This window comes from Streptomyces sp. NPDC008086, assembly GCF_042957325.1.
Classification (GTDB): Bacteria; Actinomycetota; Actinomycetes; order Streptomycetales; family Streptomycetaceae; genus Streptomyces.
Genome location: NZ_JBIBIA010000008.1, coordinates 171,098 through 227,501 on the forward strand (window position 1 = coordinate 171,098; position 56,404 = coordinate 227,501).

The 56,404-nt window shown below is 71.5% G+C and carries 53 protein-coding genes (2 of these 53 cut by a window edge); 30 read left to right on the forward strand and 23 right to left on the reverse strand.

Going from position 1 to position 56,404, the window contains the following annotated elements:
- Positions 1–476 carry the 3' portion of an AAA family ATPase gene (locus ACFZBP_RS28200; protein WP_391417144.1) on the forward strand. 274 nt of this gene lie to the left of the window's left edge, so only the last 476 of its 750 coding nucleotides appear in the window; the start codon falls outside the window, past its left edge; the stop codon is at positions 474–476.
- Between the two features lie 273 nt (positions 477–749).
- Here ACFZBP_RS28200 and ybaK read toward each other — a convergent pair whose 3' ends face one another.
- The 4 genes from ybaK to ACFZBP_RS28220 form a co-directional block, all read right to left on the reverse strand.
- Positions 750–1,259 carry a Cys-tRNA(Pro) deacylase gene (gene ybaK, locus ACFZBP_RS28205; protein ID WP_391417146.1) on the reverse strand — a complete coding sequence of 170 codons (510 nt, stop codon included), beginning with the start codon at positions 1,257–1,259 and terminating at the stop codon, positions 750–752.
- Positions 1,260–1,284: 25 nt separating this feature from the next.
- Complete coding sequence (locus tag ACFZBP_RS28210) at positions 1,285–2,022, reverse strand: LON peptidase substrate-binding domain-containing protein (RefSeq protein WP_383444663.1); 738 nt, start codon at positions 2,020–2,022, stop codon at positions 1,285–1,287.
- Positions 2,023–2,033: 11 nt separating this feature from the next.
- Positions 2,034–3,080 (reverse strand): hypothetical protein, encoded by a 1,047-nt coding sequence (locus tag ACFZBP_RS28215; protein ID WP_383445691.1) that lies wholly within the window; start codon positions 3,078–3,080, stop codon positions 2,034–2,036.
- A 206-nt stretch (positions 3,081–3,286) separates the two neighbouring features.
- On the reverse strand, positions 3,287–4,876 hold the full coding sequence (locus ACFZBP_RS28220; RefSeq protein ID WP_383444666.1) for an oxidoreductase: 1,590 nt from the start codon (positions 4,874–4,876) through the stop codon (positions 3,287–3,289).
- 182 nt (positions 4,877–5,058) lie between these two features.
- Between ACFZBP_RS28220 and hisD the strand changes: the two genes are divergently transcribed.
- From hisD to hisF, 8 genes are read left to right on the forward strand one after another with little or no spacing between them, the layout of a single operon-like run.
- Entirely contained in the window at positions 5,059–6,384 is a 1,326-nt protein-coding gene (hisD, locus tag ACFZBP_RS28225; RefSeq protein WP_383444669.1) for a histidinol dehydrogenase, read from the forward strand.
- A complete protein-coding gene (locus ACFZBP_RS28230) occupies positions 6,381–7,493 on the forward strand; it encodes a histidinol-phosphate transaminase (RefSeq protein WP_391417150.1) in 1,113 nt (370 codons plus the stop codon). Before hisD ends, ACFZBP_RS28230 begins: the two co-directional genes overlap by 4 nt.
- Complete coding sequence (hisB, locus tag ACFZBP_RS28235) at positions 7,490–8,083, forward strand: imidazoleglycerol-phosphate dehydratase HisB (RefSeq protein ID WP_062719038.1); 594 nt, start codon at positions 7,490–7,492, stop codon at positions 8,081–8,083. Before ACFZBP_RS28230 ends, hisB begins: the two co-directional genes overlap by 4 nt.
- 3 nt (positions 8,084–8,086) lie before the next feature.
- Positions 8,087–8,251: a hypothetical protein gene (locus ACFZBP_RS28240; RefSeq protein ID WP_234765118.1), complete on the forward strand. Its 165-nt coding sequence runs from the start codon at positions 8,087–8,089 to the stop codon at positions 8,249–8,251.
- Entirely contained in the window at positions 8,242–8,892 is a 651-nt protein-coding gene (hisH, locus tag ACFZBP_RS28245) for an imidazole glycerol phosphate synthase subunit HisH (protein ID WP_062719040.1), read from the forward strand. Before ACFZBP_RS28240 ends, hisH begins: the two co-directional genes overlap by 10 nt.
- Positions 8,893–8,896: 4 nt before the next feature.
- A complete protein-coding gene (gene priA / locus ACFZBP_RS28250) occupies positions 8,897–9,622 on the forward strand; it encodes a bifunctional 1-(5-phosphoribosyl)-5-((5-phosphoribosylamino)methylideneamino)imidazole-4-carboxamide isomerase/phosphoribosylanthranilate isomerase PriA (protein WP_062719041.1) in 726 nt (241 codons plus the stop codon).
- The gene (locus tag ACFZBP_RS28255; RefSeq protein WP_383444677.1) at positions 9,619–10,032 is read left to right on the forward strand and encodes a RidA family protein; all 414 of its coding nucleotides are present in this window, start codon (positions 9,619–9,621) and stop codon (positions 10,030–10,032) included. The genes priA and ACFZBP_RS28255 overlap by 4 nt, the downstream gene beginning before the upstream one ends.
- Positions 10,029–10,784 carry an imidazole glycerol phosphate synthase subunit HisF gene (hisF, locus tag ACFZBP_RS28260; RefSeq protein WP_383444680.1) on the forward strand — a complete coding sequence of 252 codons (756 nt, stop codon included), beginning with the start codon at positions 10,029–10,031 and terminating at the stop codon, positions 10,782–10,784. Before ACFZBP_RS28255 ends, hisF begins: the two co-directional genes overlap by 4 nt.
- 21 nt (positions 10,785–10,805) lie before the next feature.
- Here the strand turns inward: hisF and ACFZBP_RS28265 are convergent, their stop codons facing one another.
- Entirely contained in the window at positions 10,806–11,441 is a 636-nt protein-coding gene (locus ACFZBP_RS28265) for a TIGR03085 family metal-binding protein (RefSeq protein ID WP_383444685.1), read from the reverse strand.
- A gap of 95 nt (positions 11,442–11,536) precedes the next feature.
- Between ACFZBP_RS28265 and hisI the strand changes: the two genes are divergently transcribed.
- The 11 genes from hisI to lgt all read left to right on the forward strand — a co-directional run bounded on the left by hisI (position 11,537) and on the right by lgt (position 20,379).
- Positions 11,537–11,947 carry a phosphoribosyl-AMP cyclohydrolase gene (gene hisI, locus ACFZBP_RS28270; protein ID WP_383444688.1) on the forward strand — a complete coding sequence of 137 codons (411 nt, stop codon included), beginning with the start codon at positions 11,537–11,539 and terminating at the stop codon, positions 11,945–11,947.
- 11 nt (positions 11,948–11,958) lie between these two features.
- Entirely contained in the window at positions 11,959–13,446 is a 1,488-nt protein-coding gene (locus ACFZBP_RS28275) for an anthranilate synthase component I (protein ID WP_391417155.1), read from the forward strand.
- 93 nt (positions 13,447–13,539) lie between these two features.
- Positions 13,540–14,181 carry a TIGR02234 family membrane protein gene (locus tag ACFZBP_RS28280; protein WP_383444694.1) on the forward strand — a complete coding sequence of 214 codons (642 nt, stop codon included), beginning with the start codon at positions 13,540–13,542 and terminating at the stop codon, positions 14,179–14,181.
- 124 nt (positions 14,182–14,305) lie between these two features.
- Positions 14,306–14,551 (forward strand): HGxxPAAW family protein, encoded by a 246-nt coding sequence (locus ACFZBP_RS28285; protein WP_383444697.1) that lies wholly within the window; start codon positions 14,306–14,308, stop codon positions 14,549–14,551.
- A 101-nt stretch (positions 14,552–14,652) separates the two neighbouring features.
- A complete protein-coding gene (locus ACFZBP_RS28290; protein WP_383444700.1) occupies positions 14,653–15,099 on the forward strand; it encodes a DUF2752 domain-containing protein in 447 nt (148 codons plus the stop codon).
- Positions 15,100–15,234: 135 nt separating this feature from the next.
- A complete protein-coding gene (trpC, locus tag ACFZBP_RS28295) occupies positions 15,235–16,044 on the forward strand; it encodes an indole-3-glycerol phosphate synthase TrpC (RefSeq protein WP_383444703.1) in 810 nt (269 codons plus the stop codon).
- 21 nt (positions 16,045–16,065) lie between these two features.
- Positions 16,066–16,281: a tryptophan biosynthesis modulator TrpM gene (gene trpM / locus ACFZBP_RS28300; protein WP_383444706.1), complete on the forward strand. Its 216-nt coding sequence runs from the start codon at positions 16,066–16,068 to the stop codon at positions 16,279–16,281.
- Between the two features lie 59 nt (positions 16,282–16,340).
- A complete protein-coding gene (gene trpB / locus ACFZBP_RS28305) occupies positions 16,341–17,627 on the forward strand; it encodes a tryptophan synthase subunit beta (RefSeq protein WP_217209549.1) in 1,287 nt (428 codons plus the stop codon).
- Positions 17,624–18,442, forward strand: coding sequence for a tryptophan synthase subunit alpha (gene trpA / locus ACFZBP_RS28310; protein WP_391417159.1), 819 nt, complete (start codon positions 17,624–17,626; stop codon positions 18,440–18,442). Before trpB ends, trpA begins: the two co-directional genes overlap by 4 nt.
- A gap of 112 nt (positions 18,443–18,554) precedes the next feature.
- On the forward strand, positions 18,555–19,331 hold the full coding sequence (locus ACFZBP_RS28315) for a DsbA family protein (protein ID WP_383444713.1): 777 nt from the start codon (positions 18,555–18,557) through the stop codon (positions 19,329–19,331).
- 97 nt (positions 19,332–19,428) lie between these two features.
- Complete coding sequence (lgt, locus tag ACFZBP_RS28320) at positions 19,429–20,379, forward strand: prolipoprotein diacylglyceryl transferase (protein ID WP_391417162.1); 951 nt, start codon at positions 19,429–19,431, stop codon at positions 20,377–20,379.
- Positions 20,380–20,517: 138 nt separating this feature from the next.
- Here the strand turns inward: lgt and ACFZBP_RS28325 are convergent, their stop codons facing one another.
- Genes ACFZBP_RS28325 through ACFZBP_RS28355 form a run of 7 tightly spaced genes read right to left on the reverse strand, consistent with a single transcriptional unit; the run spans position 20,518 to position 28,569 of the window.
- Positions 20,518–21,351: an HpcH/HpaI aldolase/citrate lyase family protein gene (locus ACFZBP_RS28325; protein ID WP_383444719.1), complete on the reverse strand. Its 834-nt coding sequence runs from the start codon at positions 21,349–21,351 to the stop codon at positions 20,518–20,520.
- Positions 21,348–22,559, reverse strand: a complete 1,212-nt coding sequence (locus ACFZBP_RS28330; RefSeq protein ID WP_383444721.1) for a CaiB/BaiF CoA transferase family protein — start codon at positions 22,557–22,559, stop codon at positions 21,348–21,350. Before ACFZBP_RS28330 ends, ACFZBP_RS28325 begins: the two co-directional genes overlap by 4 nt.
- Positions 22,556–23,449, reverse strand: coding sequence for a ribokinase (rbsK, locus tag ACFZBP_RS28335; RefSeq protein ID WP_391417165.1), 894 nt, complete (start codon positions 23,447–23,449; stop codon positions 22,556–22,558). Before rbsK ends, ACFZBP_RS28330 begins: the two co-directional genes overlap by 4 nt.
- Complete coding sequence (locus ACFZBP_RS28340; protein ID WP_391417167.1) at positions 23,446–24,831, reverse strand: ADP-ribosylglycohydrolase family protein; 1,386 nt, start codon at positions 24,829–24,831, stop codon at positions 23,446–23,448. The genes rbsK and ACFZBP_RS28340 overlap by 4 nt, the downstream gene beginning before the upstream one ends.
- On the reverse strand, positions 24,819–25,994 hold the full coding sequence (locus tag ACFZBP_RS28345) for an ADP-ribosylglycohydrolase family protein (RefSeq protein WP_383444730.1): 1,176 nt from the start codon (positions 25,992–25,994) through the stop codon (positions 24,819–24,821). The genes ACFZBP_RS28340 and ACFZBP_RS28345 overlap by 13 nt, the downstream gene beginning before the upstream one ends.
- A gap of 8 nt (positions 25,995–26,002) precedes the next feature.
- Positions 26,003–27,517, reverse strand: a complete 1,515-nt coding sequence (locus ACFZBP_RS28350; protein ID WP_391417170.1) for an ADP-ribosylglycohydrolase family protein — start codon at positions 27,515–27,517, stop codon at positions 26,003–26,005.
- Complete coding sequence (locus ACFZBP_RS28355; RefSeq protein ID WP_391417172.1) at positions 27,514–28,569, reverse strand: ADP-ribosylglycohydrolase family protein; 1,056 nt, start codon at positions 28,567–28,569, stop codon at positions 27,514–27,516. The genes ACFZBP_RS28350 and ACFZBP_RS28355 overlap by 4 nt, the downstream gene beginning before the upstream one ends.
- A gap of 271 nt (positions 28,570–28,840) precedes the next feature.
- Here ACFZBP_RS28355 and ACFZBP_RS28360 point away from each other — a divergent pair, with 271 nt between their 5' ends.
- The 3 genes from ACFZBP_RS28360 to ACFZBP_RS28370 all read left to right on the forward strand — a co-directional run bounded on the left by ACFZBP_RS28360 (position 28,841) and on the right by ACFZBP_RS28370 (position 35,993).
- Positions 28,841–29,572 carry a VIT1/CCC1 transporter family protein gene (locus tag ACFZBP_RS28360; RefSeq protein ID WP_383444738.1) on the forward strand — a complete coding sequence of 244 codons (732 nt, stop codon included), beginning with the start codon at positions 28,841–28,843 and terminating at the stop codon, positions 29,570–29,572.
- Positions 29,573–29,941: 369 nt separating this feature from the next.
- Positions 29,942–34,540 carry a glutamate synthase large subunit gene (gene gltB, locus ACFZBP_RS28365; RefSeq protein ID WP_391417602.1) on the forward strand — a complete coding sequence of 1,533 codons (4,599 nt, stop codon included), beginning with the start codon at positions 29,942–29,944 and terminating at the stop codon, positions 34,538–34,540.
- Positions 34,533–35,993 carry a glutamate synthase small subunit gene (locus ACFZBP_RS28370; RefSeq protein ID WP_391417174.1) on the forward strand — a complete coding sequence of 487 codons (1,461 nt, stop codon included), beginning with the start codon at positions 34,533–34,535 and terminating at the stop codon, positions 35,991–35,993. Before gltB ends, ACFZBP_RS28370 begins: the two co-directional genes overlap by 8 nt.
- A gap of 122 nt (positions 35,994–36,115) precedes the next feature.
- Here ACFZBP_RS28370 and ACFZBP_RS28375 read toward each other — a convergent pair whose 3' ends face one another.
- The 5 genes from ACFZBP_RS28375 to ACFZBP_RS28395 form a co-directional block, all read right to left on the reverse strand.
- Positions 36,116–36,565 carry a hypothetical protein gene (locus ACFZBP_RS28375; protein ID WP_391417176.1) on the reverse strand — a complete coding sequence of 150 codons (450 nt, stop codon included), beginning with the start codon at positions 36,563–36,565 and terminating at the stop codon, positions 36,116–36,118.
- 5 nt (positions 36,566–36,570) lie between these two features.
- Positions 36,571–36,891 carry a hypothetical protein gene (locus ACFZBP_RS28380; protein WP_391417178.1) on the reverse strand — a complete coding sequence of 107 codons (321 nt, stop codon included), beginning with the start codon at positions 36,889–36,891 and terminating at the stop codon, positions 36,571–36,573.
- Positions 36,888–41,990 carry a caspase family protein gene (locus ACFZBP_RS28385; protein ID WP_391417180.1) on the reverse strand — a complete coding sequence of 1,701 codons (5,103 nt, stop codon included), beginning with the start codon at positions 41,988–41,990 and terminating at the stop codon, positions 36,888–36,890. Before ACFZBP_RS28385 ends, ACFZBP_RS28380 begins: the two co-directional genes overlap by 4 nt.
- A gap of 87 nt (positions 41,991–42,077) precedes the next feature.
- Positions 42,078–42,989, reverse strand: coding sequence for a chitosanase (locus tag ACFZBP_RS28390; protein WP_391417182.1), 912 nt, complete (start codon positions 42,987–42,989; stop codon positions 42,078–42,080).
- Positions 42,986–43,933 carry a rhomboid family intramembrane serine protease gene (locus ACFZBP_RS28395; RefSeq protein ID WP_391417184.1) on the reverse strand — a complete coding sequence of 316 codons (948 nt, stop codon included), beginning with the start codon at positions 43,931–43,933 and terminating at the stop codon, positions 42,986–42,988. The genes ACFZBP_RS28390 and ACFZBP_RS28395 overlap by 4 nt, the downstream gene beginning before the upstream one ends.
- Positions 43,934–44,080: 147 nt before the next feature.
- On the opposite strand from ACFZBP_RS28395, the gene ACFZBP_RS28400 reads away from it, so the two are divergent.
- Positions 44,081–44,806 carry a VWA domain-containing protein gene (locus tag ACFZBP_RS28400; protein WP_391417186.1) on the forward strand — a complete coding sequence of 242 codons (726 nt, stop codon included), beginning with the start codon at positions 44,081–44,083 and terminating at the stop codon, positions 44,804–44,806.
- Between the two features lie 83 nt (positions 44,807–44,889).
- Positions 44,890–46,575 (forward strand): cytochrome b N-terminal domain-containing protein, encoded by a 1,686-nt coding sequence (locus ACFZBP_RS28405; protein WP_391417188.1) that lies wholly within the window; start codon positions 44,890–44,892, stop codon positions 46,573–46,575.
- On the opposite strand, the gene ACFZBP_RS28410 is transcribed toward ACFZBP_RS28405, so the two are convergent.
- Both ACFZBP_RS28410 and ACFZBP_RS28415 read right to left on the reverse strand, forming a co-directional pair.
- A complete protein-coding gene (locus ACFZBP_RS28410; RefSeq protein ID WP_391417190.1) occupies positions 46,553–47,527 on the reverse strand; it encodes an acyl-CoA dehydrogenase family protein in 975 nt (324 codons plus the stop codon). The two genes, ACFZBP_RS28405 and ACFZBP_RS28410, sit on opposite strands and share 23 nt — an antisense overlap.
- 37 nt (positions 47,528–47,564) lie before the next feature.
- Positions 47,565–48,704, reverse strand: coding sequence for an acyl-CoA dehydrogenase family protein (locus ACFZBP_RS28415; RefSeq protein ID WP_391417192.1), 1,140 nt, complete (start codon positions 48,702–48,704; stop codon positions 47,565–47,567).
- A 68-nt stretch (positions 48,705–48,772) separates the two neighbouring features.
- Here ACFZBP_RS28415 and ACFZBP_RS28420 point away from each other — a divergent pair, with 68 nt between their 5' ends.
- Genes ACFZBP_RS28420 through ACFZBP_RS28430 form a run of 3 tightly spaced genes read left to right on the forward strand, consistent with a single transcriptional unit; the run spans position 48,773 to position 51,411 of the window.
- Positions 48,773–49,558: an SDR family oxidoreductase gene (locus ACFZBP_RS28420; RefSeq protein WP_383444772.1), complete on the forward strand. Its 786-nt coding sequence runs from the start codon at positions 48,773–48,775 to the stop codon at positions 49,556–49,558.
- Between the two features lie 15 nt (positions 49,559–49,573).
- Positions 49,574–50,209 carry a TetR/AcrR family transcriptional regulator gene (locus ACFZBP_RS28425; RefSeq protein ID WP_383444777.1) on the forward strand — a complete coding sequence of 212 codons (636 nt, stop codon included), beginning with the start codon at positions 49,574–49,576 and terminating at the stop codon, positions 50,207–50,209.
- A 44-nt stretch (positions 50,210–50,253) separates the two neighbouring features.
- The gene (locus ACFZBP_RS28430; RefSeq protein WP_391417195.1) at positions 50,254–51,411 is read left to right on the forward strand and encodes an acetyl-CoA C-acetyltransferase; all 1,158 of its coding nucleotides are present in this window, start codon (positions 50,254–50,256) and stop codon (positions 51,409–51,411) included.
- A 31-nt stretch (positions 51,412–51,442) separates the two neighbouring features.
- Here ACFZBP_RS28430 and ACFZBP_RS28435 read toward each other — a convergent pair whose 3' ends face one another.
- The 4 genes from ACFZBP_RS28435 to ACFZBP_RS28450 are packed head-to-tail and all read right to left on the reverse strand — an operon-like array spanning position 51,443 to position 54,829.
- Entirely contained in the window at positions 51,443–52,489 is a 1,047-nt protein-coding gene (locus ACFZBP_RS28435) for a nitronate monooxygenase (protein WP_391417197.1), read from the reverse strand.
- Positions 52,489–53,232, reverse strand: a complete 744-nt coding sequence (locus ACFZBP_RS28440) for a CoA-transferase (RefSeq protein ID WP_391417199.1) — start codon at positions 53,230–53,232, stop codon at positions 52,489–52,491. Before ACFZBP_RS28440 ends, ACFZBP_RS28435 begins: the two co-directional genes overlap by 1 nt.
- Entirely contained in the window at positions 53,229–54,065 is an 837-nt protein-coding gene (locus ACFZBP_RS28445) for a CoA-transferase (protein ID WP_391417201.1), read from the reverse strand. Before ACFZBP_RS28445 ends, ACFZBP_RS28440 begins: the two co-directional genes overlap by 4 nt.
- Positions 54,062–54,829, reverse strand: a complete 768-nt coding sequence (locus tag ACFZBP_RS28450; protein WP_383444791.1) for an enoyl-CoA hydratase family protein — start codon at positions 54,827–54,829, stop codon at positions 54,062–54,064. The genes ACFZBP_RS28445 and ACFZBP_RS28450 overlap by 4 nt, the downstream gene beginning before the upstream one ends.
- Positions 54,830–54,886: 57 nt before the next feature.
- Between ACFZBP_RS28450 and ACFZBP_RS28455 the strand changes: the two genes are divergently transcribed.
- Together ACFZBP_RS28455 and ACFZBP_RS28460 are read left to right on the forward strand one after the other, a co-directional pair.
- The gene (locus ACFZBP_RS28455) at positions 54,887–55,627 is read left to right on the forward strand and encodes an SDR family oxidoreductase (RefSeq protein WP_383444794.1); all 741 of its coding nucleotides are present in this window, start codon (positions 54,887–54,889) and stop codon (positions 55,625–55,627) included.
- A 1-nt stretch (position 55,628) separates the two neighbouring features.
- Positions 55,629–56,404 carry the 5' portion of an SDR family oxidoreductase gene (locus ACFZBP_RS28460; protein WP_391417204.1) on the forward strand. It continues 133 nt past the right edge of the window, so the window shows 776 of its 909 coding nt (coding positions 1–776); it begins with the start codon at positions 55,629–55,631; its stop codon lies beyond the right edge, outside the window.

Consider the following 56,404-nt stretch of genomic DNA (forward strand, 5'->3'; position numbering starts at 1 on the left):
TGTGGTGGTGGCTGGCGCCGAGTGTGCCGCTGGTCGGGGATGTCGTCGACGACAGCTGGGTCGTCTACTTCAAGGACTCCGAGGGGGAGCAGGCTGTCGGGGTGGACGGAACGTTCACTCTGCTCGCGCTCGCGTTTGGGCTGGTGAGTGCGGTTGCCGTCTTTGTCTGGCGGCGGCGTGGGGGTGTGCCGTTGGTGGTGGGGCTCGCTGTCGGGGGGTTCCTCGGCGCGTTGCTGGCGTGGCGGGTCGGGGTGTGGCTCGGGCCTTCGGGGGATGTGATCGGCCATGCCAAGGAGGTGGGCAAGGGGGTCGCGTTCTCGGCGCCGTTGAAGTTGGGGGCCAAGGGGGCGTTGTTGGCTTGGCCGCTGGGGGCGTTGCTGGTGCACCTCGGGCTGACGGCGTTGTTCGGGCCCCGGGACGTCGATCCGTATCAGCTTCAGCCTCCGGCGGGGGAGCAGGGGCCGTACGGGGCGTAGTCGACCAGGGGTTTTCTCGCCCCCGCCGCCCCTACGCCGGGCGGCGACCGTGGTTCGAGCGGGCCTTCTTGATGCGCCACCTTCGTTTTCGGGTTTTCTTCGACATGTCCCTCGTACTTAACCGAGGATGCCGGGGGCGTCGAGGGGTCAGGGGTGTTTCGAAAGTCCCGCACAGCACCCACGGCGCCCGGCACGCACCCTCGCCGCACCGGCTGCGACACCAGCCGCTGCCGCGGCGGGCGCGGGCACCGCACGGAACGTTCGAAACACGCCCTAGGCGCGGCCGATGGGGGCGAGGGTCGCGTCGGTGAGCTTGGTGAGGTCGGTGGGGGAGAGTTCGACCTCCAGGCCTCGGCGGCCGGCCGAGACGCAGATCGTGGAGTGGGCCGTGGCCGAGGTGTCCAGGACCGTGGGGAGTTTCTTGCGCTGGCCCAGAGGGGAGATGCCGCCGCGGACGTAGCCCGTGGTGCGTTCCGCCAGGGTGGGGTCGGCCATCGTGGCGCGTTTGCCGTGGACCGCGGAGGCGAGGGCCTTGAGGTCCAGTTGGCCGGCGACGGGGACCACGGCCACGGTCAGGGTGCCGTCGACGTCCGCCACGAGGGTCTTGAAGACGCGCTCGGGGGAGACACCCATGGCCTCGGCGGCCTCCTCGCCGTAGGACGGATGGGAGGGGTCGTGGTCGTAGGCGTGGACCGTGTACTCGACGCCGGCGGCCGTGAGGGCGACCGTCGCGGGGGTGCCGCCGGCCGACTGCTGCTGGTTCTTCTTCGACTTCTTCGCCATGTCGTTCCGTGTCGTTCCGTTCCGCTCAGTTGAGGCTCGTGGGGCCGCGCGTCAGGTCCGACGCCGGGAGCGACGGCAGCGTACGGATGATCGAGGTCTCGGCGCGCAGGAGTTTCAGCTCGTCGCGCAGGCGGGAGGCGGTGTCGGGGGACTGCAGGAGGCGCTGCTTGGTGGGGGTGTCCAGCATCATCGCGGCCGCCACCAGGTAGGAGACGACCGAGGGCTGGTCCGGGAGGTCGGCGGTGGGGGACAGGGAGCGTTCGCGGGCGCCCGCGAGGCGCTTCTGGTACTGGCGGAAGGCCCGCAGCACCCCCTCCGCCAGCGCTCCGGCCTCGTCGCCCGGCTCCTCCGGGAGCTCCTCCAGCTCCGCCGTCAGGAACGGGCCCGAGGCGTCCACCGAGAGCAGGCGTACGCGCGTCGTACCCGTCGCCAGCACCTCGAAGGTGCCGTCGGCCCGCTCCCGGATCGTCGCCGCGTCCGCCACACAGCCCACCCCGTGGAAGGCCTTGACCGGGTCGGGGCCGAAGCCCGCCGCGGGGCCCCGCTCGGGGACGGAGGTGGGGTCCGGCATGCCGGGGGCGCTCTGGGCGACCTCGTGGCCGTCGCGGATCGCCACGACGGCGAAACGGCGCGGTTCCTCCTCGGCGGTCTTCAGGAGGTCGCGCATCATGGCGCGATAGCGCTCCTCGAAGACGTTCAGCGGCAGCACGAGTCCCGGGAAGAGCACCGAGTTCAGGGGGAAGAGCGGAAGGCGGACGGTCACGGCGCCAAAGCCTAGTGGTCGCCGAAGTGAACGCGTCCGGCGTGCCCACCCTGTGGATGACCGGTGCGCCCGCTCGGCGCGTGCACACCGGCCGTCCGCAGCCGCACCTCGTCGCGCACCTCCAGGAAACGGCCCAGCGGATCCTCCGAGAACCTGCTCCAGGGGTAGGAGGTGGCGTACGGGCCGATCAGCCGCAGCTGCTCCAGGGCGTCGTCCCAGCGGCCGAGGCGTACCAGGACGTACGTCAGCTTGTTGCGGATCGCGGCCGGCCAGAGGTCGGCGGCCGGGAAGCGGGCGGAGAGCGCGATGGCCCGGTCGGCCGCCGCGGCCAGCCGCTCGGGCGGCACCCCCGGACCGCAGCCGTCGTTCAGGTAGGCCAGGACGGCCCGGGCCGGCAGTGCCTGGACGAGGGAGTCGGCCGGGGCGTCCTGCGCGGCCCGGTCGGCGAAGTCGAGGCACTCCCGGTGGGAGCCGTGCCAGGACGAGGCGAGGTAGCGCAGGGCCGCGACATGGCAGCCGTAGTGGAGCGGGGCGCGGCGTAGGGCCGCCTCCCAGAGCTCACCGAAGTAGGTGTGGCCGGCGCGGGCGCCGCGAGCGTGGTCCAGCGCGATCCGCCACGGCACCGGGTCGCGGTCGTCGGCGCGCGCGGCGGCGGTGATCAGCGGGCTCACCCCGCGCAGCAGCTCGGCCCGGGCCGGTGACCGCCAGGCGTGGTCCACCGCGAGCTGGGCGCGGACCAGGAGCAGGTCCGGGTCCTGCGGGTCGGCCGCGTGCCAGGTCTCCAGCCACTCCGGCCGGGAGCGGGCGAAGGCCGCGAGGCGCAGCGCGTATCCGTCGCGGCTCTCCCACAGCGCTCTGTGGCGGGTGGTGGCGAGCAGTTCGGCGGCGGCCTCGTACGCGCCCCGCCCGGCCGCGACCAGCGCCGGTCCGAGGAGGTCGTCGGGCGCGTCGAGGAGCACCTCGTCGTCGGTGGGGAGACCGACGGCGCGGTGTTCTACGGTCCTTGTCGTCCGGGACGCACGGCCGAACGGGGGCAGCAGAGCCATGGTGTCGACCATTGAAAGTCGGCTGGTCACGCCCGCGCCATAGGGAACGGGTAACACGTGGAAAGTTGTACGCCGGCAGGTCAAGAACCGGTAAAGGTTAACTGTTCAACAAACGTCCGACATGCATCCGTTCGGTTCAGCAGCCCCGCAGGGCTCGTCCGCCTCACCGGCCTCACCAAGCCGCATTGGCCTCGTCGACCTCACCGGCCTCACCCGTGTCAGTTGCGGCGCAACATGCGCGTCGCCCCCGTCGCCACCGTCGTCGCCAGGATCCAGCCCAGCAGGATCATCGCCGCGGCCAGCCACTGCCAGGCGCCTCGTAGCTGCCAGAACCCGACCTGGCCCAGGTCGATGACCGGCAGCAGCAGGTCGAGGGCGAAGAGCGGAGGGTTCCACGCCGGGTGCTCGCCGCCCTTGATCGGCGGATGGTCGGCGTAGGTGAAGGCCACCGAACTCGCCGCCCACAGCACCGCCATCCACACGGCCGCGCGGCCCGGCCGATAGCCGTACGCGACCATCCAGTCCTGCGCGTACCCCCACAGCTTGGCCGCGGGCGGCAGCGTCTCGCGGCGGCGGCGCTGCTTGGCGAGCAGCACCTCGCGCGCGTCCTCGTCCTCACCGCCGGCCCGCAGCACGGCGGCCAGCCGCTCGTACGGCTCCGGGTTGTACTCGGCGGTCGCCGCGGTCACCCACTCCAGCCGGCGCTCCAGCGGGAACGGGCCGCGCGGCACGAGGTTCTCGTACGTGAAGCCACCCATGTGCAGCAGACCGGGGCCGGGCCAGGCGTCCGCCCGGTCCATCAGGTTGACGACTCGTGCCCCCGACAGCACCACCCCGCCGCGCTCCGGCCGCTCGCCCAGGAAGCGCAGCTCGGGCGTCTGGATGCGGCGCAGCGACAGCTCCTGCTCGTCGGTGAAGGTGAACCGGGCCCGCTCCAGGTCCACCGCGTCCCCGAACCGCCCGTCGTCGAGGCGCACCCCGCCCTGGCACGCGAACCGCTGGATACGCGTCCCGCGCGCGGGCGTACGGCCGCTCAGCAGCGGGCTGCCGACGCCGGCCGGGGTCAGGTAGAGCGTGCGTCCGACGGTCAGCTGGGGGGCGTTCAGCGCGAGCCTGGTGTACGGGTTGACCAGCCGGGCGCCCCGCAGGCTCAGCGACACGCCGATGCTGGCGCCGCGCAGGCTCAGCTCGCCGTGCGACTCCAGCATCTCCGCCTGGAGGTCCTGGCCGACGCTGATGCCGTCCGCGGCGATCGAGCGGCCGCTGCGGTCCCGGTAGACGATCGCCTGGTTGAGCAGCAGGTCCGTGCCGATCTGGGCGTCGGTGAGCCGGATGCCGTTGTGGAAGCGGCAGCGCGGCAGATGCAGGTCGCCCTCGGTGTGCACCCGGGCGGCCTCCAGGCGCGGCACCGCGCAGTTCACCAGCCGTACGGTCGTGAAGTGGGCCTCCGGCAGCCGGATCTCCCGGTCGAAGCGGCAGCCGCGCATCTCGAGGTACGGCACCACCGTGCCGCCCGCCAGGTCCATCGTGTCGCTGATCCGCACGCCCACGAGCTTCAGCGAGGACACCCGGCCCGCGAGGGCGGGCGGCCCGTCCAGCAGCAGCCAGCAGACGATCCGCGCCCGTACCGTGCGCTCGTCTCCCCAGGGATGGCCGCCGTGCGGATCGTCGACGATCGTGTCGCCGCTGCTCAGGTCGTACACACTGCCGTTGCGGAAGGCCTGCCACATGCCGAGTTCGGCGGCGGTCAGGTCGTTCGGCAGGTCGTCCGGCAGGTCTCCGTCACGGAGGCCGGCACCTTCGGTCACGTTTCGCCCATCCCCCTCATCTACTCATGGGTTCGTACAACTGTTCATGCCCGCTGGGTGACGCTCCGAACGCAAGACGTGAAGGCGATCTTCCGGGTTCCGAGTGGAATCTTCGGAGGGATCTGTATCAGCCATTGATACGCGCGAACGACGCCCGAGCAGGGTCTGAGAGAATTGAGCCCGTGATCTCCCGAATCGATCTGCGCGGCGACGCCCTCCCCGAGGGCCCCGCCCTGCGCGACCTGCTGCCCCGAGCCGACTTCGACGTCTCGGCCGCCCTGGAGAAGGTGCGTCCGATCTGCGAGGCCGTGCATCATCGGGGCGACGCGGCGCTGATCGACTTCGCCGAGAAGTTCGACGGGGTGAAGCTCGACCAGGTGCGGGTGCCCGCACAGGCGCTCACGCGCGCGTTGGAGGAGCTCGACCCGGCCGTGCGCGCGGCCCTGGAGGAGTCCATCCGCCGCGCCCGCCTCGTCCACCGTGAGCAGCGCCGTACGACGCACACCACACAGGTCGTCCCGGGTGGCTCGGTCACCGAGAAGTGGGTGCCGGTTGACCGGGTCGGGCTGTACGCGCCCGGCGGCCGGTCGGTCTACCCGTCCTCCGTGATCATGAACGTCGTCCCGGCCCAGGAGGCCGGCGTCGAGTCGATCGCGCTCGCCTCGCCCGCCCAGGCCGAGTTCGGCGGCCTCCCGCACCCGACGATCCTCGCCGCGTGCGCGCTGCTCGGCGTCGACGAGGTCTACGCCGCCGGTGGCGCGACCGCCGTCGCGATGTTCGCGTACGGCACCGAGTCCTGCCCGCCCGCCAACATGGTCACCGGCCCCGGCAACATCTGGGTCGCCGCCGCCAAGCGCTACTTCACCGGCAAGATCGGCATCGACGCCGAGGCCGGCCCGACCGAGATCGCGGTCCTCGCCGACTCCACCGCCGACCCGGTGCACGTCGCCTCCGACCTGATCAGCCAGGCCGAGCACGACCCGCTGGCCGCCGCCGTCCTGGTCACCGACTCCGTGGAACTCGCGGACGCGGTGGAGAGGGAGCTGGAGCCGCAGGTCGCCGCCACCAAGCACATCGACGACCGGATCGTCCCGGCCCTCAAGGGCAGGCAGTCCGCGATCGTCCTGGTCGACGGTGTCGACGAGGGCCTCAAGGTCGTCGACGCGTACGGCGCCGAGCACCTGGAGATCCAGACCGCCGACGCGGCCGCCGTGGCCGACCGGGTACGCAACGCCGGAGCGATCTTCATCGGCCCCTGGGCGCCGGTCTCGCTCGGCGACTACGCCGCCGGGTCCAACCACGTGCTGCCCACCGGCGGCTGCGCCTGCCATTCCTCGGGCCTGTCCGTCCAGTCCTTCCTGCGCGGCATCCACATCGTCGACTACACGCGGGACGCGCTGGCCGAGGTCGCGCATCACGTGGTCACGCTGGCGGAGGCGGAGGATCTGCCGGCGCACGGCGCGGCGATCAAGGCGAGGTTCGGCTGGAAGGTACCGACGAGCAAGTGAACGACGTACGTATCGACGATCTCCCCGTACGGGACGAGCTGCGCGGCAAGTCCCCATACGGCGCGCCCCAGTTGGACGTCCCCGTACGGCTGAACACCAACGAGAACCCCTACCCGCTGCCCGAGCCGCTGGTCGAGCGGATCACCGAGCGGGTGCGGGAGGCGGCCCGGAACCTCAACCGCTACCCGGACCGCGACGCCGTCGAGCTGCGCACCCAGCTCGCCAAGTACCTGACCGACACCTCCGGCCACAAGGTCGGCCTGGCCAACGTCTGGGCCGCCAACGGCTCCAACGAGGTCATCCAGCAGCTGCTGCAGACCTTCGGCGGACCCGGCCGCACCGCCATCGGCTTCGAGCCGTCGTACTCGATGCACGGGCTCATCTCGCGCGGCACCGGCACCGGCTGGATCTCCGGCCCCCGCAACGAGGACTTCACGATCGACCTCGAGGCCGCCGAGAAGGCGATCGCCGAGCACCGGCCGGACGTCGTCTTCATCACCACCCCCAACAACCCCACGGGCACCGCGGTCCCGCCCGATACGGTCCTCGCGCTGTACGAGGCCGCGCAGGCGGCGAAGCCGTCGATGGTCGTGGTCGACGAGGCGTACATCGAGTTCAGCCACGGCGACTCGCTGCTGCCGCTGCTCGAGGGTCGCCCGAATCTCGTCGTCTCCCGGACGATGTCCAAGGCCTTCGGCGCCGCCGGCCTGCGCCTCGGCTATCTCGCCGCGCACGCGGCGGTCGTCGACGCCGTCCAGCTCGTCCGGCTGCCGTACCACCTGTCGGCCGTCACCCAGGCGACCGCGCTGGCCGCCCTGGAGCACACCGACGTCCTGCTGAAGTACGTCGAGCAACTGAAGGCGGAGCGGGACCGGCTGGTCACCGAACTGCTGGCGATCGGCTACGAGGTCACCGCGTCGGACGCCAACTTCGTGCAGTTCGGGCGGTTCGACGACGCCCACGCCGTCTGGCAGCGGATCCTCGACCGGGGCGTCCTGGTCCGGGACAACGGCGTGCCGGGCTGGCTGCGCGTCACCGCCGGAACCCCCGAAGAGAACGACGCGTTCCTCGACGCGGTCCGTGAGTTGAAGAAGGAGCAGAGCACATGAACCGCGTAGGCCGCATAGAGCGGGTGACGAAGGAGACCTCCGTCCTCGTCGAGATCGACCTCGACGGGTCCGGCAAGGTCGATGTGTCGACCGGTGTCGGCTTCTACGACCACATGCTCGACCAGCTCGGCCGCCACGGCCTGTTCGACCTCACGGTCAAGACCGAGGGCGACCTGCACATCGACTCGCACCACACCATCGAGGACACCGCCCTCGCGCTCGGCGCCGCCTTCAAGCAGGCCCTCGGCGACAAGGTGGGCATCTACCGCTTCGGCAACTGCACCGTCCCGCTGGACGAGTCCCTCGCCCAGGTCACCGTCGACCTCTCCGGCCGCCCCTACCTCGTGCACACCGAGCCCGAGAACATGGCGCCGATGATCGGCGAGTACGACACCACGATGACCCGGCACATCCTGGAGTCCTTCGTCGCCCAGGCACAGATCGCCCTGCACGTGCACGTGCCGTACGGGCGCAACGCCCACCACATCGTGGAGTGCCAGTTCAAGGCGCTCGCCCGGGCCCTGCGGTACGCCTCCGAGCGCGACCCGCGCGCGGCGGGCATCCTTCCCTCCACGAAGGGTGCGCTGTAACCCATGAACGGGCTGTCCACCGTCCTGATCGTCGTCGGTCTCTTCCTGATCGGCGGGATCATCTCCTTCGTCAAGCAGCAGATGCCGAAGAACCTCATCGTGCTGCTCTCCATAGGCGCCGCGATGTGTCTCGTGGCCGGCGTCCTGAGGCTGGAGGTGTGGAATTGAGCAACGGAGTGAAGAAGGTCGTCGTCTTCGACTACGGCTTCGGCAACGTCCGCTCCGCCGAACGCGCCCTCGCGCGCGCGGGCGCCGACGTCGAGATCACCCGTGACTTCGACAGGGCCATGAACGCCGACGGCCTGCTGGTGCCGGGCGTCGGTGCCTTCGCCGCCTGCATGCAGGGCCTGAAGGAGGCGCGCGGCGACTGGATCGTCGAGCGGCGACTGGCCGGCGGGCGCCCCGTGATGGGCATCTGCGTCGGCATGCAGATCCTCTTCGCCCGCGGCATCGAGCACGGCGTCGAGACCGAGGGCATGGGCGAGTGGCCCGGCTCGGTCGAGCCGCTCCAGGCCGACATCGTCCCCCACATGGGCTGGAACACCGTCGACGTCGCGGCCGGCTCCGAGCTGTTCGCCGGCCTGGACGCGGACGCGCGCTTCTACTTCGTGCACTCCTACGCCGTCCACGACTGGACCCTGGAGACCGGGAACCCGCTGATGACCGCACCGCTGGTCACCTGGTCGACCCACGGCAAGCCCTTCGTGGCCGCCGTGGAGAACGGCGCCCTGTGGGCCACCCAGTTCCACCCCGAGAAGTCCGGCGACGCCGGAGCGCAGCTGCTCACCAACTGGATCGGAACCCTGTAGAGACATGGCCAAGCTCGAACTCCTCCCCGCCGTCGACGTCCGCGACGGCCAGGCCGTCCGCCTCGTGCACGGCGAGTCCGGCACCGAGACCTCCTACGGCTCCCCGCTGGAGGCCGCCCTCGCCTGGCAGCGCTCCGGCGCCGAGTGGCTGCACCTGGTCGACCTGGACGCCGCGTTCGGCACCGGCGACAACCGGGAGCTGATCGCCGAGGTCGCGAAGGCCATGGACATCAAGGTCGAGCTGTCCGGCGGCATCCGCGACGACGCCTCGCTGGCCGCCGCGCTCGCCACCGGCTGCACCCGCGTGAACCTCGGCACGGCCGCCCTGGAGACCCCCGAGTGGGTCGCCAAGGTCATCGCCGAGCACGGCGACAAGATCGCCGTGGGCCTGGACGTACGGGGCACCACGCTGCGCGGACGCGGCTGGACCCGCGACGGCGGCGACCTCTACGAGACGCTGGAGCGCCTCAACAACGAGGGCTGCGCGCGCTACGTCGTCACGGACATCGCCAAGGACGGCACGCTCCAGGGCCCCAACCTGGAGCTGCTGAAGAACGTCTGCGCCGCGACGGACCGCCCGGTCGTCGCCTCCGGCGGCGTCTCCTCCCTGGACGACCTGCGGGCCATTGCCGAGCTCGTCCCGCTCGGTGTCGAGGGCTCCATCGTCGGGAAGGCCCTGTACGCGAAGGCGTTCACCCTGGAAGAGGCCCTGGAGGTTGTCTCGTCATGACGTCCGATGCCGTGCGGCGCGTGCAGAGCGGAAGTCCCTGGGAAGAGTCCTTCGGTTTCGCACGCGCCGTCGCGGCGGGTGACCGCGTCCTGGTCGGGGGCACGACCTCCTTCAAGGGCGACGTGCTGTACGGCGAGGGCGACCCGTACGAGCAGGCCAAGGTCGCCTTCACCAGCGCGGTCGAGGCGCTCGGCGAGTTCGGGCTCGGCGTCGAGTCCGTGATCCGGACCCGGATGTACCTCACCCACGCGCGCGACGTGGACGCCGTGGGCCGCGCCCACAAGGAGTTCTTCGACACGGTGCGCCCGGTCACGACGCTGCTCGTCGTGGAGGGTTTCGTGGACTCGCGCATCCTGGTCGAAGTCGAAATAGAAGCATTCAGAAGCACGTTGGAGGAGCCGGTCTCATGACCCTGGCGGTCCGAGTCATCCCCTGCCTGGACGTGGACAACGGCCGGGTCGTCAAGGGCGTCAACTTCCAGAACCTGCGCGACGCGGGCGACCCCGTCGAGATGGCCAAGGTGTACGACGCCGAGGGCGCCGACGAGCTGACGTTCCTGGACATCACCGCGTCGTCCGGCAACCGCGAGACGACCTACGACGTCGTGCGCCGCACGGCCGAGCAGGTCTTCATCCCGCTCACCGTCGGCGGCGGCGTCCGCACGGCCGAGGACGTGGACAAGCTGCTGCGCGCAGGAGCCGACAAGGTCGGCGTCAACACGGCGGCCATCGCGCGCCCGGACCTCATCCGCGAGATCGCCGAGCGCTTCGGCCGGCAGGTCCTGGTCCTCTCCGTGGACGCGCGGCGCACCCCCGAGGGCACCTTCGAGGTCACCACCCACGGCGGTCGCAAGGGAACCGGCATCGACGCCGTCGAGTGGGCGCACCGCGCCGCCGAACTGGGCGCCGGGGAGATCCTGCTCAACTCCATGGACGCGGACGGCACCAAGGACGGCTACGACCTGGAGATGATCCAGGCCGTACGCAAGCACGTCACGGTCCCGGTGATCGCCTCCGGCGGCGCCGGCAAGCTCGCCGACTTCGCCCCGGCCATCGAGTCCGGCGCGGACGCGGTACTCGCCGCCTCGGTGTTCCACTTCGGCGACCTGCGAATCGGCGAGGTCAAGGACGCGCTGCGGGGCGCGGGGCACCCCGTCCGCTGAAAGCCGGGGCCCGACAGCCGCCTAGATCCCCAACTGCTTGCCCTCGTGCAGCTTCGCGATGGCGTCCTTGTCGCCGTCCAGTTCGACCTTGGCGGCGTTCTGCCGGCCGTAGGCGAACAGGAGCAGCTCCGAGGGCTCGCCGGTCACCGTGACGACGGGCGTGCCCTTGTGGGCGACCGCCGTCTGGCCGTCGGGGCGGCGCAGCACCAGGCCGGTGGGAGCGGTGCGGCCCACCAGACGGGCCGAGCGCTCCAGACGGGACCAGAGGGCGTCCTGGAAGACCGGGTCGAGTTCGCGGGGCGTCCAGTCCGGCTGGGCGCGGCGGACGTCCTCCGTGTGGACGTAGAACTCGATCGTGTTCGACGCCTCGTCGATCTGCTTGAGCTGGAAGGGCGAGAAGCGCGGCGGGCCGGTGCGGATGAGCTGGATCAGCTCCTCGTACGGCTTCGCCGCGAACTCCTCCATCGCCCGGTCCAGCCGCGGCCCGAGCTGCTTGATCAGAATGCCGGCGGCAGCGTCCGGGCGGCGCTCGCGCACCACCACGTGCGCGGCCAGGTCACGGGTCGTCCAGCCCTCGCAGAGAGTGGGGGCGTCCGGGCCCTCGGCCTCCAGGAGGTCGGCCATGAGAAGTCGTTCACGCTTGGCGAAGGTCGACATGCCGTCAGCCTACGACCACGTATCAGGTCCGCCCACCCGTCGCCCGCATCCACGAAGTGGACATCGGACCGTCACTGTCAGTGGCAGGCGGCACAATGGCTTGCATGACCACCAGCACGCCCCGCCGCCCCAGTGGGCTGGACCCCGAGATCGCCGCACGCCTCAAGCGCACCGCGGACGGGCTCCTGCCCGCCATCGCCCAGCAGTACGACACCGGAGAGGTGCTGATGCTGGGCTGGATGGACGACGAGGCGCTGCATCGCACGCTCACCACCGGCCGCTGCACCTACTGGTCGCGCAGCCGCCAGGAGTACTGGGTCAAGGGCGACACCTCAGGCCACTTCCAGTGGGTGAAGTCCGTCGCCCTCGACTGCGACGCCGACACCGTGCTCGTCCGGGTCGACCAGGTCGGCGCCGCCTGCCACACGGGCGCGCGGACCTGCTTCGACGAGGACGTGCTGCTCAAGGACGGCGCCGATGCCGGCGCACCGGCCTCGGATCAGTAGGGTCAGCCGCCATGGACCTCGAGACCTTCCGCAAGCTCGCCACCGACCGGCGTGTCATCCCGGTCACCCGCAAGCTCCTCGCCGACGGCGACACCCCGGTCGCCCTCTACCGCAAGCTGGCCGCCGAGCGCCCGGGCACGTTCCTGCTGGAGTCCGCGGAGAACGGCCGCTCCTGGTCCCGTTACTCGTTCGTCGGCGTCCGGTCCGCGGCGACCCTCACCGAGCGCGCCGGACAGGCCCACTGGCTCGGCACGCCGCCCGTCGGCGTCCCCGCCGAGGGCGACCCGCTCGCCGCCCTGCGCGCCACCATCGAGGCCCTGCACACCCCCCGGGACCTCGCCCACGACCTGGGCCTGCCGCCCTTCACCGGCGGCATGGTCGGCTACCTCGGCTACGACATCGTGCGCCGCCTGGAGAAGATCGGCCCCGGCGAGCGGGACGACCTGAAGCTGCCCGAGCTGACCATGCTGCTCACCAGCGACCTCGCCGTCATGGACCACTGGGAGGGCTCGGTCCTGCTGATCGCCAACGCGATCAACCACAACGACCTCGACACGGGCGTCGACGAGGCCTACGCCGACGCCGTCGCCCGCCTGGACGCCATGGAGGCCGACCTCTCCCGTCCGGTCGCCCAGCCGCCCGCCGTCCTCCCGCCCTCCGAGCTCCCCGAGTACACCGCGCTGTGGGGCGGCGAGGACTTCCAGGAGGCCGTCGAGGACATCAAGGAGCGCATCCGGGCCGGCGAGGCTTTCCAGGTCGTCCCCTCCCAGCGCTTCGAAACACCGTGCACGGCAAGCGCGTTGGACGTCTACCGGGTGCTCCGGGCGACCAACCCCTCCCCGTACATGTACCTGTTCCGCTTCGACGGCTTCGACGTCGTCGGCTCCTCGCCCGAAGCCCTCGTGAAGGTCGAGGACGGACAGGCCATGGTCCACCCCATCGCCGGCACCCGGTGGCGCGGCGCCACCCCGCAGGAGGACCAGGCCCTCGCCGACGAACTCATCGCCGACCCCAAGGAGCGCGCCGAGCACCTGATGCTGGTCGACCTGGGCCGCAACGACCTGGGTCGGGTCTGCGAGCCCGGTTCCGTCGAGGTCGTCGACTTCATGTCCATCGAGCGGTACTCGCACGTGATGCACATCGTCTCCACGGTCACCGGACGCGTGGCACCCGGCCGCACGGCCTTCGACGTCCTGACGGCCTGCTTCCCGGCCGGCACCCTCTCCGGCGCGCCGAAGCCCCGGGCGATGCAGATCATCGACGAACTCGAACCGTCCCGCCGGGGGCTGTACGGCGGCTGCGTCGGCTACCTCGACTTCGCGGGCGACTCCGACACCGCCATCGCCATCCGTACGGCCCTGCTGCGCGGCGGCATGGCCTACGTCCAGGCGGGCGCGGGCATCGTCGCCGACTCGGACCCGGTCGCCGAGGACACCGAATGCCGGAACAAGGCGGCGGCGGTCCTGCGGGCCGTGCACACCGCGAACCGCCTCAAGTGAGCCCAAGGACACGACCTGGCGGCCGCCTCGGGTGAACCCCGTGGCCGCTTCAGCCGAACCCCGGGTGACCGATCGCTCGGGGTTCGGGTGATAGTGGAGTACGTGACTGCTGTTCCGCACCCCCGTTCCGAAGCCCCCGGCTCCGCCCGGGCCGGCCGTATGAGCCTCGCCGTCGCCCTGCTGTGCGGCGCGCTCGGCGCGGCCGTCGCGTTGCTCTCGACCCGGCAGCGCTGGTCGGAGGGCACCGTGACGGTGGCCGGCGGCCCGTTCCCCCTGATCGCCAAGGGCAGCGACGTCACCGGCGTCCCGGCGGCCCTGGCCATAGTGGGGCTCGCCGCGCTCGTCGCCGTCTTCGCCGTCCGCCGCGCGGGCCGCTTCATGGTCGCCGCCCTGCTCGCGCTCTCCGGCGCCGGCACCATCGCCGCCGCCCTGCTCGGCGCCTCCGACAGTTCCGCACTGGACGAGAAGGCCGCGCAGGCCTCCGGCGACACCTCGGCCACCGTGCAGGCCCTCACCCACACCGCCTGGCCGTACGTCGCGGCCGTCGGCGGTGCCCTGATCCTGCTCGCCGGACTGCTTGCCCTGCGCTACGGCCGACTGTGGCCCGGCATGTCCGGCCGCTACGAGCGCGGCGGCGCTCCCCGGCCCCGCCGCAGGTCCCCGGCCGCCGACCCCGACCGCCCCGAGGAACTCTGGAAGGCCCTGGACCGGGGCGAGGACCCGACCCGAAGCTGACCGGTACCCGACCGGGGCGGGCAGGCCGCGACCCCCGATCACCGCGCGCGGGCGCGTGCGGGACAATGACAGCGAGCGACCGGCTCACCCACGTACAACACGTACACAGCAAGAGGAGCAAGCAATGGCGGGCAGCAGCCACGGTCACACCCCGGCCGCCTGGACCGGTGTCACGATCGCCTTCATCGGTTTCTGCGTCTCGGGCGCCTTCATGGTGATGGCCCAGCCCGCGGGCTTCTGGGCCGGCCTGGGCGTCGTGATCCTCGGCGGCGTCGTCGGCTGGGTCATGCGCGGGATGGGCCTCGGCCAGCCCAAGGACTCGCACGTGCTCCTCGCGGAGAAGCGTGAGACGGCGGACGTCCAGGGCTGATTCCACAGGGCGGTCTCGTACGACCTCGCGGAGGGCGGCTACCGGTGCACGGCGTACCGGTAGCCGCCCTCACGCGCGCGTGGACGCCCGCACCGGGCACAATGCGAGGTGTGAACACCCAAGGCCAGAGCGTGACGCGGCCCGGCCCGGAGGGCGGGGTCCGGCGGCTGGCCGTCCCCGCCGGGATCCTCGCGGCCGTCGCCGGGGCCTTCGCCTACGTCGGCGCCGTGGACCCGAACGAGCCCGGCCACTACCCCGCCTGTCCGCTCCTGCGGTACACCGGTCTCTACTGTCCCGGCTGCGGCGGACTGCGCAGCGCGCACGCCGTGGTCCACGGGGACCTGCTCGCGGCGCTCCAGGACAACGCGCTCGCCGTCGCCGGCTACGCGCTCTTCGCCGTGCTGTGGACCGTGTGGGTGGTCCGGACGGTGCGCGGACGGCCGTTCAGGATCGATCCCGGGCCCGGGCAGCTGTGGGCCGCGGGGGTGTTGCTACTGGTCTTCACGGTTGTCCGGAACCTGCCGTTCGGTGGCTGGCTACATCCTTGATCAACTGGAGAAGGTCCAGGTAGTGGGATCGGAGTCAACCGGATGCGAAGCCTTGGCCTTCCTCCGGATACCATCGAGTGACCGTAGGTTTCGTACCGCTTTCATAGTCCAACCGTCTGGAAGGGGGCCGCTCGCGTGAGTGTGCTCGACGAGATCATCGACGGAGTCCGTGCCGACCTCGCGGAGCGGCAGGCGCGCGTCAGCCTCGACGAGCTCAAGGAGCGCGCGGCGAAGGCTCCCGCGGCCAAGGACGGGGTCGCCGCGCTCAAGGGCGACGGCGTCAAGGTCATCTGCGAGGTCAAGCGCTCCAGCCCCTCCAAGGGCGCGCTGGCCGCCATCGCCGACCCGGCCGGCCTCGCCGCGGACTACGAGGCGGGCGGCGCGGCCGTCATCTCCGTCCTCACCGAACAGCGCCGCTTCGGTGGCTCGCTCGCCGACCTGGAGGCCGTCCGCGCCCGCGTGGACATCCCGGTCCTGCGCAAGGACTTCATCGTCACCTCGTACCAGCTGTGGGAGGCCCGCGCGTACGGCGCCGACCTCGCCCTGCTGATCGTCGCCGCCCTCGACCAGTCGGCCCTGGAGTCCCTCATCGAGCGGGCGGTCTCCATCGGCCTGACCCCGCTGGTCGAGGTGCACGACGAGGACGAGGTCGAGCGTGCCGTGGACGCGGGCGCCAAGATCATCGGTGTCAACGCGCGCAACCTGAAGACGCTCGAGGTCGACCGCGGCACCTTCGAGCGCGTCGCCCCCGAGATCCCCGCCGGCCTCGTCAAGGTCGCCGAATCCGGTGTCCGCGGCCCCCACGACCTCATCGCCTACGCCAACGCCGGCGCCGACGCGGTCCTGGTCGGCGAGTCCCTCGTCACGGGCAAGGACCCGAAGTCGGCGGTCTCCGACCTGGTGGCGGCCGGCGAGCACCCCGCGCTCCGCCACGGCAGAGGCTGATCACCCGCTAGGCTGACCGCGATGACTCTCACCGTGACCACCGTGGACCGGCACGCCCGCCTCGCGCGCGGCTGCCGCCCGAGGGGCTGCCGAGCCCCCGCCAGGCGTGTCCACGGTCGTCGGGTGCGGTACGTCATCGGTGACGAACCCGGGCAGGTCAACGGCCGTCGATGGCAGCGCCCCTCAAGGGGCGCGGAAAACTGCGCGACCAGCCCCGACGGGCCCGCAGCCAACTGACAATCCCCGCCCCCACGGCGATCAGTGCACTCAACACACACTCACCGTGAGGTACACGCATGCCCAGCGACTTCTTCATCCCCGACCCGGAGGGTCAGGTCCCCAGCCCCGAAGGCTACTTCGGCGCGTTCGGCGGCAAGTTCATCCCGGAGGCCCTCGTCGCCGCCGTCGACGAGGTGGCCGTCGAGTACGACAAGGCCAAGCACGATCCCGAGTTCGCCCGCGAACTCGACGACCTCCTGGTCAACTACACCGGCCGCCCCAGCTCCCTCACCGAGGTCCCCCGCTTCGCCGCGGAAGCGGGCGGCGCCCGGATCTTCCTGAAGCGGGAAGACCTCAACCACACCGGCTCCCACAAGATCAACAACGTCCTCGGCCAGGCCCTGCTCACCAAGCGCATGGGCAAGACCCGGGTGATCGCGGAGACCGGCGCGGGCCAGCACGGCGTCGCCACGGCGACGGCCTGCGCCCTGTTCGGTCTCGACTGCACCATCTACATGGGCGAGATCGACACCCAGCGTCAGGCCCTCAACGTGGCCCGCATGCGCATGCTCGGCGCCGAGGTCATCGCCGTGAAGTCCGGCAGCCGTACCCTGAAGGACGCCATCAACGAGGCGTTCCGCGACTGGGTCGCCAACGTCGACCGCACCCACTACCTCTTCGGTACGGTCGCCGGCCCGCACCCCTTCCCGGCCATGGTCCGCGACTTCCACCGCGTCATCGGCGTCGAGGCCCGCCGCCAGCTCCTGGAGCGCGCCGGACGCCTCCCCGACGCTGCCATCGCCTGCGTCGGCGGCGGCTCCAACGCCATCGGCCTCTTCCACGCCTTCATCCCCGACACGGACGTACGCCTCATCGGCTGCGAGCCCGCCGGGCACGGCGTCGAGACCGGTGAGCACGCGGCCACGCTGACCGCCGGCGAGCCCGGCATCCTGCACGGCTCCCGCTCCTACGTCCTCCAGGACGAGGAGGGCCAGATCACCGAGCCGTACTCGATCTCGGCCGGTCTGGACTACCCCGGCATCGGCCCGGAGCACTCCTACCTCAAGGACTCCGGCCGCGGCGAGTACCGCGCGGTCACCGACGACGCGGCGATGCAGGCCCTGCGCCTGCTGTCCCGTACCGAGGGCATCATCCCGGCGATCGAGAGCGCCCACGCGCTCGCCGGAGCCCTGGAGGTCGGCCGGGAACTGGGCAAGGACGGCCTCATCGTCGTCAACCTGTCCGGCCGCGGGGACAAGGACATGGACACGGCCGCACGGTACTTCGGCCTGTACGACACGGACGCGGCCGTCGCCGCGGACGAGGCCGGCACCGGCGCGGAGATCGAGGGGGACGCCAAGTGAGCGGGAACATCCAACTGCTGTCCGACACCCTCGCCGCCGCCAGGACCGAGGGGCGGTCCGCGCTGATCGCCTACCTCCCGGCCGGGTTCCCGACCGTGGACGGCGGCATCGAGGCGATCAAGGCCGCCCTCGACGGCGGCGCGGACGTCGTGGAGGTCGGGCTGCCGCACAGCGACCCCGTCCTCGACGGCCCCGTAATCCAGACCGCCGACGACATCGCCCTGCGCGGCGGCGTCAAGATCGCCGACGTCATGCGGACGGTCAAGGAGGCCCACCAGGCCACCGGGAAGCCGATCCTCGTCATGACGTACTGGAACCCCATCGACCGCTACGGCGTCGAGCGCTTCACCGCCGAGCTGGCCGAGGCGGGCGGCGCGGGCTGCATCCTGCCCGACCTGCCCGTCCAGGAGTCGGCGCTGTGGAGGGAGCACGCCGAGAAGCACGGGCTCGCGACGGTCTTCGTCGTGGCGCCCAGCAGCAAGGACGAGCGGCTCGCGCAGATCACCGCGGCAGGCAGCGGCTTCGTCTACGCCGCCTCGCTGATGGGCGTCACCGGCACCCGCGAATCCGTCGGCGCGCAGGCCCAGGACCTGGTCGAACGCACCCGGGCCACCGGCACCGACCTGCCCGTCTGCGTCGGGCTCGGCGTCTCCAACGCCGAGCAGGCCACCGAGGTCGCCGGCTTCGCGGACGGCGTGATCGTCGGGTCGGCCTTCGTCAAGCGGATGCTGGACGCGCCGGACGACGCGGCCGGCGTCGAGGCCGTCCGCGCGCTCGCCGGTGACCTCGCGAAGGGCGTGCGCGGCCAGGCGTAACACCTTCAGGGGTGAAAGATCTTCAGAAGAAGAGCCTTCCGTACGACTCGCTCGAACGGGTGGACCTCAGGCCGGGGAGGCGCGCTGCGCCTCCCCGGTTCGTTCTGCGGGTGTGAGCGAACAGAATCGTGAGGGAAAGCGGACCGCCCGGGAGCGGCTGGCGGCCGAGCGTGACAAGCAGAAGGCCGCCGACAAGCGGCGCCGCGCGCTGATCGTCGGCGCGAGCGTCGTCTGCGTGCTGGGACTCGCGGCGGTGATCGGAGTCGTCGCGGCGAACGCCGGCAAGGACGACAGCGGTGACTCGGCCGGGCCGGTCGTGGGGCCCTCCGGGGCGCAGGGTAAGGACGGCCTCGCGATCCCGGTCGGCGAGGAGAGCGCCAAGTCGACGCTCACTGTCTGGGAGGACTTCCGCTGCCCGGCCTGCAAGTCCTTCGAGGAGGCGTACCGGACGACGATCCACGAGCTGACGGACGCCGGCAAGCTCAGAGTCGACTACCACCTGGCGACGATCATCGACGGCGGCATGGGCGGCACCGGCTCGCGCAACGCCGCGAACGCCGCGGCCTGCGCCCAGGACGTCGGGAAGTTCACGCCGTACCACGACGTGCTCTACCGGAACCAGCCGCCCGAGCAGGACGACGCCTTCGCCGAGAACAGCAAGCTGCTGGAACTCGCGGCCAAGGTCGACGGCCTGGACACGCCCGCCTTCCGCAAGTGCGTCGAGGACGGCACCCACAACAGCTGGGTCGACAAGTCCAACGAGGCGTTCAAGAAGGGCGGCTTCAGCGGCACGCCGACGGTCCTGCTGAACGGCAAGAACATCTACCAGGACCAGACGATGACGCCGGCCAAGCTGAAGCAGATGGTGGAGGAGGCCGCCAAGGGATGAGCCCCGCCGGGGGCCGACCTGGGGCGCCGCCTGTTATGGACCCGTAGCCGGGCTGCCTGCCATCGCTGCCGCCCGGCAGGGTAGCGTCGACCTTGCCATGGAACTTGCCTACATTCCCAGCCCGTCGCGCGGGGTGATCCACCTCGGTCCCATTCCGCTGCGCGGCTACGCCTTCTGCATCATCATCGGTGTCTTCGTAGCCGTCTGGCTCGGCAACAAACGCTGGATCGCCCGGGGCGGGCGGGCCGGCACGGTGGCCGACATCGCGGTCTGGGCCGTCCCGTTCGGCCTGGTCGGCGGGCGCCTCTACCACGTGATCACGGACTACGAGCTGTACTTCAGCGAGGGCCGTGACTGGGTCGACGCCTTCAAGATCTGGGAGGGCGGCCTCGGCATCTGGGGCGCGATCGCGCTCGGCGCCGTGGGTGCGTGGATCGGATGCCGCCGTCGTGGCATCCCGCTGCCCGCGTACGCCGACGCCATCGCACCCGGCATCGCCCTCGCGCAGGCGATCGGGCGCTGGGGCAACTGGTTCAACCAGGAGCTGTACGGCCGCCGGACCGACCTTCCGTGGGCGCTGGAGATCACCTCCTCCACGGACGGCCGGGTTCCGGGCACCTACCACCCGACGTTCCTGTACGAGTCGCTGTGGTGCATCGGCGTCGCGTTGCTGGTGATCTGGGCGGACCGCCGGTTCAAGCTGGGCCACGGACGGGCGTTCGCGTTGTACGTCGCCGCGTACTGCTCGGGCCGTGCGTGGATCGAGTACATGCGTGTCGACGACGCCCACCACATCCTGGGCCTGCGGCTGAACGTGTGGACCGCGCTGATCGTGTTCCTGCTGGCGGTGACGTACCTCGTGGTGTCGGCGAAGAAGCGGCCGGGCCGGGAAGAGGTCGTCGAGCCGGGTGCGTCCGCCTCGGGCGACGAAGCCGACGGTGAGGCCGAGGCTTCCGGCGAGGACCAGGCCGCCGAGGGCGACGACCAGGCTGCGGCCGACGCGAAGGACGAGGTCAAGGACGAAGCCGGGTCGTCGAAGAAGACGTGAGGCATGGCCGTACGGCGATGAGGGCGCTCGGTGCTTACCGGGCGCCCTCCGTCGTACGTGGGCAGTGCGCTTCGGTGAGTTCGGCACCGCCGGAATCCGCCGTCGTGGTTGCTCGCCGCCGCGGCGGGAAGGAGGTGGTCAGCCTCGGCGTACCAGGGACAGGGTCCGCTGCGCCGTCGCCACCACCGCCGCGTCGATGAAGCTGCCGTCCGGCAGGGCCTGGGCGCCCTGGTTCGTCGCCGCCGCCTTCATGATCGTCTCCGCCTGTTCCAGTTCCTCCTCCGTGGGGAGGTAGGCCCGTTCGATCACCGGGAGCTGGCGGGGATGGATGGCCGCCCGGCCGAGGAAGCCGAGGGCACGGCCGTGGGCGCAGGTCGCCGCCAGGCCCTCCAGGTCGCGGATGTCGGGATGGACCGTCTGGGGCGGTGGCGGCAGCCCGGCCGCCCTGGCCGCCACGACGACGCGGGAACGGGACCAGTCGAGGCCCGCGTCGCCCCGGATGCCCAGGTCGGCCCGTAGGTCCGCCTCGCCGAGGGCGATGCCGCGCAGGGACGGGTGGGCGGAGGCGATGGCGTACGCCCGCTCGATGCCCAGGGCCGACTCCAGCAGGGCGTGCAGCGCTGGGGCGCCGCCCGCGCTCGGCGGGGTGGTCTCCGCGAGGCGCACGATCTGCTCGGCGGAGCGCACCTTGGGCAGCCGGATGCCGGACAGGCCGGGACGGGTGGCCAGCGCCTCCAGGTCCTTCGCCGCGGCCTGGGTGTCCAGGGCGTTCACGCGGACGTGCACGGGGACGGGATGGTCCGGTTCGGAGAGCAGGTCGGCGGTGGCCGACCGGGCGTAGTCCTTGCGGTCCGGGGCCACCGCGTCCTCCAGGTCGACGATCACGATGTCGGCGCCGGACGTCAGGGCCTTGGCCACCACATGGGGGCGGTCGCCGGGGGCGTACAACCAGGTCAGGGGGAACCGGGTCACAGGCTGCCCTCCTCGCGCAGGGCCGCCAGTTCGGCGGGGGTCAGACCCAGGCCGGTGAGGATCTCGGCGCTGTCCGCGCCGTGCGGGCGCCCGGCCCAGCGGATGGTGCCGGGCGTGGCGGAGAGGCGGAACAGGACGTTCTGCATGCGCAGCGGTCCCAGCTCGGGGTCGTCGACGGTGGTGATCGTGTCGAGGGCCGCGTACTGGGGGTCGGTCATCACGTCCCGTACGTCCTGGATCGGAGCGACCGCGGCCTCCGCCTTCTCGAAGGCCGCGAGGACGTCGGCGCGGGTGTGGCGGGCGATCCAGTCGCCGACCGCCTGGTCGAGGACGTCGGCGTGGCGGGCCCGGTCGGCGCCGGTCGCGAACCAGGGTTCGTCGATCAGGTCGGGGCGTCCGACCAGGTGCATCACCCGTTCGGCGATGGACTGGGCGGAGGTGGAGACGGCGACCCAGGTGCCGTCGGCCGTGCGGTAGGTGTTGCGCGGGGCGTTGTTGGCGGAGCGGTTGCCGGTGCGCGCCTGGACGTAGCCGAGCTGGTCGTACCAGGTGGGCTGGGGGCCGAGGGCCAGCAGCATCGGCTCGATGAGGGCCATGTCGACGACCTGGCCCTCGCCGGTGCGCTCGCGGGCGGCCAGTGCCGTCATCACCGCGTACGCGGTCGCGAGGCCGGCGATGGAGTCGGCGAGGCCGAAGGGCGGCAGCGTCGGGGGTGCGTCCGGTTCGCCGGTGAGCGCGGCGAAGCCGCTCATCGCCTCGGCGAGGGTGCCGAAGCCGGGGCGGTGGGCGGAGGGGCCGAACTGGCCGAAACCGGTGACACGGGTGAGGATCAGCCGGGGGTTGGCGGCGGAGAGCTCCGGCCAGCCGAGATCCCATTTCTCCAGGGTGCCCGGGCGGAAGTTCTCGATGACGACGTCCGCGCTCGCGGCGAGGCGCAGCAGGGTGGCGCGGCCGCCGGGCCTGGACAGGTTCAGGGCGATCGTGCGCTTGTTGCGGCCGAGCACCTTCCACCACAGGCCCACGCCGTCCTTCGACGGGCCGTGCCCGCGGGACGGGTCCGGTTTCTCGGGGTGCTCGACCTTGACGACCTCCGCGCCGAAGTCGCCGAGCATCGTGGCGGCGAGGGGGCCGGCGAAGAGGGTGGCGAGGTCGAGGACGCGCAAGCCGGTCAGCGGGGCGTCGGCGGGCCGGGTTCCGGGCGCGTTCATGAGCCGTGCCGCTCCTCGATCTCGGGGCGGTACGGCATCGACACCGTGGCGCCCTCCCGCTGCACCGACAGCGCGGCCGCCTCCGCCGCCCAGGCCAGGGCGTCGTGCATGGGCCGCCCTTCGCCGAGCGCCACCGCGAGGGCGCCGACGAAGGTGTCACCGGCGCCGGTCGAGTCGACCGCGGTGACCTTCGGAGCGGGCACGGTCACCGGATCGGTGTCCCGGCTGACGTACAGGCTGCCGGCCGCGCCCAGGGTGACGACGACCGCGGGCACCAGGTCGAGGAGTCCGACGGCGGCCTCCCGGGGGTCGGTGCGACCGGTGAGGGTGGTGGCCTCGTGCTCGTTGGGCACCAACAGGTCCACGGCGGCGAAGAGTTCGTCGGGCAGGGGCTGGGCGGGGGACGGCGTGAGGATCGTACGGACGTTGTGGCGGTGGGCCGCCTGGGCGCCGGCGAGGACCGCGGCGATCGGGATCTCCAGTTGGAGCAGCAGGGTGTCGGCGGAGGCGATGACGCCCTCGTCGCCGGGGCTGAGGTGGTCGAGGGTGCCGTTCGCGCCGGGGATCACGACGATGGCGTTGCCGCCCTCGTCGTCCACGACGATGTGCGCGGTGCCGGACGACCCCTCGACGGTGCGCAGGTCGTCGGTGTCCACGCCGGAGTGCTCCAGGGTGGAGCGCAGGCGGGTGCCGAAGGCGTCGTTGCCGACGGCGCCGATCATCGAGACGTTGCCGCCGGCGCGGGCGGCGGCGATGGCCTGGTTGGCGCCCTTGCCGCCGGGGACCGTACGGAACTCCCGTCCCGTCACGGTCTCGCCGCGCTGCGGGGCTTTTGCGACATAGGTGACGAGGTCCATGTTCGTGCTGCCGAGCACGACGATGTCGGTCATGGGCGTGCGACCTCCGGGGGCGTGAGCTCATGGGTGAGGTGGGCCAGTGCGTCGAAGCCGGTGCCGTTGAAGTCGGCCACCGAGGTGGTGAGGCGGTTCTTGAGGGGGGCCGTCCAGCGGTCGGGGAGCGCGGCGGGGGAGCCGGCGAGAAGGGCGGCGACGCCGCCTGCCGTCGCGCCGTTGGAGTCGGTGTCCCAACCGCCCGACACGGCACGGCAGACGGAGCCCGTGAAGTCGCCGTCGGCGTGGGTGAGGGCGGCGGCGATCAGGGCGGTGTTGGGGACGGCGTGCACCCAGTGGTGGGTGGGCGCGTGGGCGGCGTGCAACGCGTCGACGACCGTGTCGAAGTCGGCGTGGGTGCGGGCCAGTTCGACGGCATGCCGGACCGCGCTGGCCAGGCGGGAGTTCGGGGGGATCACCGTGAGACCGGTGCGCAGGCAGGCGTGGACGGCGGCGGGGCCGGGCGCCGTCGCCGCCTGTGCGATGACGGCCGCCGTGAACATCGCCGCGTAGACGCCGTTGGCGGTGTGGGTGAGGGTGGCGTCGCGGTGGGCCTGTGCGGCCGCGGCGGCCGGGTCGCCGGGGTTGGTCCAGCCGTGGACGTCCGCGCGGATGAGCGCGCCGATCCACTCACGGAAGGGGTTGCGGTGGCGGGCCGTGTGCGGGGGTTCGATGCCGGTGAGGAGATTGCGGTAGGCGACGCGTTCGGCGGTGAAGGTGCGGCCGGCCGGCAGTTCGTCGAGCCAGAGACGGGCCACGTCCGTGGTGGTGAAGGCCCTGCCGTGACGCTGGAGCAGGAGGAGGTTGAGAAGGGGGTAGTTGAGGTCGTCGTCCTCGGGCATGCCGTCGATGTTCTCGGCGAGGGAGGTGGCGGCCGAGCGGCGGTTCCAGGGGTGGGCGGCGAGGAGGTCGGCGGGGACGCCACGGGCGGTGAAGTAGCCGGCCAGGGGCCAGTTGCCGGTGGATCCGGCCAGCTGGCGGATGGCTTCCAGGGGGAGCTTCTCCACGGGTTTGCCCAGGAGGCAGCCGACGGCCCGGCCGAGCCAGGCGGCTTCGTAGCGGGCGGGTCCGGGGGGTGCGGGGGCGGTGAGGGCAGGGGGCGGCCAGTGCGGGCACAGGGACTTGATCGTCTCCAGGTCCGTGGGCTCGTCGTCCTTCAACCGGCCGGGCAGGTCCGCCAGTTCGTCCAGCAGGTCCTCCGCCAGCGTCCGCAGATACCTCGACGCCGGCTGCGGTGACGCCCCGGCCCGCAGCGGGGCCTCCTCGCCGCCCGCCGCCCGCCATCGCTCCGCGATCCTCGACGGCTCCCGGCCGTCCAGAGCCGCCTGGCGCAACTCGTGCCCGAGCAGGTCCTCCGGCTGGACCCAGGTCAGTCGGAGCATGGTCGGCCCTCCAGCGCGCTGAAGGCCGCTTCGTGGGCCCGGCGGCGATCGACGTCCCGGGCGTGGATCTCCCTCGCGACCTCGGTCAGGATGCGGGGCGGCTCCCACAGGTCGAGGCGGCTGGCCTCCGCGACCGCCTTCGACCAGTCCTCGGGGACCGGCGAGCCCAGCGCACCGGCCATGGCGCCGGCCATCGTCGCGATCGAGTCGCAGTCACGGCCGTAGTTCACGGCGCCCAGGACCGCGTGCCGGAAGTCGCCGTTCGCGACCACCAACATGCCCAGGGCTACGGGGAGTTCCTCGATGGCGTGCAGCCGGGAGGGGCGGCGGGCGCCGAGGGAGGGCTGCCGGTAGTCGGGGCCCACCGTGTCGTACGGGGTGACCGCCGCCCGGAGCGGGGCGAGGGCCGACTCGAAGTCCGTGTACCGGCCCGCCGTGTCGCAGACCGTCTCGATCGCCGCCCGCGTCCCGTCCTTCGCCAGGGACAGACAGGCCGAGACGACCGAGTCCGGTGTCGCCCCGGGGGCGCACGCCGCAGCCACCGCCGCCGCGAGGACACCCGCCGCCTCACGGCCGTACGACGACTGGTGGGCCCCCGCGATGTCCAGGGCCTCGGCGTACGCGGCCCTCGGGTCGGCCGCGTTGACCAGGCCGACCGGGGCCATGTACATCGCCGCGCCGCAGTTGACGACGTTGCCGACGCCGGCCTCACGCGGGTCCACATGGCCGTAGTGAAGGCGGGTCACCAGCCATTTCTCCGCCAGGAAGACACGGTGCAGGGGGAGGGCCTCCGCCTCCAGCTCCGGGATCCAGCGCGGGTTGGTCATCAGGTCCGGGACCAGGTGGTCGGCGAGGGCGTACGCGTCGAGGTGGTCGCGGACTGTGGCGTACGCCCGTACCAGCGCGTGGGTCATCAAGGTGTCGTCGGTGACGTGCCCGTCGCCCTTGTGGTACGGCGCGATGGGGCGGGCCGTGCGCCAGGCGTCGCCGTTCCAGGGGCCGACGATGCCGTGGACGCGGCCGCCGTGGCGCTGGAGGATCTGGTCGGGGGAGTAGCCCTCCACCGGCCCGCCGAGGGCGTCGCCGACCGCCGCGCCGACCAGGGCGCCGGTGATCCGCTCATCGAGACGCGGGCCACTGCTTTCATCTGCTTTGGGCGTCATGCCCCGAATCATCCTCCTGGTCGGGTCGGTTGTGTGGCTTCCAGGAGTTCGGCGAGTTCCACCAGGTCGGTGCCGGTCAGCCGGGGGAGTACGCAGCCGGAGAGGGTGCGGCATGCCTCGCGCCAGGTCGCCGGGATCGACGTTCCGCCGCCGAGTGCGCCGGTCAGCGCGCCCGCCAGGGCCGGTGCCGAGTCGGCGACCCGGCTGAGGCACGCGGCCGCGGGGACCGCCTCGGCGATACGGCCGTCCGCGGCGATCGTGAGGGCCAGGGCGACCGGGACGGTCTCGGCGGCGGCGATGCCGTAGCTGTAGACGTGGTCGACGATCTGGTGTTCCAGGAGGGGGATCAGGGCGAAGGCGCTGTCGGCGGAGTGGGCGAGGTGCAGTGCGTGGCGGGCGTTGCGGCCGATCTCCGTCTCCTCGGGGAGTTCGGCGAGGGCCGCGGCCACGCAGGCGTTCGCCGGCGCGCCGGTCAGGGCCAGTGCCACGGCCGCCGCCATCGCCCGGGCGCCGTGTACGCCGTCGCCGTCCTGGGTGTAGCGGGCGTCGAACTCGGCGAGGTCGGCGGCGCGGTGGGGGTCGCCGGGGTGGGCCACCGCGAGGACGCAGGCCCTGACGCAGGCCGCGTCGTCGAAGTAGTGCGGGTTGTCGTGGCCGGTGGCGGGTGGGCGCAGGCCGGTGGCGAGGTTGCCGAGGGCGGCGCGGACGGAGATGCGGGCGCGGAGGGGGAGGATGGCCGACTCGACCTCGGGGGCGCGGTCCGCTGCCGCGGCGATCTCGTCGGCGAGGGCGCTCCAGGTGAGGTCGATCGCGGCTCTGGTGCGGCGTTCCCTGCTGAGGTCGCCGAGGGCTGTGTCGTCGCCGGCTCGCAGTACGGCTTCCGCGGTGAAGGCCGCCCATTCTGTGTCGTCGGAGGGGCCGAGGCGGAGGGGTTCGGGGGGTTGGTTGAGGGCGATGGGGACGGGGAGGGTGGTGGTGGCGTTGTGTTCGGCGAAGGTGTCGAGTTCGCGGGTGAGGCGGCGGGTCCAGTCGGGCATGCGGGCGGCTCTGTGGCGGGCGGCGGGCCAGCCGGCCGCGTCGCCTGCGGCTAGGCCCAGCAGGAGGCCGAGGGTGCGGGTGCGCTCCGTTGGGTGCGCGGTCTTGGCCTCGGCTTCGCCATCGGCCTTCTGTTTCCCACCCGCACCGCCCGTGCGGGATTCGTCGTCGGGTGCGGGTGGCCCCGGTGGGGGGTGCTCGCCGTCGGCGGCTGCGGGTTTGGGGGGCGTGGCGTCGGGTGGTGGGGTGCGGGGTGTGCTGTCGGTGGTCGGGGGGGCGGGTGGTGGTGCGAGGGCCGTGCTGTCGGTGGTCATGGGGCCGGGTGGTGGGGTGCGGCGCGTGGCGTCGGGCGTTGTGGGGTCGGGTTGCGGTGCAAGCGTCGTGGCGTCGGTCGTCGTGGGGTCGGGTGGCTGGGGCAGGAGGGTGGGGTCGGTTTCGGGGGTGGTTGTTGTGGGGGTGCCCTCGTCCCAAGGGGTGGGGGGCCTCATCGGTGGGCCGCCGGGGTGTCGGCTGTGGGGAGGCCTCCCGTGGCCCACTTTCTGTCCTCGCCCGGTACCAGCAGCTCTGCCACGTCCAGTACGTGGTGGCCGGCCATGGACGGCAGGCAGCTGCCCCGTGCAGGGCCGATCGCCGCTGACCACTCGGTCGGGATCGCCGGCGCGCCCTGGGTCGCGCCGGCGAGTGCGCCGGCCACCGCTGCCGTCGTGTCCGCGTCGCGGCCCATGTTCACGGCCGTGAGGACCGCCTGGACGAAGTCGCCGTCCGCCGCCGCGTACGCCCCGAAGGCCAGGGCGACCGCCTCGGGCGCCAGGTCGGTCCACGGGTAGCCGCCGATGACGACCGCGGAGCGGACAGCGCGTTCGCCGCGGTGGGCCACCGCCACCGCCCGGCGCAGGGAGCGGGCCGTCCAGGAGTCGTCCGGGACGACCGCGAGGGCCGAGGCGACCACGGCGATCGTGGGGGCCCCGGCCATCGCCGCCGCCACGCCCGCCGCCACCGCCTGGCCGCCGTAGATGCCCTCGCCGTCGTGGCTCACCGAGCCGTCGATCGCCACCAGGCGGGCCGCCTCCGCGGGGCGGCCGGCCGCGAAGACGCCGAAGGGCGCCGCCCGCATGGCGAGGCCGTCGCTCCAGGCGTGGCGGTGCTGGGCCGAGATGGGGGCCGCGAGGCCTCGGCGGAGGTTCTCCAGCGTGCCGCGCTCGCTGAAGCCGGCGCCCCGGAAGGGGCCCTCCGCCCGGTCCGCGATCCACTCGTGCCAGGCCGCCTCCACATGGGCCGGGGTGAGGGCCGAACCGTGCCGGGCGAGGAGGAGGCCGGAGAAGATCGCGTACTCGGTGTCGTCCGTACCGGAGGGGTTGTCGGACACGTAGCCCGTGATACGGCCCCAGCGGGCGCGGATCTCGGAGGGCTTCATGTTCTCGGCGGGGGCGCCCAGCGCGTCGCCGACCGCCAGGCCCAGCAGTGCGCCGCGCGCCCGTTCGCGGATTTCGGCGGCGTCCCCGGGCGCCGGAACCGAGGGGATGCAGGCGATGGATGGCATGCGAGGCCTCTCCTCCGGGGGCTCCGCACAGGGCGCGGAGCCCTTTGCGGATGTGTCCCACCATCGGCGGTTGACCTGAGCCTCGGAGGCGTCAGTGTCACCCGGTCGACATCTGTGCGGGCCTGTACACGAATGAGCGTTCCCAGGGGAAAGCGCAGGTTAGCCCAGCCTTTCCTTGCTGGCGGGAGGGAAATGCGCGGCGTAGATTTGTGGTTGTCGAAGAATGGAACTCGTCTAAAGACAGCCTTACCTAGCTTCCAGGGGGACCCTCATGGCCATCATCGAGACCGAGGCCGCGCTGCACGAGGCGCACCGTGACAACCACACGCACCGCGATGTGAACGGCGGCTGGCTGCGCCCCGCCGTCTTCGGGGCGATGGACGGCCTGGTCTCCAACCTCGCCCTGATGACCGGTGTCGCGGGCGGCGCCGTCGGTCAGCAGACCGTCGTGCTGAGCGGCCTCGCGGGACTCGCCGCCGGCGCCTTCTCCATGGCCGCCGGTGAGTACACCTCCGTGGCCTCGCAGCGCGAGCTCGTCGAGGCCGAGCTGGACGTCGAGCGCCGGGAGCTGAGGAAGCACCCGAAGGACGAGGAGGCCGAGCTCGCGGCGCTGTACGAGTCGCGGGGCGTCGAGCCGCGGCTCGCCAAGGCCGTCGCCGAGCAGCTCTCCCGCGATCCCGAGGTGGCCCTGGAGATACACGCCCGCGAGGAACTCGGCATCGACCCCGGTGACCTGCCCTCGCCGCTGGTCGCGGCCGTCTCGTCGTTCGGGTCCTTCGCGCTGGGCGCCCTGCTGCCCGTCCTGCCCTATCTGCTCGGTGCGACCTCGCTGTGGCCGGCCGTGCTGCTCGCGCTCGTCGGGCTGTTCCTGTGCGGTGCGGTCGTGGCCAAGGTGACGGCGCGCACCTGGTGGTACAGCGGGCTGCGGCAGCTGGCGCTCGGTGGCGCCGCGGCCGGTGTGACGTACGCCCTGGGCAGTTGGTTCGGAACGGCCGTAGGATAGCTCGGCTGGAACTTATGCGTTGGGCCGCATAAGTAGCCGTTACTCGCTGGTTTCGGATGCATGACCACCGGGCATGAGCCGTAAGCGCTGTGGGCAATGACGCCTGCGGCGCACTCGCGGGGTGGGCGACGACGCCCCTTCCGCCTCGGATCGACGGACATAGACCTGTCTCGCTCGGTCCCCACATACTTCAAGCCATGGGCGCGGAACCCTTCTCGCAGCCCCTGGTGTCCGCATGATGGAACGGATTATCCCGCTTCCCGAGAACCGCCCCATCATGTAACCTGCACGAAATTTTGCACTCACGCAGAGGGCCAACGTCGTCCCTCGGCAATTTGCATATGCCACATGACGACGACGGGAGAGCCGATGCGTACGCCGCGCCAGCCGTCCCAGCACTCCGCGAATGGCCAGAACTGGTCCTTCATGGATGCTCGCCCTGCTGCGCAGGGTATGTACGACCCCCGCAACGAGCACGACGCCTGTGGCGTCGGCTTCGTGGCCACCCTCACCGGCGAGGCGAGCCACGCGCTGGTCGAGCAGGCGCTCACCGTTCTGCGCAATCTCGAACACCGCGGCGCCACCGGTTCCGAGCCCGACTCCGGTGACGGCGCGGGCATCCTGTCCCAGGTGCCGGACGCCTTCTTCCGCGAGGTGGCCGGATTCGAACTGCCCGAGGCCGGCGCGTACGCCGTGGGTATCGCCTTCCTGCCGGAAGAGGGGACCCAGGACGCCGTCTCGAAGATCGAGACGATCGCGTCCGAGGAGGGCCTCACCGTCCTCGGCTGGCGCGAGGTGCCCGTCGCCCCCGAGCTGCTCGGTGCCACCGCCCGGTCGACGATGCCCGTCTTCCGCCAGGTCTTCGTCGCGGACGGTTCCGCCAAGGACATCGCCCTCGACCGCAAGGCCTTCGTGCTGCGCAAGCGCGCCGAGCGCGAGGCCGGCGTCTACTTCCCGTCGCTGTCGGCCCGCACCATCGTCTACAAGGGCATGCTGACCACCGGCCAGCTGGAGCCCTTCTTCCCGGACCTGTCCGACCGCCGCTTCGGCTCGGCGATCGCCCTCGTCCACTCGCGCTTCTCGACGAACACCTTCCCGTCGTGGCCGCTGGCGCACCCGTACCGCTTCGTCGCGCACAACGGTGAGATCAACACCGTCAAGGGCAACCGCAACTGGATGCGCGCCCGTGAGTCGCAGCTGGTCTCGGACCTGTTCGGCTCGGACGGCAAGGCCCTGGAGCGCATCTTCCCGGTGTGTACGCCGGACGCGTCCGACTCGGCGTCCTTCGACGAGGTGCTGGAGCTGCTCCACCTCGGCGGCCGCTCCCTGCCGCACTCCGTGCTGATGATGATCCCGGAGGCGTGGGAGAACCACGACTCCATGGACCCGGCCCGGCGCGCCTTCTACCAGTTCCACTCCACGATGATGGAGCCCTGGGACGGCCCGGCCTGTGTCACCTTCACCGACGGCACCCAGGTCGGCGCCGTGCTCGACCGCAACGGCCTGCGTCCCGGCCGCTACTGGGTCACCGACGACGGCCTCGTCGTCCTCGGCTCCGAGGTCGGCGTCCTCGACATCGACCCCGCCAAGGTCGTCCGCAAGGGCCGCCTGCAGCCCGGCCGGATGTTCCTCGTGGACACCGCCGAGCACCGCATCATCGAGGACGACGAGATCAAGGCCCAGCTCGCGGCGGAGAAGCCGTACGCCGAGTGGCTGGAGGCCGGCGAGATCGAGCTGTCCGACCTGCCCGAGCGCGAGCACATCGTGCACACGCACGCCTCGGTCACCCGCCGCCAGCAGACCTTCGGTTACACCGAGGAGGAGCTGCGCGTCATCCTCGCGCCGATGGCCAAGGCCGGTGCCGAGCCGATCGGTTCGATGGGCACCGACTCGCCGATCGCCGCGCTGAGCGACCGCCCGCGGCTGCTCTTCGACTACTTCACCCAGCTGTTCGCGCAGGTCACCAACCCGCCGCTGGACGCCATCCGCGAGGAGCTCGTCACCTCGCTGAACTCCTCGCTGGGCCCGCAGGGCAACCTGCTCGACCCGACGGCCGCCTCCTGCCGCTCGGTCACCCTGCCCTTCCCGGTGATCGACAACGACGAGCTGGCCAAGCTCATCCACATCAACGCCGACGGCGACATGCCCGGCTTCAAGGCCGCGACCCTCTCCGGTCTGTACCGGGTCCACGGCGGCGGTGAAGCCCTCGCCGCGCGCATCGAGGAGATCTGCGCCGAGGCCGACGCCGCCATCGAGAACGGCGCCCGGCTGATCGTCCTGTCGGACCGCCACTCCGACGCCGAGCACGCGCCGATCCCGTCGCTTCTGCTCACCGCGGCCGTCCACCACCACCTCATCCGCACCAAGCAGCGCACCCACGTGGGCCTGCTGGTCGAGGCCGGCGACGTCCGCGAGGTCCACCACGTCGCCCTGCTCATCGGCTTCGGCGCCGCGGCCGTCAACCCGTACCTGGCCATGGAGTCCGTCGAGGACCTGGTCCGCGCGGGCACCTTCCTGTCGGACATCGAGGCCGAGAAGGCCATCCGCAACCTGATCTACGCCCTCGGCAAGGGCGTCCTGAAGGTCATGTCCAAGATGGGCATCTCGACGGTCGCCTCCTACCGCGGCGCCCAGGTCTTCGAGGCCGTCGGTCTCGACGACGCCTTCGTCGAGAAGTACTTCAACGGCACGGCCACCAAGATCGGCGGCGTCGGAATCGACGTCATCGCCAAGGAGGTCGCCGCCCGCCACGCGAAGGCGTACCCGGCGTCGGGCATCGCGCCCGCCCACCGCGCCCTCGACATAGGCGGCGAGTACCAGTGGCGCCGCGAGGGCGAGCCGCACCTGTTCGACCCGGAGACGGTCTTCCGCCTCCAGCACTCCACGCGCACCGGTCGCTACGACGTCTTCAAGAAGTACACCGAGCGCGTGAACGAGCAGTCCGAGCGACTGATGACGCTGCGCGGGCTCTTCGGCTTCAAGTCGGACCGTCCCTCGATCTCCATCGACGAGGTCGAGCCGGCCAGCGAGATCGTCAAGCGCTTCTCCACCGGCGCCATGTCGTACGGCTCCATCTCCAAGGAGGCGCACGAGACCCTCGCCATCGCCATGAACCAGCTGGGCGGCAAGTCCAACACCGGTGAGGGCGGCGAGGACCCGGAGCGTCTGTACGACCCGGCGCGGCGTTCGTCGATCAAGCAGGTCGCCTCCGGCCGCTTCGGCGTCACGTCCGAGTACCTGGTCAACGCCGATGACATCCAGATCAAGATGGCCCAGGGCGCCAAGCCCGGTGAGGGCGGTCAGCTGCCCGGCCACAAGGTCTACCCGTGGGTCGCCAAGACGCGTCACTCGACGCCGGGCGTGGGCCTGATCTCCCCGCCGCCGCACCACGACATCTACTCCATCGAGGACCTGGCCCAGCTGATCCACGACCTGAAGAACGCGAACCCGCAGGCGCGGATTCACGTGAAGCTGGTTTCCGAGGTCGGCGTCGGCACGGTCGCCGCGGGTGTCTCCAAGGCGCACGCGGACGTGGTGCTCATCTCCGGCCACGACGGCGGTACGGGTGCCTCCCCGCTGACATCGCTGAAGCACGCCGGTGGACCCTGGGAGCTGGGCCTCGCGGAGACGCAGCAGACCCTTCTCCTCAACGGCCTGCGCGACCGCATCGTCGTGCAGACCGACGGCCAGCTGAAGACCGGCCGTGACGTCGTCATCGCCGCGCTGCTCGGCGCCGAGGAGTTCGGTTTCGCGACCGCGCCGCTCGTCGTCTCCGGCTGCGTCATGATGCGCGTCTGCCACCTGGACACCTGCCCGGTCGGCATCGCCACCCAGAACCCGACCCTGCGCGACCGCTTCTCCGGCAAGGCCGAGTACGTCGTCAACTTCTTCCAGTACATCGCCGAAGAGGTCCGCGAGATCCTCGCCGAGCTCGGCTTCCGCACCATCGAGGAGGCCGTCGGCCACGCCGAGGCCCTCGACGTGACCCGCGCGGTCGACCACTGGAAGGCGCAGGGCCTGGACCTGGAGCCGCTGTTCCACGTGCCCGAGCTGCCCGAGGGCGCGGTGCGCCACCAGCTGATCGAGCAGGACCACGGCCTGGAGAAGGCGCTCGACAACGAGCTCATCAAGCTCGCCGCCGACGCCCTGGCCGCGGACTCCGCGACCGACGCCCAGCCGGTGCGCGCCCAGGTCAAGGTCCGCAACATCAACCGCACGGTCGGCACCATGCTCGGCCACGAGGTGACGAAGAAGTTCGGCGGCGCGGGTCTGCCCGACGACACCATCGACATCACCTTCACCGGTTCCGCGGGCCAGTCCTTCGGTGCCTTCCTGCCGCGCGGTGTCACGCTGCGCCTGGAGGGCGACGCCAACGACTACGTCGGCAAGGGCCTCTCCGGCGGCCGGGTGATCGTCCGTCCCGACCGGGGCGCCGACCACCTCGCCGAGTACTCGACGATCGCGGGCAACACGATCGCCTACGGCGCGACCGGCGGCGAGCTGTTCCTGCGCGGTCGTACGGGCGAGCGGTTCTGTGTCCGCAACTCCGGTGCGACGGTCGTCTCCGAGGGCGTGGGCGACCACGGCTGCGAGTACATGACCGGCGGCCACGCGGTGGTCCTCGGCGAGACGGGACGTAACTTCGCGGCCGGTATGTCCGGCGGTATCGCGTACGTCATCGACCTCGACCGCGACAACGTCAACGTCGGCAACGTGGGCGCCGTCGAGGCCCTCGACGACACCGACAAGCAGTGGCTGCACGACGTGGTCCGCCGCCACCAGGAGGAGACCGGCTCCACGGTCGCCGAGAAGCTCCTGGCCGAGTGGGACACCGCCGTCGAGCGCTTCAGCAAGATCATTCCCAGCACGTACAAGGCAGTGCTCGCCGCCAAGGACGCCGCCGAGCGAGCCGGTCTGTCCGAGACCGAGATCACCGAGAAGATGATGGAGGCGGCGATCAATGGCTGACCCGAAGGGCTTTCTGAACCACGGCCGCGAGGTCGCCAAGTCCCGCCCGGTCGACGTACGTCTGAAGGACTGGAACGAGGTCTACGTCCCCGGCTCCCTGCTGCCGATCATCAGCAAGCAGGCCAGCCGCTGCATGGACTGCGGCATCCCGTTCTGCCACAACGGCTGTCCGCTCGGGAACCTCATCCCCGAGTGGAACGACTACGCCTACCGCGAGGACTGGTCGGCGGCGTCGGAGCGCCTGCACGCGACGAACAACTTCCCGGAGTTCACGGGCCGCCTGTGCCCGGCCCCGTGCGAATCGGCCTGCGTGCTCGGCATCAACCAGCCGGCCGTGACCATCAAGAACGTCGAGGTCTCGATCATCGACAAGGCGTGGGACGCGGGCACCGTCGCCCCGCAGGCCCCGGAGCGCCTGTCCGGCAAGACCGTCGCCGTCATCGGCTCGGGCCCGGCGGGCCTGGCCGCCGCCCAGCAGCTGACCCGGGCCGGCCACACCGTCGCCGTCTACGAGCGCGCGGACCGCATCGGAGGCCTTCTCCGGTACGGCATCCCCGAGTTCAAGATGGAGAAGCGGCACATCAACCGCCGTATCGAGCAGATGCGCGCGGAGGGCACCCGCTTCCGTACCGGTATCGAGATCGGCCGCGACCTCAAGGCGACCGACCTGAAGAAGCGGTACGACGCGGTCGTCATCGCCGCCGGCGCCACGACCGCCCGCGACCTCCCGGTCCCCGGCCGTGAGCTCAAGGGCGTCTACCAGGCGATGGAGTACCTGCCGCTGGCCAACAAGGTCCAGGAGGGCGACTACGTCACCTCCCCGATCTCGGCCGAGGGCAAGCACGTCGTCGTCATCGGCGGTGGCGACACCGGCGCCGACTGCGTGGGCACCGCCCACCGGCAGGGCGCGGCCTCCGTCACGCAGCTGGAGATCATGCCCCGTCCGGGCGAGGACCGCGCGCCGCACCAGCCGTGGCCGACCTTCCCGATGCTGTACAAGGTCACGTCCGCGCACGAGGAGGGCGGCGAGCGGGTCTACTCCGTCTCCACCACCCACTTCGAGGGCGACGAGGACGGCAACGTCCAGTGGCTGCACCTCACCGAGGTCGAGTTCATCGACGGCAAGCTGACCCCGAAGCCGGGCACGGAGCGCAAGATCCCCGCCCAGCTGGTGACGCTGGCCATGGGCTTCACGGGCACCGACCGCGAGAACGGCCTGGTCGAGCAGTTCGGCCTGGACCTCGACGAGCGCGGTAACATCGCCCGCGACGCCGACTTCCAGACCAACGTCCCGGGTGTCTTCGTCGCCGGTGACGCGGGCCGCGGCCAGTCCCTCATCGTCTGGGCCATCGCGGAGGGCCGCTCGGCCGCCCGCGGCTGCGACCGCTTCCTGACCGGCGCCAGCGAACTGCCGGCCCCGATCAAGCCGACGGACCGCGCGCTGATGGTCTGACGGCTCGACAAGTGACCTGAGGGTCACGCACATACGTCCCGTACAACGGCGTACGGAACACAGACGGCGTCTGCCCCACAGTCCCCGACCGGACGACTGGGCGGGCGCCGTCGCTTGTCCGGCTACTTGGCAGGGGCGACCCATGTGACGATGACGGCGGCGGCGACGGCCAGCACGCCGACGAGGGCGAGCCAGCGGGCCCACTCCACCTGAGCCCAGATCCGCGGGATCCGCTCCGCCTCGTAGTCCAGCAGGCAGAACGCGTCGGTCGGGATACGCTCCCCGGGGCGGCCGTTGGCCGCGACCACGCCCAGCCACGAGGCCGCCACCAGCGCGACGAACCCGGCGCTGAGCAGCACGATGACCGCGATACGCGGCCCTTCGGGCAGCTTGCTCAGGTCTTCCTGGCCCTTGAGCACGAACACGGCCGTCAGCAGCCCGGTCAGCGACGACAGGAAGTTCCGGTAGCCCTCGGCTTGCCGCACCGCCGCCTGCAGCTGCGCGCCCGACGACTTCATCTCCACCAACCGCCGGTCGGCGTCGTCCAGTTCCTCACTCGTGTAGTCGGTCATGCGAGTCAGACGCTCCAGCGGACGATGGTGATCCGCGCGCCGCAGCCCGTGACCACCCCGGCCGGGCGGCCCGCGTGCAGGGTCGTGCAGTCGCACAGGACGCTGACCGGACGCGTGGGGTACTCCTTGCGCCGACGGTCGAAGATTCCTCCCTTGGGGACCACCTGGGTCTCCTTGACGAGCACGGCCAGCGGGCACCGGCACGCCGGGCAGTGTCCGGTTCCGGTACGGCGCACCTGGCCGCCCTGGCCGGTCTCCGTCTGCCACTGGAAGGTGACCGGCGTCTTCTTGTGTTCCTTCTTGTACGCGATGGGCGCGGGGCTCACTGCTGCTCCTCGTACGCTTGATCGGACTTGGCTGCCAGACGGAACCCGAAGAGGGCGGCGTAGCTGTCGAGGCGGGCACGGACCTCGGCTTGGGTGAGCTCGGTCTCCTCGGCGCACAGGGCGATGTGGTCCGCCGGTACTTCGCCGTGCAGCGCCGGGGCTCGGCCGGTGAGCTGCTCGGTGAGCAGGACGACGTCACGCCAGTCGGGCCTGAGCGCCCCCTCCGCCTCGGTCAGCCGGCCCACGGTCACCCGTAGACCGAGACAGCGGAACGGGGCGTAGCGGTCGTATGCCCTCGCCAGCGTCCAGCCGAACCGCCCAGCGACGAGTACCAGCTCCAGAGGGCCGAGGATGCCGGGCCCGAGCAGGCCCGCGTCGAAGGCGACGAGGTCGAAGCGGTCAGGGACGCGCGGGGCCAGGGCATCGGCGTCCGGGCCGGTGAAGTCGCCGGGCGGGGCGGGTGCGCCGAGGACGGTGAAGGTGGACAGACGTGAGACCGACCGCCCGATCGAGCCCCGGCTGGCGAACGCGTGCCCGATGAGCTGCTGGATGGTCATTGTTCGCTGGAAGCCATGCAGCCGTTCCCGATAGGGCTGTTCGTACAACGCGGTCAAGTCCGTGTCCGTCGCGCTCAACTCCTCGGCGCCCTCGGGCAGGGCGGCGATGTCGAGCGGACGGTGTCGGGTCGCCGCGACCAGGCGTTCGCGGGCCTGCCCCAGGGAGTCCCCAGCGCTCGTCAGAGACAGCAGGAACGCGAGGTTGGCTCCGTCCTCGTCGAAGGCCGGCACGTAATCGGAGAAGTACAGCAGCGACGACAGCTCCGCGCTGGTCGCCTGGTTCAGCAGTGCCTCCTCGTCGCCGATGGCAGCGCCGTCCAACAGCCCGCACTCCGTCAGATGCACGACCGCTTCCCTGAGCTCGTCGGGATCACCGGCCGCGGTTGTGACGTATTGCAGGATCAGGTCCCAGGGCAAGCAGGGTGTGCCGTCCGCGACGCTGTCCTCGTCCAGATTGAGCCAGCTTGGCGGTGTCCAGCCGACGGCCGACTCCGGTACCCGCGGGGCCCGGACTCCCGTGAGCGGCTCGGCCGAGTTCACGAGTTGTTCCACCAGTCCCAACCGGGTGCGCAACTGCTTGGCGGTCATCACCAGTTGGTCCATGGACAGCTTTCCGACACGCCATGGGCTGGAGCTGCCGAAGTCGGGGCGCAGAAGGAGCTGTTCCTGTTCGCTGAGACGGCGCCACCCCGGGGCGTCGGCCGGAGGCACGGAGAGGAACGTGAAACCGAGCGGAGTGAGGCGCAGCAAGCGGCGAGCCACCTGCGCGGCCGGCCAAGAGGCGTCGGCGATCTGCGCTCCCACCCGCTCCAGCAACTCGATGTGGGCGAGCGTGCCGTCCCCCAACCTGCCTCGGGGGAACCAGGTCTGATTCAGGTTCCGGCTGAGGACCTCGCCCTCCCCCCGGGTCACCACCGTGGCCCGGAGATCCTCGTCGAGGTCGGGCGGGTCGGGCAGCGTCGAGTCCAGCTGTCGCAGCTCGGCCAGAAGGTCGGCGCACCGTCCCAGCGGGATCTCGTGCCGGGCGGAGACCCAGACCATGGGCGCGTGGCGTGCGACCCGGTTCGAGTCGGCACCGGCCTCGCGGTAGAGGACATACAGGTCGGCCGCCTCCACAGTGGGGCGGAAGCTGTCGAGTGCCCGGATGGCCGCCGTGGCCGGGACCCGTAGGCCGGCGATGGCGTATCTGCGCAGGGCTCGTACGACAGGCCGCAACGGAAGTCCGGCCGCGGCGGCGGAGCGCAACGCCGGGCCCCACTCGAGGCTTGTGTCCGGGTCGCGGTTGAACAACAGCGCGTCCATGGGCTTCGGATCGGGGTAGCCGGCGATATCGCTGTCCCTGTCCGGAGGCATGCCCAGCCTGCTCAGCCGCCACTTCTTGAACAGGTCCTCCTCGTGATCACGCCGATCACCGAAGATCTGAGACCGGTGGTGCATTCTCTGGAGCCGGTCGTGGTCCGTGGGGAAGCAGCCGCTCACCGCGAGCGGAACGCTGCCCGACAGCACCCGTTGGTCATCCGCGACGGGTTCCAAGACCGCCATGGCGTCCTTGGGCAGCGCGGTGAGCACCTCGTAGGCCAGCAGGGGTTCCTCCTCGGCTAGGTCCCACAGCCTGCGCAGTGACATCTCCTTCCATTGCGCGGCGCACTCGGCGGCCGCCTCCCGGACCTCGCCGGCGAGCATCTCGTGACGGTATTTGAGCAGGTTGTTGCGGTCCACGCTGGGCTCCGGCTGATGCCGCTCGCGCAGATTGGCGACGTAGCCGTGGACCGGCTCGGCGTCCTTGATCACCACTCCGTCCAGCAGCAGCCGTCCCTCGCCCTGGACCAGCCACACGTCCGTCTTCTCGACGTGGGCCGGCTCACCGAACCAGTCGCCCCGGCCCTTCAGTACTCCCGGTGACCACGTCCGGCTGCGTACCACCTCCTCGAAGTCGTGCCGGTCCCGTTCCTCAGCCACCACCTCGTAGTCGCTCACCCACAGCAGCGACGACAACGTCTCCACCAGGGAAGCGGGCTGCTCACCCTCCGCCGGGGCGGACAGATACAGGCGTACCTTTGTTCCGCCGTTCGTGGGCGCGTCGTGCGACGGGGTGATGCGTAGCAGGCCCGAACCGGACTGGATGTCGGCGCGGGAGTGCTGCTCGCGGTCGCTCCGATCGCCGTACCGGTTGACCGGAGCCGTGTCGACCTCGACCTCGTCGGCCAGCATGAAGTAGCTGAACACGCCGATGCCGAAACGGGAGTTGAGGCCGGTCGGGGTGAGGCCCGCACTGCGCCACTCGCGGCGTTCCTGCACGTAGTCCGGGTCCTGCTCGTAGCGCTTGCCGGCGCGCGCGAACATCGAGGTGAGCTTGGCGCGGGTCATCCCGGTGCCGTTGTCGTGGCACTCGATGAAGGGGCGGTCCTTCTTGTCCCATCCCTGGATGAAGGTGATCTTGCCGCGCCAGTCTTCGTCTCCGCCGCGCCGCTGGCTGAGGCCGTAGCGGTTGCGCATGTCGCGTAGTCGGCACGAGTCGAGCGCGTTCTGGTAGAGCTCCCGTAAGGCGAGCATCCGGTCGCCGTATAGCTGATGCCCCATCAACAGGGGGCGGATCTCGTCCTCGGCCAGCCGGAAACGCTCGATCGGCAGTGTGTACTGGTCGGCCTCCGGACGCAGCTGATGGGTGGTGACGCGCTGGGGCAGTCCGCGGGTGAGCTCGCCGAGTCCCTTGTCCCGACCCCTGATCGTGGCGATCGTGGCTTCGGCCCGGGCCGCGCACTCCTCCAGAGCCACATGCAGCGCGGCGTGCGGACACGGGAACCGGACATCGAGGTCGTAGGTCTGCTGGGACCGATCGCCGACCGTCGCCGAAAGGTCGTAGTCCGCCAAGGCCTCGACCACGACCTGAGGCTGGAGGCTCTTGTGGGCGCCGAGATGGTCGATGAGGACGCTCGACAGGCGCCGGGGGTCGGCGGCGAGCAGGCCGGCGGTCCAGATGAGCTGGGCCAGCTGCTTGGGGCGCCAGTTGCTGCCCTCGACGGGCGGGAACGGGTTCTCCCAGTCGCCCTCGGGGCCGGGCAGGCTCACGCGCGGACGTTCGCCCGGCTCCACCGTCAGATGGCCGAGGACCTGCCGGACCTGGTTTCCGACGCGCTGCCGGGCCTTGTCGGTGAAGCCGGCGGGGCCGCGCGTGTGGGAGGAGGCAATCGCCGAGGAGACCAGACGAACCAGGGTGTCGATGGATTCGTACGACCCGTCGCCGGCCCACAGCCGGTCCCAGTCCGCGACGAACCGGTGCCGCAGCCAGTACTCGGCCGCGTTCTCCTCCTCCGCCAGGCCCCGGTCGGCGAGTGTCAGGCGCACGCCCTCCACATGCCGGTGGGCCCGCCGTATGTCGCCCATGGCCTCGATGACCTGCTTGTCGTGCTCGTCGCGTTCGTCGGACGCGGTCTCCACGGCGTGGTGCAGGTCCCCCAACGCGATCGCGGTCACCGCCTCGTGCACCAGCGGTGCGGCCAGCAGTACCGCCGTCTCCGCGGGGGACAGCCGTTCCGGGTCCGTCAGCCCGGCTCGCTCCACAAGAGCGGACAGTCTGCGCTCGAAACGGCTGGGGAAGTGCTCGTCCCGCCACGGATCGTCGTGATGAACGCCGGCGCCGAGGACGGTGCCGTTCACATGGTCGGCCAGTTCGGACAGCGCCTGTTTGACGGCCTCCTGCGAGACCAGGGTGCCGCCCGTGTGCTCCCACAGCGTGGACTGCTTCACCAACTCGGCCCACGGAAGCTGTTCCGGCAGTCCCTGGCACAGCTCCAGGGCCCCTGGCACCCGGCCGTGCGCCACCACCAGCTCCACGTACGGCAAGTCCACGTTCAAGCCCTTGGCGAACTGCAGCGTGCGCTGCTCCGCGTACCTGACCACCTCGGCGAGCGTGGTCGGCGGCCGGTCCGGGGCCAGCGCCTCGGCCAGGGCCCGCCCGAACCAGCTGCCGAGCCGCTGGTCGGCGTACGAGCGCTGCCCCGGGCCGCAGCTGTGCACCCACACCACGTCCCGCACCGGTGAGTACGCCCCGGTCGCCGTCCACTCCCGCGACCGCGGCGCATCGGTCCGACATGTGTCGAGGAACACGACGATGTTCACGCCGCGCTGCACCGAGTCCATCTTCAGCCCGACCGCGTCGGCGGCGATGAGCGAGTGGACGTCGAGGATCGCGGGGTCCTCCGCCGCCGCCCTGGTGAACTGTGCGTCAGCAGGCAGTAGATATTCCCGCTCGTCGATCGTCACGCCATGGCAGGAGAGGTAGACCAACGCCGTGTCACCGGGTTCGCAGTCGCGGAAGAACCTTTCCAACTCGCCCTGCAGGGACGACTTTCCGAGGAGCAGCTCAGGGCCACTGCCGGCGTGGAACATCTGCGGCCGGTAACCCGACCCCGTCAGGACTTCGCCCACCCGGGCGACGTCCGTGCGCGCACAGGCCAGGGAGGGGAACTCCGCGGCGAGTTCGGGGGCCTGACCGAGGAGTGGAGTGTCCTGCACCCCGATCAGCAGTGCGCGGCGTTGCATGCCTGTGCCCCCTCGACGTCCCGTTCGGAGATCACAGGATCTCAGATCCCGCAGGCCGGGCAAGGGAGTTGGGCGCACCGCCCATGCCTACGGCACCCGGTAGGTCTCCCCGTACACCTGCCATGTCAGGGGCGTGCTCAGGTTGAGGTTCCCCTCCTCCAGGAACCGCCGCTGAGCCGTGTCCACCCGGCTCGTGTCGGCGCCCGGTCGACGCTCCCGCATGGCAGCCCGGCGGACGTCGAGGAAGGCGTCCAGGTAGGCCTTCTCGGAGCCGCCCCGGGAGGGGGGCTCGGCTTTGCGCAGGGCGCGTTCGCGCAGGACGTAGAAGCCGTCCTCGTCGATGCCGGGGCCGTGGAAGACCATCGCGTCGTAGTAGACGAACTGGCCGAGGGTGCCGAGGCCGTCGAGCTTGGCGAGGCGGACCGCCGGGTCGAAGTAGGCGCGGTCGCGCTCGGCGTCCTGGGCCGCGCGGAAGGCCTCCGTCTCGGCCTCCGTCTTCCAGGCGGCCGGGAAACCGGGGTCCAGGCCCTCGTGGGAGTCGGTGCCGTCGACCGCGCGCAGGGCGGGCAGATAGCGGGCGAGCCCGTTGTCCGGGTGGGCCTCGGTGTAGTTCTCGACCAGGGTGAGCAGATCGTGGGTGCCGGTGCAGAAGCCGATCGTGCCGGCCGTGTAGCCCTGGCCGTCGTCGAGGTCCTCGATGTCGCCGTAGGTGCGGCGCCAGTCCAGGGTCGAGCTCTCGGCGGTGGAGACCAGCTGCTGGGCCAGCTCCTTCTTCGCCGGCGCGGCCAGCCCCGGCGGCAGGCTCGCGATCAGCTCGTCGTCCGCCGACCGCTCCTGCTCGGCCCGGCTCTTGGCCTCCTGCCGGGATCCCTCCTGCGCGGTGACGACCGTGGTCTCGCCGCCGGTGCCGCCGTCGGACTCCGCCGGCACGAGAAAGTAGACGGCCGAGGCGACGGCGACGGGAACGGCCGCGAAGAGCACGACGCCGATACGTCTCACTGGGGCATCCCCCCACCCGTCAGTTCCGACACCTTCACGACCGCGACCACCGCCAGCAGCACCAGCACGCTCACGCAGGCGGCCGTCTGGATCAGGTCTCGGCGTGGGGTGCGGGGAGCGTAGGCGTAGGCGAGGGTCACCGCGGCTCCGGTGAGGAGGCCGCCGAGGTGGCCCTGCCAGGAGGTGAGGCCGGCGGAGAGGAGGAGCCAGAGGAGGAGGAAGGCCATGAAGCGGTTGACGGCGCGCATGTCGGCGCCGACGCGGCGGGCGAGGACGTAGTAGGCGGCACCGAGGCCGAAGATCGCGCCGGACGCGCCGACCGACTCCGTGTTCACGTCGGTCAGCAGCAGCTCGAACACCGAACCGCCCAGCGTCGCCAGCAGGTAGAGGGCGAGGTAGCGGACCCGGCCCAGCATGGGCTCCACGATCCGGCCGAGCTGCCACAGCGCGAGCATGTTCATCACGATGTGCAGCAGCCCGAAGGTGCCCTCGGTCGGCGGCAGGTGGAGGAAACCGCTGGTCAGCAGCCGCTCCCACTGGCCGGCGACGAGACCCTCGGCGTGGAATCCGGACGGGTGCCCGGGCTCGTAGACGTAGTAGAGGCCATCCGGGCCGACCAGCCGGGCGCTGAGCATCGCGAACCGGTCCACGATCTCCGGGCGCGCCACCTCCGCCAGATAGGCCAGGACGTTGAGGCCGATGAGCACCGAGGTCACGAGCGGCGTCGCGGCGATCCGGCCGCCGACGACTGTCCGGGCCTGCCGCACCGACCGCGCGCCCTCCTTGACGCACTCCACGCACTGATGGCCGACGGACGCTTCACGCATGCAGTCCGGGCAGATGTACCGGTCGCAGCGGACGCAGCGGACGTGGGACTCCACCTTGGGATGGCGATAGCAGGTGGTGACGGCGGACTCGGTGGAAGGGGTGGACTCGGGCTCCACAGCCGGCTCCTCGAAGGGGACGGGACGAACGATGAGCCGGTGGGGTCGGCGGCGAACAAAATAGCGAACACCTGTGGACGGAGGGAGAGGCGGGGCCGGTGGTGCCGTAACCTCGGCAACCAGCCGGGCGTACGAGGGGGAGATCATATGGCCGCGATCAGTCTCAGCAAGGTCGAGGAGACCGCGCCCGCGCTGGTCAGCCTGTACAAGAGCGCCGGGGTGTCGCTGCGCAAGCACGGGCTGGACGGGGTGCGGGCGGCCGTCTACCTGGTGGTCGACTACTCCGGGTCGATGAAGCCCTACTACAAGGACGGCAGCGTGCAGGCGCTCGCGGACCGGGTGCTCGGCATGGCGGCCCACTTCGACGACGACGGGACCGTGCCGGTCGTCTTCTTCTCCACCGACGTCGACGCCGAGACCGAGATCGCGCTCGCCGACCACCAGGGGCGGATCGAGCGGATCGTGGCCGGGCTCGGACACATGGGCAAGACCAGCTACCACCTGGCCATGGACGCCGTCATCGACCACTACCTGGACAGCGGATCGCGGGCCCCCGCCCTGGTGGTGTTCCAGACGGACGGCGGCCCGATCAACAAGCTCGCCGCGGAACGGTATCTGTGCAAGGCGGCCCCGCTCCCGCTGTTCTGGCAGTTCATCGGCTTCGGGGACCCGACCAGCAAGCAGTTCGACTTCCTGCGCAAGCTCGACGATCTCGCCGTCCCCGCCAAGCGGGTCGTCGACAACGCCGGGTTCTTCCACGCGGGTTCCGACCCGCGGACCGTGTCCGACGCCGAGTTGTACGACCGTGTCGTCGGGGAGTTCCCGAAGTGGCTGGTGGCGGCCCGGGCGCAGGGGATCGTACGGCCGTCCTGACGCGGCCGGGGCCGTCCGCCCCGTTGGCGGGCCCCCGGCGCCCATGTCACCCTGTGGGTGATCCGACGGGGAGGCGACGACGTATGGACGGCGCACGATCGGGGAACGACGGGACGACGACGGGTGCGCGGCGGTCCGCCCCGCCCGGCGGGGGCCGGAGGGTCGCCGACGCCCCGCCCGGCAGGGGCGAAAGGGTCGCCGACTGGGCCGACGGACGGCTCGGCCTGTACGCGCTGGCCAAGGCCAACATGCGCAAGGTCTTCCCGGACCACTGGTCCTTCATGCTGGGCGAGGTCTGCCTCTACAGCTTCCTCGTCCTGATCCTCACCGGCGTCTACCTCACCCTCTTCTTCGACCCCAGCACCAACGAGGTCGTCTACAACGGCACCTACGAGCCCCTCAACGGCGTCCTGATGACCAGGGCGTACGAGTCCACCCTCGACATCAGCTTCGAGGTGCGCGGCGGCCTGCTCATCCGCCAGATCCACCACTGGGCGGCGCTGGTCTTCGTCACCGGCATGCTCGTGCACATGATGCGGGTGTTCTTCACCGGTGCCTTCCGCAAGCCCCGCGAGATCAACTGGGTGTTCGGCTGGACCCTGCTGATGCTGGGCATCATCACCGGCCTGACCGGCTACTCCCTCCCCGACGACCTGCTCTCCGGCACCGGTCTGCGGTTCGCGCACGGCGCGATCCTGTCCATCCCGATCGTGGGCACCTACGTGGCGTTCTTCCTCTTCGGCGGGGAGTTCCCCGGCGAGGACTTCATCGCACGCCTCTACCCGATCCACATCCTGCTGCTGCCCGGGATCATGCTCGGCCTGGTGGTCGCCCATCTGATCCTGGTCTTCTACCACAAGCACACCCAGTACCCGGGTCCCGGCCGCGACCAGAAGACGGTCGTCGGCATGCCCTTCCTGCCGGTGTACATGGCCAAGGCGGGCGGCTTCTTCTTCCTCGTCTTCGGCGTGCTGGCGCTCATGGGCGGCATCGCCAGCATCAACCCCGTCTGGGCCTTCGGCCCCTACCGCCCCGACCTGGTGACCACGGGCGCCCAACCCGACTGGTACCTCGGCTTCTCCGAGGGACTGATCCGGGTGATGCCGGGATGGGAGATCAACTTCTGGGGCCACACCCTGGAACCCGGTGTCTTCATCCCCTTCTCCCTCTTCCCGCTGATCCTGCTCGCGCTCGGCGTGTACCCGTTCGTCGAGGCATGGATCACCGGTGACAAACGTGAGCACCACATCCTCGACCGGCCGCGCAACGTGCCCGTGCGCACCGCCCTCGGCGCGGCCTGGCTGAGCCTGTACACGGTGCTGCTGATCGGTGGCGGCAACGACATCGTGGCCACGCATCTGCATCTGTCCATCAACGCGATCACCTGGTTCGTCCGGATCTCGGTCTTCGTCGTGCCGGTCCTCACCTACTACGTCACCAAACGCATCTGTCTGGGCCTCCAGCGTCGGGACCGGGACAAGGTGCTCCACGGCAGGGAGACGGGCACCATCAAACGGCTCCCGCACGGTGCGTACGTCGAGGTCCACGAGCCCCTCTCGCAGGCGCAGCTGTTCACGCTCACCCAGCACGAGCAGCCGCCGCCCTACGAGATCGGTCCACTCGTCGACGCGAACGGCGTCCGGCGCCGGGTCGGCCCGACACAGCGAGTGCGGGCCAGGCTGGCGCGGGCGATGTTCGGGCCGCAGACGCGGATCACCAAGCCGACGGTCGAGGAGTACCGCGAGCTCACCAGCGGCGATCACCACTGAGCGTGGGGGCACCCAGCACGTCGGCTCGGCACGCGTCCGGGGCGCCCCAGGCGGTGCGCAGCGCGCGGGCCTTGGTCAGCCAGAGCGAGAGGTCGTACTCCGCCGTGTAGCCGATCGCGCCGTGCGACTGCAGGGCGGTACGGGCGGCGGCGTACGCGGCCTCGCAGGCGGTGACCTTGGCGGCGGCGACATCGGCGGGCGCCATGGTGAGCGCGGCACCGAAGAGGAGCGGCCGGGCGAACTCCAGGCCGATCCGCACGTCGGCCAGACGGTGCTTGACGGCCTGGAACGAGCCTATGGAGACACCGAACTGGGTGCGCTGCCGGACGTGGGCGACCGTCTTGTCGAGCAGGGCCTGACCGACGCCGAGGGCCTGGGCGGCGGTGGTGAGGCGGGCGTAGGCGAGGGCGGTGGCCGGGGCGGGGCCGAGCAGTTCGCCGCCCGGTTCGAGTGGCGTGAGGCGGCGGGCCGGGTCCAGGGAGGGGCGTACGGGGCCGTGGCCGGGGGAGAGGCGCAGGCCTTGGGCGGTGAGGGCGAGGCGGGTCGTGGCCACGTCGCCGTCCAGGGCGTACGGCGCCGTCCACGCCAGCGTCGCCATGGCCTCGCCCGACGCCAGAGCCGGCAGGAGCCGCTTGGCCGGGCCGGGGTCAGGCAGACCGGCGAGCAGGACCGCCGCCGTGACCGTCTCCACCAGTGGTCCCGGCACCGCGTGACGCCCCAACTCGACGAAGGCGACGGCGAGTTCGACGGGCCGGGGGCCCAGCCCCTCGTACGCCTCCGGAACGGCCAGCCCGAACACGTCCGCCTCGGCGATACGGCTCCACAGCGCGCGGCCCCGCGCATGCTCGCCCCGGCTCCAGTCCCTTATGACCGAGGGTGTGTCGGCGGCAGCCAGCATGGCGTTCAGCGAGTCACCGAAGGCGCGCTGCTCGGGGTCGAGGAGGAAGCGCATCAGCGGGGGTCCTTTCGGTGGCGTCGACGCGGCGTGGTCACCGTCGCCCCTTCGGCAGGCCGAGCAGCCGCTCGGCGATGATGTCGCGCTGGATCTCGTTCGTCCCGGCGTAGATCGGGCCGGCGAGGGCGAAGACGTACCGCTCCGCCCACTCCGTGTCGCCCAGCTCGCCCTCGACGCCCAGCAGATCGAGGGCCGTCTCGTGCAGCGCGATGTCGTACTCCGACCAGAAGACCTTGTTCAGACTGGACTCCGGGCCGAGCGACTCGCCGTCGAGGAAGCGGGAGGCGGCGGCGAAGGTGAAGAGCTGGTGGGCGCGGGCGCCGATCAGGGCGTCGGCCACGCGGTTCCGCGCGCTCGCCGGGCTGCCCTGGTCCTGCCAGAGCCGGTGGAGCCGGTCGGCGCTCGCCAGGAACCGGCCCGGGGAGCGCAGCATCAGACCGCGTTCGTTGCCCGCCGTCGACATCGCGATGCGCCAGCCCTGGCCCGGCTCGCCGATCACGTCCTCGTCCGGCACGAACACCTCGTCCAGGAACAGCTCGGCGAAGGCGGGCCTGCCGTCGAGGCGGGCGATGGGACGGACCGTGACACCGGGGGCGCGCAGGCCGAACATCAGGTAGGTCAGGCCCTGGTGGGGCTTCGGGGTGTCCGGGTCGGTGCGGAACAGGCCGAACGCGCGATCGGCGAAAGCGGCCCGGGACGACCAGGTCTTCTGGCCGGTCAGCAGCCAGCCGTCCGCCACGCGCGTGGCCCTGGACCTCAGCGAGGCCAGGTCGGAACCGGCCTCGGGCTCCGACCAGGCCTGCGCCCACACCACCTCTCCGGTGGCCATGGACGGCAGCACCCGCGCACGCTGCTTTTCGGTGCCGTGGTCGAAGAGGGTCGGGGCGAGGAGGCTGATGCCGTTCTGATTGACGCGGCCCGGTGCGCCCGCCGCGTAGTACTCCTCCTCGAACAGCAGCCACCGCACCAGCGAGGCGTCCCGGCCGCCGTACGCCTTCGGCCAGTTCACCACCGACCAGCGGTCGACGGCGAGTTCGGCCTCCCACGCTCGGTGTGCCGCGAAGCCCTCCTCGGTCTCCAGTGAGGGGAGCGGGTCGGCCGGCACATGCGCGCGCAGCCAGGCGCGGGCCTCGGCGCGGAACGCCTCGTCGGCGGCGGAGTGAGTGAGATCCACGGTCGCCTTCCCTCCTGGCTCCCAGCGACTTCTTCCCTAACAAGTGTTTGGTAGGTTAGCGTGCTGCTATGACAAACGTCGAGGCGCCGCCGTACGTTCCCGGGCACGGGCTGCTCCGTGGGCGCACCGCCGTCATCACCGCGGCGGCCGGCGCGGGCATCGGCGGCGCGACCGCCCGCCGCTTCCTCGAGGAGGGCGCGCGCGTGCTGGTCAGCGACGCGCACGCGCGGCGGCTGAAGGAGTACGAGGCGGAGCTGGCCGGCGAGTTCGGCGCCGCGTCGGTGGCCGCGCTGCCCTGCGACGTGACCGACGAGTCGCAGGTGGCGGCGCTGTTCGAGAAGGCCGCGGCCGAGCACGGACGGCTGGACGTCGTTGTCAACAACGCCGGTCTCGGCGGGACTTCGCCCCTCGTCGACATGACCGACGAGCAGTGGTCGAAGGTCCTCGACGTGACCCTGAACGGCACCTTCCGGTGCACCCGCGCCGCCCTCCGCCGGATGCGGGACACCGGCGGCGTCATCGTCAACAACGCCTCCGTCGTCGGCTGGCGCGCCCAGGCCGGCCAGGCGCACTACGCGGCCGCGAAGGCGGGCGTGATGGCGCTGACCCGCTGCGCGGCGATCGAGGCGGCGGAGTACGGGGTGCGGGTCAACGCCGTCTCCCCGAGCCTCGCCATGCACCCCCACCTGGCGAAGGTGACCACCCCCGAACTGCTGGAGGAACTGACCGCGCGCGAGGCCTTCGGACGGTACGCCGAGCCCTGGGAGGTGGCCAACGTGATCGTCTTCCTGGCCTCGGACTACTCGTCGTACATGACCGGAGAGATCGTCTCGGTCAGCAGCCAGCATGCCTAGGACGACAATGGACCCGTGCCGACCAAGAAGAAGCCCCAGGTGACCGCCACCGGAAAGCCCGCGGCCGCTGCCGCCCAGGCGCGCCGCCGTGAACTCCTCGACACCGCCGCCGAGGTCTTCGCCGAGCAGGGCTACAACGCCACCACCGTACGCAAGATCGCCGACCACGCGGGCATGCTCGCGGGCAGCCTCTACTACCACTTCGATTCCAAGGAGTCGATGCTGGAAGAGATCCTGCGCTCTTTCCTCGACGAGCTGTGGGGCGGCTACGACACCGTCCTCGGCGCCGAGCTCGACCCCCGCGAGACGCTGGAGGCGCTGGTCACCGAGTCGTTCCGGGAGATCGACCGGCACCGCGCCGCCGTCGCGATCTACCAGAAGGAGAACCGTCAGCTGGTGGCGCAGGAGCGGTTCGCGTTCCTCGCAGAGTCGCAGCGCCGGTTCGAGAAGGCGTGGCTGTCCACGCTGGAGCGAGGGGTCGCGGCCGGGGTCTTCCGGTCCGACCTCGACGTCCGGCTCACCTACCGGTTCGTGCGGGACACGGTGTGGGTCGCCGCGTCCTGGTACCGGCCCGGCGGACAGCACAGCCCCGAGGAGATCGCCCGGCAGTACCTGTCGATGGTGCTGGACGGGATCGCCGTACGTGCATAGCCGTCGAAAGCTGTCGAAGTGCCCTTAACCGTGAGGGAGTTGCCATGGCCGAGGCCTACATCGTCGAAGCGGTCCGTACGCCGGTGGGGCGGCGCGGGGGAGGACTGAGCGCGGTCCACCCGGCCGACCTGGGCGCGCATGTGCTGAAGGAGCTGGTCGGGCGGGCCGGGATGGATCCGGTCGCCGTCGAGGACGTCGTCTTCGGGTGCCTGGACGCCGTGGGCCCGCAGGCCGGGGACATCGCGCGGACCTGCTGGCTGGCGGCCGGTCTGCCCGAGGAGGTGCCGGGCGTGACCGTGGACCGGCAGTGCGGGTCCTCCCAGCAGGCCGTGCACTTCGCCGCGCAGGGAGTGCTGTCCGGCACCCAGGACCTCGTGGTCGCCGGTGGCGTGCAGAACATGTCGATGATCCCCATCGCCTTCGCCACCCGGCAGGCCGCCGAACCGCTCGGCCTCACCGCGGGGCCCTTCGCGGGCAGCGAGGGCTGGCGGGCGAGGTACGGGGAGAAGCCGGTCAACCAGTTCGTCGGCGCCGAGATGATCGCCGCGAAGTGGGGGATCAGCCGGCAGGACCAGGAGGAGTTCGCGCTGCGCTCGCACCGGCGGGCCCTGCGGGCGATCGACGAAGGCCGCTTCGAGCGGGAGGTCGTGCCGTACGGGCAGGTCGCCGTGGACGAGGGGCCCCGCCGGGACACCTCGCTGGAGAAGATGGCCCGGCTGAAGCCGGTCGTCGACGGCGGCACGATCACCGCCGCCTGTTCCTCGCAGGTCTCCGACGGCGCGGCGGCGATGCTGCTGGCCTCCGAGCGGGCGGTGCGCGAACACGGGCTCACGCCCCGGGCCCGGGTGCACCACCTCTCGGTGCGCGGCGAGGACCCCATCCGAATGCTCACCGCGCCCATACCCGCCACCGCCCACGCCCTGAAGAAGACCGGCCTGTCCATCGACGACATCGACCTCGTCGAGATCAACGAGGCCTTCGCGCCGGTCGTCCTGGCCTGGCTGAAGGAGACCGGCGCGGACCCGGACAAGGTCAACGTCAACGGCGGGGCGATCGCCCTCGGGCATCCGCTGGGCGCGACCGGGGTCAAGCTGATGACGACCCTGCTGCACGAACTGGAGCGCTCGGGCGGCCGGTTCGGGCTGCAGACGATGTGCGAGGGCGGGGGACAGGCGAACGTGACGATCATCGAACGGTTGTGATGACGGCCGCGATGGACCCGGAGGCCGGATCCTATGAACCCGTGAGTCCCTCCCGCACCTCCTCCGCCTCCTTCATGATCCGCTCCACCAGCTCCCCGCACGACGGCAGGTCGTCGATCACCCCGGCGACCTGCCCGGACGCCATCACTCCCAGATCCGTACGGCCGTCGACCATCGACGCCCTCAGCAGCATCGGCGTGTTCGCGGCGAGCAGGACCTGGCTCCACGTCAGGTCCTTGCCGTGCCTGAGCGCGCGACCGTCCTGGACCATGCGGAGCCAACTCGTGCCGGACAGCTTCCGGTAGCCCGCCGCCCTGCGGACCGCCTGGAGCAGGGCCCGTGCCCGGCCCGAGTGCTCCAGGGCGTCGACCAGCTCCGTGCGCAGCATCCGGTGCGGCAGGCCGTCGACCGCCCGCGTCACCGTCACGTCCCCGACCGTCGCCGCCAGATACCGCGCCTTCACCGCGTCCGGCACCGTCGAGTCCGAGGTGAGCAGGAACCTCGTGCCGAGGGCGATGCCCGACGCCCCGTAGGCCAGCGCCGCCACCAGACCCCGGCCGTCGAAGAAGCCGCCCGCCGCGACGACCGGTATGTCCACGGCGTCGACCACCTGCGGCAACAGCACCGTCGTCGCCACCTCCCCGGTGTGACCGCCGCCCTCCCCGCCCTGCACGATCACCGCGTCCGCGCCCCAGGCCGCGACCTTCTCGGCATGCCGCCGGGCGCCGACCGAGGGGATCACGATCACGCCCGCGTCCTTGAGCTCGGTGATCAGCTCGGGCGAGGGCGCGAGGGCGAACGACGCGACCCGCACCCCCTCGTCGATCATCACGCGGACCCGGTCCCCGGCGTCCGAGGCATCCGCGCGCAGATTCACGCCGAACGGTGCGTCCGTACGGGACCTGACCTCGCGTATCGCCTCGCGCAGCCGGTCGACGGTCATCGTCGCGGAGGCGAGGACGCCCAGGGCCCCCGCGTTCGCCGTCGCCGAGACCAGCCGGGGACCGGCCACCCAGCCCATCCCCGTCTGCACGATCGGACGGCGCACCCCGACCAGCCGGGTCAGCGGTGTCTCCATCAGGCACCGACCTCCCGGGCACGGGTGTTCGCCGGGTCGATGACCTCGCGGATGAGCCGCAGTTCGGCGGCGGTGGGTTCACGGGTCGGCGGCACGTCGTCCGGGACGGCCAGGTCGAACGCGGTCGCCTCCCTGACCTGGTCCAACGTGACGCCCGGGTGGAGCGAGGCCAGCCGCATCGCGCGGTCGGGTGTGGCGAAGTCGAAGACGCCGAGGTCGGAGACGACACGCGGGATGCGGTGGAAGCGCGCGCCCGCCGCATGGTCGTACCCCACCCCGCACACCATGTCGACCTTCTCCACGAACACCCGGCGTGAATGCCGCGGGACCCAGTAACTGGTCGGGTTGTTGAGGGTGTTGACCGGCGCGCCGCGCACCCCGAGCAGCTGCCGCCGGGGCTTCGCCCAGTCGCCGACGCACGAGATGTTCTGGTTGCCGTACCGGTCGATCTGGCTCGCGCCCATCATCACGTGCCGTCGCCCGCCGGTGACCAGGGCCAGATGCTGCCGGTACGGCAGCCAGCCCTCGGTCGTGCCGTCCGGGCGGACGACCATCGCCTCACCGTCGGTCAGCAGCAGGTCCGGCGCGAAGGTGAGCCGCGCCAGCCGGGCTCCCACGGACGGGATCAGGCCCATCGGGCTCGCCAGGATCTCACCGGCGCCCCGCCAGGCCTCGGCGCAGGCGATCACGCAGTACTCGGCGCGGGTGGGCGGGAGCGCGGGCGTACGGTCGGCCTGCGTCATGACCCCTCCCCGACCGCCGACTGGTACGCCTGCTCGTCACCGCCGAGGAACCGGGCCGCGAACTCCGGCCAGGGCGTGGTGGCGTACGTCTTCTGGAATGCCTCGTCCCGGCCGTAGTCGGGGGCGCAGGACGTGAAGTGCGCGCCGTTCGGGGCCTCGACGACCCCCGTCACCGTATGCCGCTTGATCAGCAGCGACTGCGGCGCCGCGTCCTTGGTCAGCTCGGCCGTGTCGACGACCCGTTCGCACGAGACGTACGCCGCGTCCGCCGCCTCGCAGAACAGGTCGTCGAAGTAGGGGTCGGGGCCCAGATACCGCCCGTTGCCCAGCCGGTCGGCGCGGTTGACGTGGACCAGGGCCGCGTCGAGCCGCAGGGCGGGCATGGCCACGAACGTCTCGCCGTCGTCGTACGGCGAAGTCACCGTCCGCAGGCCGGGGTTGACCCGCATCACGTCCGAACCGATCCCGGCCCGCACGGGCAGGAACGGCAGCCGGTTCGCGGCGGCGTGCAGCCCCCACATGAACATCGCCTCGTCGACCTCCGTCAGCTCGAAGGCGCCCCGCTCGCGGGCCGCGCGGAAGTGCGGTTCGAGGGGGATGGAGTCGAGGGTGGCGAAGGGGGCGACGAGCCTGCGGATCCTTCCGGCCGCGGCCAGCATGCCGACGTCCGGGCCCCCGTACGAGACGACCGTGAGGTCGGTGATGCCGGACCGGAGCAGGGCCCTGACCAGCGCCATCGGTTTGCGGCGCGAGCCCCAGCCGCCGATGCCGAGCGTCATCCCGCTGTGCAGCCGCGCGACGGCCTCGTCGGCGGTCATCGTCTTGTCGCTCACTGCGCCCCCTCTTCTCCCCTGCCGAAGGTGTCGCGGACCCGGTCGGCCACCCCGCTCAGGTTGGCCTCGAAGGTGAAGCCCTGCTCGAAGCGGTAGCTGTGGCGTACGTCGACGGGGTCGATGCCGTTGATGGCGGCCTTCGCCAGCCGCAGCAGCTGCCCGTCCTTCGCGGCGATCTCGCCGGCCAGCTCCAGGGCGGCGGCGCGCAGGTCCCGGCGCGGCACGACCCGCCACACCGAACCGTGCGCGTGCAGCTCGGCCGCGGTCGCCGTGCGCGAGGTGTAGTACAGGGCGCGCATCAGATGCTGGGGGACCAGCCGGGCCAGATGCGTGGCCGCGCCCAGCGCGCCCCGGTCCAGCTCGGGCAGCCCGAAGGAGGCGTCCTCGCTCGCCACGATCGCGTCGGCGTTGCCCACCAGACCGATGCCGCCGCCCAGGCAGAACCCCTGCACGGCCGCCACGACGGGCACTTCGCAGTCGTACACGGCGGCGAAGGCGTCCGCGCAGCCGTGGTTCACGCCGATCAGCGCGCCGGCCCCGTCCCGCTGCAACTCCTTGATGTCCACGCCCGCGTTGAACCCGCGCCCCTCCGCCGCCAGCACCACACACCGGATCCCGGGATCGCGGCCGGCCGCCCGCACGGCGTCGGCCAGGGCGAACCAGCCGTCCACCGGCAGCGCGTTGACCGGCGGGAAGTCGACCGTGACGACGGCGATCCCACTCGGTCCGGTCCCCTTTTCCGGGGACGAGGTGGAGACACCCATGGCCGCATCAGCTACCTTTCCACCAAACGTTTGTTAGGTGATGAAGGGTAGCCGGGGATGGGGCTGGACGGGAAGGTCGTGGTCGTCACGGGCGGCACACGCGGGGTCGGCGCAGGCATCGCGAAGGCCTTCGCCGAGGCCGGTGCGCACGTCGTGACCTGCGCGCGCAGATCGCCTGAAGTCCCGCTGCCCGGCGCCGAGTTCAGAGCACTCGACCTCCGCGATCCGGAAGCCGTACGGGCCTTCTTCACCGCCCTGCCCCGCGTGGACGTCCTCGTCAACAACGCGGGTGGTACGCCGTACCGGAGGTTGACGGAAGCGGATGCCGGGCGGCACGCGCGCGTGATCGAGCTGAACCTGGTGGCGCCGCTGACGGCGTCCCTGGCCGCGTACGAGCAGCTGAAGCGGGCGCGGGGGTCGGTGGTGATGATCGGCAGCGTCAGCGGTGGCCGGCCCTCGCCCGGGTCCGCGGCGTACGGGGCGGCCAAGGCCGGGCTGGAGAGCCTGGCCCGCTCGATGGCCGTGGAGTGGGCGCCGGAGGTCCGGGTCAACACGCTGGTCGTCGGCATGGTCCGCACCGAGCTGGCCCACCTCCACTACGGGGGCGAGGACGGCATCGCGAGCGTCTCCCGCACGGTCCCGCTGGGGCGTCTCGCCGAGCCCGCCGACGTCGGGGCGGCCGCCGTGTTCCTCGCCTCCGACGCCGCCGCCTACATCAGCGGGGCGAGCCTGCTCATGCACGGCGGGGGTGAGCGGCCCGTGTTCCTGGACGCCGCAACGGTCAACAAGGAGGCATGACATGAGCCGGATGTGTGAGGGGCGGGTCGTGGCCGTCACCGGGGCGGGGCGCGGGCTCGGGCGCGCGCACGCCCTCGCGTTCGCCGCCGCCGGGGCGAAGGTCGTCGTGAACGACCTCGGCGTGGGGCTCGACGGCACGGTGGGCGCCGCCGACAGCCCCGCCCGGCAGGTCGTCGACGAGATCCGTGCCGCGGGGGGCGAGGCGGTCGCGCACGGCGGGGACGTCGCCACGAGTGCCGGGGCCGCCTCCCTCGTGACGGCCGCGTTGGAGACGTACGGGCGGCTCGACACCCTCGTCAACAACGCCGGCTTCCTGCGTGACCGGATGCTGGTCAACCTCGACGAGGACGACTGGGACGCTGTCGTACGCGTCCATCTCAAAGGCCACTTCCTTCCCCTGAAGCACGCCTCCGCCCACTGGCGGGCGGAGGCGAAGGCCGGGCGTACGCCGGTGGCCCGGGTCGTCAACACGAGTAGCGGTGCCGGGCTGTTGGGGTCGCTCGGGCAGGGCAACTACAGCGCCGCCAAGGCCGGCGTCCTCGGGCTGACCCTGGTCGCCGCCGCCGAGCTCGGGCGCTACGGCGTCCAGGTCAACGCGATCGCGCCCGCCGCGCGGACCCGGATGACGGAACGCACCTTCGCCGAGACGATGACGGCGCCCGACGCGGGTTTCGACGCCATGGCCCCGGAGAACGTGTCCCCGCTGGTCGTCTGGCTCGGTTCCGCGGGGAGCGAGGGTGTGACGGGGCGGGTCTTCGAGGCGGAGGGGGGTCGGAT

Coding starts and splice junctions, on each gene's coding strand:
- ACFZBP_RS28215 (WP_383445691.1), bottom strand. CDS start 3,080: ATGGTCGACACCATGGCTCTGCTGCCCCCGTTCGGCCGTGCGTCCCGG.
- priA (WP_062719041.1), top strand. CDS start 8,897: ATGGCCAAGCTCGAACTCCTCCCCGCCGTCGACGTCCGCGACGGCCAG.
- ACFZBP_RS28440 (WP_391417199.1), bottom strand. CDS start 53,232: ATGACGCAGGCCGACCGTACGCCCGCGCTCCCGCCCACCCGCGCCGAG.
- ACFZBP_RS28450 (WP_383444791.1), bottom strand. CDS start 54,829: ATGGGTGTCTCCACCTCGTCCCCGGAAAAGGGGACCGGACCGAGTGGG.
- ACFZBP_RS28340 (WP_391417167.1), bottom strand. CDS start 24,831: ATGCTCCGACTGACCTGGGTCCAGCCGGAGGACCTGCTCGGGCACGAG.
- ACFZBP_RS28400 (WP_391417186.1), top strand. CDS start 44,081: ATGGCCGCGATCAGTCTCAGCAAGGTCGAGGAGACCGCGCCCGCGCTG.
- ACFZBP_RS28435 (WP_391417197.1), bottom strand. CDS start 52,489: ATGGAGACACCGCTGACCCGGCTGGTCGGGGTGCGCCGTCCGATCGTG.
- ybaK (WP_391417146.1), bottom strand. CDS start 1,259: ATGGCGAAGAAGTCGAAGAAGAACCAGCAGCAGTCGGCCGGCGGCACC.
- ACFZBP_RS28370 (WP_391417174.1), top strand. CDS start 34,533: ATGGCTGACCCGAAGGGCTTTCTGAACCACGGCCGCGAGGTCGCCAAG.
- ACFZBP_RS28290 (WP_383444700.1), top strand. CDS start 14,653: ATGCGAGGTGTGAACACCCAAGGCCAGAGCGTGACGCGGCCCGGCCCG.
- ACFZBP_RS28360 (WP_383444738.1), top strand. CDS start 28,841: ATGGCCATCATCGAGACCGAGGCCGCGCTGCACGAGGCGCACCGTGAC.
- ACFZBP_RS28345 (WP_383444730.1), bottom strand. CDS start 25,994: ATGACGCCCAAAGCAGATGAAAGCAGTGGCCCGCGTCTCGATGAGCGG.
- ACFZBP_RS28255 (WP_383444677.1), top strand. CDS start 9,619: ATGACGTCCGATGCCGTGCGGCGCGTGCAGAGCGGAAGTCCCTGGGAA.
- rbsK (WP_391417165.1), bottom strand. CDS start 23,449: ATGACCGACATCGTCGTGCTCGGCAGCACGAACATGGACCTCGTCACC.
- ACFZBP_RS28430 (WP_391417195.1), top strand. CDS start 50,254: ATGGCCGAGGCCTACATCGTCGAAGCGGTCCGTACGCCGGTGGGGCGG.
- ACFZBP_RS28275 (WP_391417155.1), top strand. CDS start 11,959: ATGGACCTCGAGACCTTCCGCAAGCTCGCCACCGACCGGCGTGTCATC.
- ACFZBP_RS28355 (WP_391417172.1), bottom strand. CDS start 28,569: ATGCCATCCATCGCCTGCATCCCCTCGGTTCCGGCGCCCGGGGACGCC.
- hisF (WP_383444680.1), top strand. CDS start 10,029: ATGACCCTGGCGGTCCGAGTCATCCCCTGCCTGGACGTGGACAACGGC.
- ACFZBP_RS28265 (WP_383444685.1), bottom strand. CDS start 11,441: ATGTCGACCTTCGCCAAGCGTGAACGACTTCTCATGGCCGACCTCCTG.
- ACFZBP_RS28240 (WP_234765118.1), top strand. CDS start 8,087: ATGAACGGGCTGTCCACCGTCCTGATCGTCGTCGGTCTCTTCCTGATC.
- lgt (WP_391417162.1), top strand. CDS start 19,429: ATGGAACTTGCCTACATTCCCAGCCCGTCGCGCGGGGTGATCCACCTC.
- hisB (WP_062719038.1), top strand. CDS start 7,490: ATGAACCGCGTAGGCCGCATAGAGCGGGTGACGAAGGAGACCTCCGTC.
- ACFZBP_RS28405 (WP_391417188.1), top strand. CDS start 44,890: ATGGACGGCGCACGATCGGGGAACGACGGGACGACGACGGGTGCGCGG.
- ACFZBP_RS28375 (WP_391417176.1), bottom strand. CDS start 36,565: ATGACCGACTACACGAGTGAGGAACTGGACGACGCCGACCGGCGGTTG.
- ACFZBP_RS28410 (WP_391417190.1), bottom strand. CDS start 47,527: ATGCGCTTCCTCCTCGACCCCGAGCAGCGCGCCTTCGGTGACTCGCTG.
- ACFZBP_RS28385 (WP_391417180.1), bottom strand. CDS start 41,990: ATGCAACGCCGCGCACTGCTGATCGGGGTGCAGGACACTCCACTCCTC.
- trpB (WP_217209549.1), top strand. CDS start 16,341: ATGCCCAGCGACTTCTTCATCCCCGACCCGGAGGGTCAGGTCCCCAGC.
- ACFZBP_RS28330 (WP_383444721.1), bottom strand. CDS start 22,559: ATGAACGCGCCCGGAACCCGGCCCGCCGACGCCCCGCTGACCGGCTTG.
- trpM (WP_383444706.1), top strand. CDS start 16,066: ATGACTCTCACCGTGACCACCGTGGACCGGCACGCCCGCCTCGCGCGC.
- ACFZBP_RS28420 (WP_383444772.1), top strand. CDS start 48,773: ATGACAAACGTCGAGGCGCCGCCGTACGTTCCCGGGCACGGGCTGCTC.
- ACFZBP_RS28455 (WP_383444794.1), top strand. CDS start 54,887: ATGGGGCTGGACGGGAAGGTCGTGGTCGTCACGGGCGGCACACGCGGG.
- ACFZBP_RS28350 (WP_391417170.1), bottom strand. CDS start 27,517: ATGAGGCCCCCCACCCCTTGGGACGAGGGCACCCCCACAACAACCACC.
- hisI (WP_383444688.1), top strand. CDS start 11,537: ATGGCTTGCATGACCACCAGCACGCCCCGCCGCCCCAGTGGGCTGGAC.
- ACFZBP_RS28285 (WP_383444697.1), top strand. CDS start 14,306: ATGGCGGGCAGCAGCCACGGTCACACCCCGGCCGCCTGGACCGGTGTC.
- gltB (WP_391417602.1), top strand. CDS start 29,942: ATGCGTACGCCGCGCCAGCCGTCCCAGCACTCCGCGAATGGCCAGAAC.